Annotated in this window: 50 protein-coding genes and 1 other RNA gene (1 of these 51 only partly in view); 40 read left to right on the top strand and 11 right to left on the bottom strand. The window is 64.8% G+C overall.

Annotation, left to right across the window (positions count from 1 at the left end; genetic code table 11):
• The 7 genes from QCE63_RS09335 to trxA all read right to left on the bottom strand — a co-directional run.
• A protein-coding gene (locus QCE63_RS09335; RefSeq protein WP_309832453.1) for an MG2 domain-containing protein crosses the window boundary here: on the bottom strand, positions 1 to 232 show its start. Its footprint begins 5,741 nt before the window's first position; the window shows 232 of its 5,973 coding nt (coding positions 1–232); the start codon lies at positions 230 to 232; its stop codon lies beyond the left edge, outside the window.
• Positions 233 to 332: 100 nt separating this feature from the next.
• A complete protein-coding gene (locus tag QCE63_RS09330) occupies positions 333 to 1,694 on the bottom strand; it encodes an MATE family efflux transporter (RefSeq protein ID WP_309833750.1) in 1,362 nt (453 codons plus the stop codon).
• Positions 1,695 to 1,734: 40 nt separating this feature from the next.
• A complete protein-coding gene (locus tag QCE63_RS09325; RefSeq protein WP_309832452.1) occupies positions 1,735 to 3,498 on the bottom strand; it encodes a glycosyltransferase family 39 protein in 1,764 nt (587 codons plus the stop codon).
• 263 nt (positions 3,499 to 3,761) lie between these two features.
• Positions 3,762 to 4,016, bottom strand: a complete 255-nt coding sequence (locus tag QCE63_RS09320) for a type B 50S ribosomal protein L31 (protein WP_309832451.1) — start codon at positions 4,014 to 4,016, stop codon at positions 3,762 to 3,764.
• A 143-nt stretch (positions 4,017 to 4,159) separates the two neighbouring features.
• On the bottom strand, positions 4,160 to 4,996 hold the full coding sequence (locus QCE63_RS09315; RefSeq protein WP_309832450.1) for a zinc-dependent peptidase: 837 nt from the start codon (positions 4,994 to 4,996) through the stop codon (positions 4,160 to 4,162).
• Between the two features lie 112 nt (positions 4,997 to 5,108).
• Positions 5,109 to 6,374 (bottom strand): transcription termination factor Rho, encoded by a 1,266-nt coding sequence (rho, locus tag QCE63_RS09310; RefSeq protein ID WP_309808516.1) that lies wholly within the window; start codon positions 6,372 to 6,374, stop codon positions 5,109 to 5,111.
• Positions 6,375 to 6,635: 261 nt separating this feature from the next.
• The gene (trxA, locus tag QCE63_RS09305; protein WP_008349330.1) at positions 6,636 to 6,962 is read right to left on the bottom strand and encodes a thioredoxin TrxA; all 327 of its coding nucleotides are present in this window, start codon (positions 6,960 to 6,962) and stop codon (positions 6,636 to 6,638) included.
• Between the two features lie 354 nt (positions 6,963 to 7,316).
• On the opposite strand from trxA, the gene ffs reads away from it, so the two are divergent.
• From ffs to QCE63_RS09255, 10 genes are all read left to right on the top strand, one after another.
• Positions 7,317 to 7,415: signal recognition particle sRNA small type (gene ffs, locus QCE63_RS09300), an RNA gene on the top strand.
• A gap of 170 nt (positions 7,416 to 7,585) precedes the next feature.
• Positions 7,586 to 10,129: a DNA polymerase III subunit gamma/tau gene (locus QCE63_RS09295; RefSeq protein WP_309832449.1), complete on the top strand. Its 2,544-nt coding sequence runs from the start codon at positions 7,586 to 7,588 to the stop codon at positions 10,127 to 10,129.
• Between the two features lie 90 nt (positions 10,130 to 10,219).
• Complete coding sequence (locus QCE63_RS09290; protein ID WP_309832447.1) at positions 10,220 to 10,546, top strand: YbaB/EbfC family nucleoid-associated protein; 327 nt, start codon at positions 10,220 to 10,222, stop codon at positions 10,544 to 10,546.
• Positions 10,547 to 10,587: 41 nt separating this feature from the next.
• On the top strand, positions 10,588 to 11,184 hold the full coding sequence (recR, locus tag QCE63_RS09285) for a recombination mediator RecR (protein ID WP_309832446.1): 597 nt from the start codon (positions 10,588 to 10,590) through the stop codon (positions 11,182 to 11,184).
• A 13-nt stretch (positions 11,185 to 11,197) separates the two neighbouring features.
• Complete coding sequence (locus tag QCE63_RS09280) at positions 11,198 to 11,422, top strand: DUF1653 domain-containing protein (protein ID WP_309808513.1); 225 nt, start codon at positions 11,198 to 11,200, stop codon at positions 11,420 to 11,422.
• 32 nt (positions 11,423 to 11,454) lie between these two features.
• On the top strand, positions 11,455 to 12,660 hold the full coding sequence (locus tag QCE63_RS09275; protein ID WP_309832444.1) for a CaiB/BaiF CoA-transferase family protein: 1,206 nt from the start codon (positions 11,455 to 11,457) through the stop codon (positions 12,658 to 12,660).
• Between the two features lie 61 nt (positions 12,661 to 12,721).
• A complete protein-coding gene (locus QCE63_RS09270) occupies positions 12,722 to 13,759 on the top strand; it encodes an ABC transporter substrate-binding protein (protein WP_309832443.1) in 1,038 nt (345 codons plus the stop codon).
• A gap of 3 nt (positions 13,760 to 13,762) precedes the next feature.
• On the top strand, positions 13,763 to 14,593 hold the full coding sequence (locus tag QCE63_RS09265; RefSeq protein WP_309832442.1) for an ABC transporter ATP-binding protein: 831 nt from the start codon (positions 13,763 to 13,765) through the stop codon (positions 14,591 to 14,593).
• Between the two features lie 12 nt (positions 14,594 to 14,605).
• On the top strand, positions 14,606 to 15,430 hold the full coding sequence (locus tag QCE63_RS09260; RefSeq protein ID WP_309832441.1) for an ABC transporter permease: 825 nt from the start codon (positions 14,606 to 14,608) through the stop codon (positions 15,428 to 15,430).
• 288 nt (positions 15,431 to 15,718) lie between these two features.
• Positions 15,719 to 16,690 carry a glycosyltransferase family 9 protein gene (locus tag QCE63_RS09255; RefSeq protein ID WP_309832440.1) on the top strand — a complete coding sequence of 324 codons (972 nt, stop codon included), beginning with the start codon at positions 15,719 to 15,721 and terminating at the stop codon, positions 16,688 to 16,690.
• 28 nt (positions 16,691 to 16,718) lie between these two features.
• On the opposite strand, the gene QCE63_RS09250 is transcribed toward QCE63_RS09255, so the two are convergent.
• Positions 16,719 to 17,693 carry an NADPH:quinone oxidoreductase family protein gene (locus QCE63_RS09250; protein WP_309832439.1) on the bottom strand — a complete coding sequence of 325 codons (975 nt, stop codon included), beginning with the start codon at positions 17,691 to 17,693 and terminating at the stop codon, positions 16,719 to 16,721.
• 102 nt (positions 17,694 to 17,795) lie between these two features.
• Between QCE63_RS09250 and surE the strand changes: the two genes are divergently transcribed.
• Genes surE through rlmD form a run of 6 tightly spaced genes read left to right on the top strand, consistent with a single transcriptional unit; the run spans position 17,796 to position 24,021 of the window.
• Positions 17,796 to 18,554: a 5'/3'-nucleotidase SurE gene (gene surE, locus QCE63_RS09245; RefSeq protein ID WP_309832438.1), complete on the top strand. Its 759-nt coding sequence runs from the start codon at positions 17,796 to 17,798 to the stop codon at positions 18,552 to 18,554.
• Entirely contained in the window at positions 18,524 to 19,606 is a 1,083-nt protein-coding gene (locus QCE63_RS09240; RefSeq protein WP_309832437.1) for a protein-L-isoaspartate(D-aspartate) O-methyltransferase, read from the top strand. Before surE ends, QCE63_RS09240 begins: the two co-directional genes overlap by 31 nt.
• Before the next feature lie 5 nt (positions 19,607 to 19,611).
• Complete coding sequence (locus QCE63_RS09235) at positions 19,612 to 20,604, top strand: peptidoglycan DD-metalloendopeptidase family protein (protein ID WP_309832436.1); 993 nt, start codon at positions 19,612 to 19,614, stop codon at positions 20,602 to 20,604.
• A gap of 12 nt (positions 20,605 to 20,616) precedes the next feature.
• On the top strand, positions 20,617 to 21,726 hold the full coding sequence (gene rpoS / locus QCE63_RS09230) for an RNA polymerase sigma factor RpoS (RefSeq protein ID WP_309832435.1): 1,110 nt from the start codon (positions 20,617 to 20,619) through the stop codon (positions 21,724 to 21,726).
• A gap of 42 nt (positions 21,727 to 21,768) precedes the next feature.
• Positions 21,769 to 22,545, top strand: coding sequence for a 3'-5' exonuclease (locus QCE63_RS09225; protein WP_309832434.1), 777 nt, complete (start codon positions 21,769 to 21,771; stop codon positions 22,543 to 22,545).
• 60 nt (positions 22,546 to 22,605) lie between these two features.
• Positions 22,606 to 24,021, top strand: a complete 1,416-nt coding sequence (rlmD, locus tag QCE63_RS09220; protein ID WP_309832433.1) for a 23S rRNA (uracil(1939)-C(5))-methyltransferase RlmD — start codon at positions 22,606 to 22,608, stop codon at positions 24,019 to 24,021.
• Between the two features lie 90 nt (positions 24,022 to 24,111).
• On the opposite strand, the gene QCE63_RS09215 is transcribed toward rlmD, so the two are convergent.
• Positions 24,112 to 24,810, bottom strand: coding sequence for a Bax inhibitor-1/YccA family protein (locus tag QCE63_RS09215; RefSeq protein ID WP_309832432.1), 699 nt, complete (start codon positions 24,808 to 24,810; stop codon positions 24,112 to 24,114).
• Positions 24,811 to 25,151: 341 nt separating this feature from the next.
• On the opposite strand from QCE63_RS09215, the gene ndk reads away from it, so the two are divergent.
• From ndk to QCE63_RS09130, 17 genes are all read left to right on the top strand, one after another.
• Complete coding sequence (ndk, locus tag QCE63_RS09210; protein ID WP_309832431.1) at positions 25,152 to 25,577, top strand: nucleoside-diphosphate kinase; 426 nt, start codon at positions 25,152 to 25,154, stop codon at positions 25,575 to 25,577.
• A gap of 151 nt (positions 25,578 to 25,728) precedes the next feature.
• Positions 25,729 to 26,868 carry a 23S rRNA (adenine(2503)-C(2))-methyltransferase RlmN gene (rlmN, locus tag QCE63_RS09205; protein WP_309833748.1) on the top strand — a complete coding sequence of 380 codons (1,140 nt, stop codon included), beginning with the start codon at positions 25,729 to 25,731 and terminating at the stop codon, positions 26,866 to 26,868.
• A gap of 184 nt (positions 26,869 to 27,052) precedes the next feature.
• Positions 27,053 to 28,177, top strand: coding sequence for a RodZ domain-containing protein (locus QCE63_RS09200; RefSeq protein WP_309832430.1), 1,125 nt, complete (start codon positions 27,053 to 27,055; stop codon positions 28,175 to 28,177).
• A gap of 146 nt (positions 28,178 to 28,323) precedes the next feature.
• Positions 28,324 to 29,652, top strand: coding sequence for a flavodoxin-dependent (E)-4-hydroxy-3-methylbut-2-enyl-diphosphate synthase (ispG, locus tag QCE63_RS09195; protein WP_309832429.1), 1,329 nt, complete (start codon positions 28,324 to 28,326; stop codon positions 29,650 to 29,652).
• Between the two features lie 6 nt (positions 29,653 to 29,658).
• Complete coding sequence (gene hisS / locus QCE63_RS09190) at positions 29,659 to 31,008, top strand: histidine--tRNA ligase (RefSeq protein WP_309832428.1); 1,350 nt, start codon at positions 29,659 to 29,661, stop codon at positions 31,006 to 31,008.
• A 114-nt stretch (positions 31,009 to 31,122) separates the two neighbouring features.
• Positions 31,123 to 31,752, top strand: coding sequence for a tetratricopeptide repeat protein (locus tag QCE63_RS09185; RefSeq protein ID WP_309832427.1), 630 nt, complete (start codon positions 31,123 to 31,125; stop codon positions 31,750 to 31,752).
• 123 nt (positions 31,753 to 31,875) lie between these two features.
• Complete coding sequence (bamB, locus tag QCE63_RS09180) at positions 31,876 to 33,021, top strand: outer membrane protein assembly factor BamB (protein WP_309832426.1); 1,146 nt, start codon at positions 31,876 to 31,878, stop codon at positions 33,019 to 33,021.
• Between the two features lie 422 nt (positions 33,022 to 33,443).
• Complete coding sequence (der, locus tag QCE63_RS09175; RefSeq protein ID WP_309832425.1) at positions 33,444 to 34,784, top strand: ribosome biogenesis GTPase Der; 1,341 nt, start codon at positions 33,444 to 33,446, stop codon at positions 34,782 to 34,784.
• A 233-nt stretch (positions 34,785 to 35,017) separates the two neighbouring features.
• Entirely contained in the window at positions 35,018 to 35,254 is a 237-nt protein-coding gene (hfq, locus tag QCE63_RS09170) for an RNA chaperone Hfq (protein WP_035930711.1), read from the top strand.
• 85 nt (positions 35,255 to 35,339) lie between these two features.
• Positions 35,340 to 36,680 (top strand): GTPase HflX, encoded by a 1,341-nt coding sequence (gene hflX / locus QCE63_RS09165; RefSeq protein WP_309832424.1) that lies wholly within the window; start codon positions 35,340 to 35,342, stop codon positions 36,678 to 36,680.
• A 59-nt stretch (positions 36,681 to 36,739) separates the two neighbouring features.
• Positions 36,740 to 38,134 (top strand): FtsH protease activity modulator HflK, encoded by a 1,395-nt coding sequence (hflK, locus tag QCE63_RS09160; protein WP_309832423.1) that lies wholly within the window; start codon positions 36,740 to 36,742, stop codon positions 38,132 to 38,134.
• A gap of 11 nt (positions 38,135 to 38,145) precedes the next feature.
• On the top strand, positions 38,146 to 39,048 hold the full coding sequence (gene hflC / locus QCE63_RS09155; RefSeq protein WP_309832422.1) for a protease modulator HflC: 903 nt from the start codon (positions 38,146 to 38,148) through the stop codon (positions 39,046 to 39,048).
• A gap of 53 nt (positions 39,049 to 39,101) precedes the next feature.
• Complete coding sequence (locus tag QCE63_RS09150; RefSeq protein ID WP_309811530.1) at positions 39,102 to 39,293, top strand: DUF2065 domain-containing protein; 192 nt, start codon at positions 39,102 to 39,104, stop codon at positions 39,291 to 39,293.
• Between the two features lie 120 nt (positions 39,294 to 39,413).
• Positions 39,414 to 40,565, top strand: a complete 1,152-nt coding sequence (locus QCE63_RS09145; RefSeq protein ID WP_309832421.1) for an ATP phosphoribosyltransferase regulatory subunit — start codon at positions 39,414 to 39,416, stop codon at positions 40,563 to 40,565.
• 166 nt (positions 40,566 to 40,731) lie between these two features.
• Positions 40,732 to 42,078 carry an adenylosuccinate synthase gene (locus QCE63_RS09140; RefSeq protein WP_309832420.1) on the top strand — a complete coding sequence of 449 codons (1,347 nt, stop codon included), beginning with the start codon at positions 40,732 to 40,734 and terminating at the stop codon, positions 42,076 to 42,078.
• Positions 42,079 to 42,179: 101 nt separating this feature from the next.
• Positions 42,180 to 42,740 (top strand): phosphoribosyltransferase, encoded by a 561-nt coding sequence (locus QCE63_RS09135; RefSeq protein WP_309832419.1) that lies wholly within the window; start codon positions 42,180 to 42,182, stop codon positions 42,738 to 42,740.
• Between the two features lie 268 nt (positions 42,741 to 43,008).
• Positions 43,009 to 44,901, top strand: coding sequence for a potassium transporter Kup (locus tag QCE63_RS09130; protein ID WP_309832418.1), 1,893 nt, complete (start codon positions 43,009 to 43,011; stop codon positions 44,899 to 44,901).
• Positions 44,902 to 44,973: 72 nt separating this feature from the next.
• Here QCE63_RS09130 and QCE63_RS09125 read toward each other — a convergent pair whose 3' ends face one another.
• Positions 44,974 to 47,313: a Tex family protein gene (locus tag QCE63_RS09125; RefSeq protein WP_309832417.1), complete on the bottom strand. Its 2,340-nt coding sequence runs from the start codon at positions 47,311 to 47,313 to the stop codon at positions 44,974 to 44,976.
• A gap of 364 nt (positions 47,314 to 47,677) precedes the next feature.
• Between QCE63_RS09125 and QCE63_RS09120 the strand changes: the two genes are divergently transcribed.
• The 4 genes from QCE63_RS09120 (at position 47,678) to QCE63_RS09105 (ending at position 51,801) form a co-directional block, all read left to right on the top strand.
• Positions 47,678 to 48,436 (top strand): colicin transporter, encoded by a 759-nt coding sequence (locus QCE63_RS09120; protein ID WP_309832416.1) that lies wholly within the window; start codon positions 47,678 to 47,680, stop codon positions 48,434 to 48,436.
• An 83-nt stretch (positions 48,437 to 48,519) separates the two neighbouring features.
• On the top strand, positions 48,520 to 48,741 hold the full coding sequence (locus tag QCE63_RS09115; protein WP_309832415.1) for a DUF465 domain-containing protein: 222 nt from the start codon (positions 48,520 to 48,522) through the stop codon (positions 48,739 to 48,741).
• A 28-nt stretch (positions 48,742 to 48,769) separates the two neighbouring features.
• Complete coding sequence (locus QCE63_RS09110; RefSeq protein WP_309833746.1) at positions 48,770 to 51,061, top strand: ATP-dependent DNA helicase; 2,292 nt, start codon at positions 48,770 to 48,772, stop codon at positions 51,059 to 51,061.
• 242 nt (positions 51,062 to 51,303) lie between these two features.
• On the top strand, positions 51,304 to 51,801 hold the full coding sequence (locus QCE63_RS09105; RefSeq protein WP_309832414.1) for a hypothetical protein: 498 nt from the start codon (positions 51,304 to 51,306) through the stop codon (positions 51,799 to 51,801).
• Between the two features lie 136 nt (positions 51,802 to 51,937).
• Here QCE63_RS09105 and QCE63_RS09100 read toward each other — a convergent pair whose 3' ends face one another.
• Positions 51,938 to 52,774 (bottom strand): outer membrane protein assembly factor BamD, encoded by an 837-nt coding sequence (locus QCE63_RS09100; protein ID WP_309832413.1) that lies wholly within the window; start codon positions 52,772 to 52,774, stop codon positions 51,938 to 51,940.
• A gap of 150 nt (positions 52,775 to 52,924) precedes the next feature.
• Between QCE63_RS09100 and QCE63_RS09095 the strand changes: the two genes are divergently transcribed.
• The 3 genes from QCE63_RS09095 (at position 52,925) to phaC (ending at position 57,354) form a co-directional block, all read left to right on the top strand.
• Complete coding sequence (locus QCE63_RS09095) at positions 52,925 to 54,142, top strand: RluA family pseudouridine synthase (RefSeq protein ID WP_309832412.1); 1,218 nt, start codon at positions 52,925 to 52,927, stop codon at positions 54,140 to 54,142.
• A complete protein-coding gene (gene pgeF, locus QCE63_RS09090; RefSeq protein ID WP_309832411.1) occupies positions 54,139 to 54,972 on the top strand; it encodes a peptidoglycan editing factor PgeF in 834 nt (277 codons plus the stop codon). The genes QCE63_RS09095 and pgeF overlap by 4 nt, the downstream gene beginning before the upstream one ends.
• Positions 54,973 to 55,302: 330 nt before the next feature.
• Entirely contained in the window at positions 55,303 to 57,354 is a 2,052-nt protein-coding gene (phaC, locus tag QCE63_RS09085; RefSeq protein ID WP_309832410.1) for a class I poly(R)-hydroxyalkanoic acid synthase, read from the top strand.
• Positions 57,355 to 57,530: the final 176 nt, after the last annotated feature.

The following is a 57,530-nucleotide window of genomic DNA, read 5'->3' as shown; positions in this document are numbered from 1 at the left end:
CGCCGCTGCACACCAGCTTGCCCGGCGCGGCAGCGGCTGCGTTGCCGAAGGCGATCATCGGCTCGTCGAACTTCGCGACGACCTGGCGCACCTGCGCGACCTTGCCCTGCGGCGACACGCTCGCGATGCGCGCGGCATCGGCCCGATGCATCGACGCGCCGAATCCGAGCGCGGCGATCAACCCGGTTGCAGCCAGAATCCACTTTTTTTGTGACTTTGTTATGCGGCTCATCCACTCGCTCCGAGATGCTCTCGACGCGAGATTCTACTGGACGCTTACGTCATTCTTTCTACCAATCGATTCCAGGTTCGTTTCGGGCGACCCAACTGCGTCAGTCCGCATCGACGCGCGCCACGCGCCGCAGGCTGACGCGCCGCCAGTAGAGAAACAGTCCGACGCCCGCAACGCCCAGGCTCGCCGAGTTGGCGATCCAGAAGCCGCGCGCGCCTTGCAACCACTCGGGCACGCTGCCGCCGACGTCGAAGCCCAGCAGATAGCCGCCGCCGAGCCCGATGCCCCACAGCGCGACCGCATAGATCAGCGTGGGCACCAGCGTCACCTTGTAGGCGCGCAGGACGAACGCGGTCGTGACCTGGAGCGCGTCGCACAGGTGATAGAAGAAGATGATCAGCACGAGCGGCATGGCGGCCGCGATGACGTGCGCATCCGGCGTGTAGGCGGCGATGACCAGCGGGCGCGCCGCGACGAGAATCACGCCGTAGACCAGCGCCAGCACGCACGCCACGCCGATGCCATGGCGCGAGATCGAGCGCGCGTCGTCGTAACGGCCGGCACCGAGCGCCTGCGACACGAGCGTCGATGACGCAATGCCGATCGACAGCGGCGTCATGTACAGCACCGCGCCGAGATTGCCCGCGATCTGATGGCCGGCGAGCGTGGTCGTGCCGAAGCGCGAGATGAACAGCGCCATGAAGGTGTACGAGGTCACTTCGATGAGATAGGAGAAACCCATCGGAATGCCCAGGCGCAGCAGCGCGAGCTGACGGCGCCAGACCGGCCAGCAGAACTGCGAGAAGATGCCGAACGGGCGGAAGAACTCGAAGCGCACCAGCACCGTCATGCCGACGATCGCCAGCGCCCAGTTGATGAGCGTGCTCGCGAGCGCGCAGCCGGGACCGCCGAGCGCCGGCACGCCCGCACCGCCGAAGATGAACCAGCTATTGAGCGGAAACTTGAGCAGCAGCCCGCCGACCTGCAGGAACATCACGAGGCGCGGCTTGCCGACGGCGTTGGTGAGCGAACTGTAGACGCGGAACGCGAGGCTCGCGGGCAGGCCGAACGACAGGATGCGCAGATAGTCGACCGTGCGATCGTGCAGCGCGGGCGGCGTCTTCGCGAGCGAGAGCAGTGGTTCGGGATGGTAGAGCAGCACGAAGCCGATTACCGCAAGCGCGACGGCCAGCCACAGCGCCTGACGCGTCTCCTCGCCGATCTCGCTTTCACGGCCCGCGCCGAAGAGCTGCCCGGCGATCGGCTGCAAGGCCACCAGGATGCCCGTCAGGCCGATATACACCGAGATATAGATCGAGCCGCCGAGGCCGAGCGCGGCGAGATCGGTGGCGGAGAAGCGGCCGACCATCGCGGTGTCGATCACGCCGAACGCGATGATCGCAAGCTGGCCGATCAGCACCGGCCAGGCCAGCGCGGCGATCTTGCGCACGTCGCGCAGCATGCCGGTCGTGCTGGCCGGGGGCGTCGGCGAGGGCATCGCGTTACTGCTTCCGGCGCAGGCTTCTCGGACGCAGCGGCTTTGGAGGCGGCGGCGTCGGACGCTCGATGCGCACGTACAGGCGGAAGCGCTCGTCACGGTCCGCGACCCGCCGGCCTTCCCACACCAGCTTCCACTCGAATGCCGACAGCGACGACGGTTCGCCGTAATCCGCGCGGTCCTGGCGCAGGATGACGTCGCAATCCTCGTCGAACGCGAAGTGCATGCCGCCGAAATAGGCGAAGGTCGCAATCTGCGCGTCGCCGAGACGCACCGGCGAGATACAGGTGTAGTCCGGCGGCAGATGATCCGCGATCTGCTCCGCGACATCGCGATACGTCCGGCTGTAGTTGACCACGGGCAACCACAGCGTCATGAGCAGCACCCACATCAGCGTGGTGCCTGCGCTCGACAGCACCACGCTGCGCCACAGCACCTTCGGATGCCGCGCGAGACGCCAGCGCGCCAGCAGGAACCAGCAGATGGTGACGGCCACGGCGCAGGCGAATGAAAGCAGCTTGAACTCGGGATGGAAGCCGGGCACGAGACGCGCGAGATTGCGCGCCATCGACGCCGGGAAACCGAAAATGCCGGCGGTCCACACGAGCCACACCAGCGTGCCGATGATGGTGAAGCTCAACATCGCGAACCAGTCGATGGCGTTGATCGCGCCGCGCTTCAGTGTAGGCAGCGCGAAGGTCGCGAGCACCGAGAGCGGCGGCAGCAGCAGCATGAAGAGGCGATTGGTTTCGTGCGCCTGCAGCACGACCAGCACGAGCAAGGGCCCGATGATCGAAAGCGGCACGCCGACGTGCGGCGAGCGCCGCATGCCGCCCCAGCTGACGAAGGCCCACAGCGCGAGCGGCCAGGCCGGCCAGGTGAAGAGCGGCAGGTTCTTGACGGCGTAGCCGAAGATGGAGCCAGGCGTGCCGGAGAAGAAGGAGAAGCTGTTGCGCCACCACTGGCGCAGCCACCATTCGCCGTCGTCGGGATAGAAATGGAGGGCGGGGAGCACCCAGGCGGCGATCAGCAGCACCGCGACCGGCAGGCCGTAGACGATCAGCGGCCGGGCGCGCACCTGTTTCACGATGATCGTCATCGCGAGCGTGCAGAGCAGTAACGCGAACACCAGCACCGGCGAACTGGACAGCGCCACGACGCCCAGCGCCGCGCCCCACACAAGGCCGCCGTGAATGGGCTTGTCGAGGCTGCGCACGAGGCCGTAGAGCAGCATCGCGGTGCCGGCGAACTGCGCGAGCTGCGCGGTGGTTTCGTGGCCGCGCTCGGCAAGACCGAAGCAGGCGAGCAGGATCAGAAGGGCGCCGTCGGCGAGCGTGCGGCCGTAGTCGCGCGGCTCGGGTTCGCCGCCGAACGCGTATTTGAACGGCTGGGCTTCGTCGCGGCGGCCGAGCAGATAGGCCGAATACCACACGAAGGCGCAGGCGAGACAGAAGAGCAGGCCGGTGACCACGCGCGAGGCGTTGCTCGCATCGACCCACGGGCTCAGCAGGCGGATGGCGGACGCGCCGAGCCAGTACATCAGCGGGCCATCGGCGGTGGGCGCCTTGCCGACGAGGTTCGGCAACAGCCAGTCGCGGGCGTCGCCGTTGGCCATGGTCCACATCACGCCGAAGCCTGCCGCGTCCTCGTTCTTCCATGGATCGCGCCCGAACAGGCCGAACGACGCATAGACGATGCAAATGGCAAGCAGCAGCCAGCGCGGCAGGGCGCTGGTGGCGGAGGCGGTCAGACGAACGACGGATCGCATGCGATAGGCTGTATGGAAAACGGTCCCGGTGGCGGCGCGGGCTTCGGCCGCAGGCGCGGCGGGGCTTGAGCAACCGGCATTGTAGTCGCGCGGCGGCATTACCGGCGCGTCGTTGGAATTTGCCGTAACGGGGTGCTGCAATCGTGACGGTGCGAGCAAGGACGATGCCGCGCGCGGGGCCGATGCAAGCCGGAACATAAAGCGTCCGGCGACAAAAAAGGGCAGCGAGAGCTGCCCTTTTTGCTGAGTCCGTGAAGCCCGACTTACTTCTTGGTGGAGAAGCGTGCGAACTTGTTGTTGAACTTTTCGACGCGGCCGGCCGTGTCCATGATCTTTTGCTGGCCGGTGTAGAACGGATGCGATTCCGACGACACTTCGATCTTCGCGAGCGGGTAGCTCTTGCCTTCGAATTCAGCGGTTTCGCGCGTCTGGATGGTCGAGCGGGTCACAAACTTGAAGTCGTTCGACATGTCGATGAACAGGACGTCGCGGTAATTCGGGTGAATGCCTTCTTTCATGGTCTTTCCTGGTATCTGGCGGTAGCCAACCCGCTGCGCTTACGGAGCTTACGAAGGTCCGGCGCGAGTCACTTGCCTAGGGTCGAAAAACGGCGATTATGCCAGAAAATCAGTTGGTTGACACTTCTTCGAGAGGTTTTTCGTCAGGCGTCGGCGGCGTCCAGTGCGCCCGTGCGCGCCGGATCCTGCCGGTAAAAGCGCGCCAGCAGCCGGTACAGCTCCGGATATTCGGCCTCGAAGGGCCGCGGGGTAACGAACAGCGCCTCGCTGCATACGGCGAAGAATTCGGACGGATGGTCCGCCGCATACGGATCGATCAGCGAGTCGCGCTCGAAGCGGCTCCAACGCCGCTCGGGCACCGCGTCCACGCGCGCGCAGAACTGGTCGTAGGCGTTGTCGAAGATGTCGGTGAAGGCGGCGGTGTCGAGCGGCGCATGCCAGCGGCGGAACAGCGGCGGATGGCCGTCGGCAACGCCTGTCACCATGTCGAGCTTGTGCGCGAACTCGTGGATCACCACGTTGTAGGCGTCCGAGCCATCGGCCATTTGCGCGTCTTCCCACGACAGCACGACCGGACCGCCTTCCCAGGCCTCGCCGCTCGCGTCGTGCTCGACCTCGTGCACCACGCCGTCCTCGTCCTCCACCGTCTTGCGGATGACGAACTCGCCCGGATAGACAATCACGCCGACCCAGCCGCGATACAGGTCGAGGTCGAGATTCAACACCGGCAGGCAAGCCTGCGCGGCAATGGAGACGATCATCGCGTCGGTCAGTTCGAGGTCATGCGCCGTGGAGAATTCCTTCTGCGCAATGAACAGGCTCGCGGTTTCACGCAAGCGCCCGAGATCCGCGTGGTCCAGATGGCCGAAGCACGGATAGGCGTCGAGCGTGCGTTGCCACAGGGTGTCGTCGATCGCGTATTTGCGCAGTGCGCGCTCGCGGCGTTGCGCGCCGAACCAGCGGGAAAAGAGGTTGGCCATCGGATGAGCGGTTGGCTTCGACAGACCGGATTGTACGGAGGCCGGCCGGCGCCGGGCGTAAAAAAACCGCCTGACGGGCAGGCGGTTTCGGATGTGGGCAGAAGCGGCTGGATCAGCTGCCGCCGCGACGCATCATGTCGAAGAACTCGGCGTTGTTCTTCGTCTGGCGGATCTTGTCGAGCAGGAATTCCATGGCTTCGACTTCGTCCATGTCGTGGATGAACTTGCGCAGCACCCAGACCTTCTGCAGCAGGTCCGGCTTGATGAGCAGTTCTTCGCGACGCGTGCCGGACTTGTTCAGGTTGATCGACGGATAGACGCGCTTTTCCGCGAGGCGGCGCTCGAGGTGCACTTCCATGTTGCCGGTGCCCTTGAACTCTTCGTAGATGACGTCGTCCATGCGGCTGCCGGTCTCGATGAGCGCCGTGCCGATGATGGTCAGCGAACCGCCTTCCTCGATGTTGCGCGCCGCGCCGAAGAAGCGCTTCGGACGTTGCAGCGCGTTGGCGTCGACACCGCCCGTCAGCACCTTGCCCGAGGCCGGCACGACGGTGTTGTAGGCGCGCGCGAGACGCGTGATGGAGTCGAGCAGGATCACGACGTCGTGCTTCATCTCGACCAGGCGCTTGGCCTTCTCGATGACCATTTCGGCGACCTGCACGTGACGCGCGGCGGGTTCGTCGAAGGTGGAGGCGATCACTTCGCCCTTCACCGAGCGCTGCATTTCCGTGACTTCTTCAGGACGTTCGTCGATGAGCAGCACGAACAGCACGATGTCCGGATGGTTCTGCTTGATGGCGTGCGCGATGTGCTGGAGCATCACGGTCTTGCCCGACTTCGGCGACGCGACCAGCAGGCCGCGCTGGCCCTTGCCGATCGGCGAGATCATGTCGATGATCCGGCCCGTGACGTTTTCCTCGCCGCGCATTTCGCGTTCGAGCGGCAGCGGCTTATTCGGGTGCAGCGGCGTGAGGTTCTCGAACATGATCTTATGTTTCGAGGCCTCGGGCGGCTGCCCGTTGACTTTGTCGACCTTCACCAGCGCGAAATACCGCTCGCCGTCCTTCGGCGTGCGCACTTCCCCTTCGATGGTGTCGCCGGTGTGCAGATTGAAACGGCGGATTTGCGACGGGCTGATATAGATATCGTCCGTGCTCGCAAGATACGAAGTCTCGGGCGAACGCAGGAAGCCGAAGCCGTCGGGCAGCACTTCGAGCGTGCCGTCGCCGAAAATCGTGTCGCCGCCCTTGGCGCGCTTTTTAAGAATCGCGAACATCAATTCCTGCTTGCGCAGGCGGTTCGCATTTTCGATCTCGAGGCCATTGGCCATCTCGATCAGTGCCGATACGTGCTGAGACTTGAGCTCGGATAAATGCATACGGATTTCCCGCCAGGGAGAAGAGGTGCGACGAAAAGATTTGGGAGAAGAGGTGAGCGGAACCGCTCGAGACTTAATACTTCTTGAACTCTTGTGATTCTAGCATAGCACACGCCGCTTGAGCCTCGGGTGGGCGTCGGGCGGGGCTTTTCGGCCGATGTTGTCGTCCGACAACATCGGCTGCACCACTCATGCGCGCGGGTAAAGGCGCGGGGTGGTCAGGCAAGCGCTGACGAATGACAGCGCTTGCCGGTGACGCTGTTACAGGTTGCTGTCGAGGAACGCGGTGAGTTGCGACTTCGACAATGCGCCGACCTTCTGCGCGGCGACTGCGCCGTTCTTGAACAGGATCAGCGTGGGGATGCCGCGCACGCCGAACTTGACCGGCGTCGACTGATGTTCGTCCACATTGATCTTCGCGATCTGCAGGCGATCGCCGTAATCCTTTGCGACTTCGTCGAGGATCGGGGCAATCATCTTGCACGGACCGCACCACTCGGCCCAGAAATCGAGCAGGACAGGTTTATCTGACTTGACGACATCCTGTTCGAAAGAAGCGTCGCTGATGTGCTTGATTGATTCGCTCATTGTCTGAATACCTCTATTGATTCGAGGCCCGCGTTTGAATGCTCGCCACGATAGATCAAAACTTAGGGAGACCACGTCGCCGCTGAGCGCGACTTAACCGGCTCGCCGTGCGCCGAAACAAAGGGCGCACGGCGGCAAATGTTCCATCAGAGGGCCGCGGTGCACCATTGCGTGCCGCCTGTGGATGATTCACTAATCATCTTAGCCTACTTTGCTATCCGTCGCCGGGTGCCGATAGCGATGATCTGAGGGTGAAATCCCCGAGTACAAGAGGCATTCTGAAACATTGCGTCGATGCACGCGTTTCGCGTCAAGCCTTCCAGGCGCTCGCCGTTGCATGATACAATTCAACGTGACGGGCCTCCTCGCATGGTGGCGTGGTCAACCTGGTCAGGTCGGGAACGAAGCAGCCACAGCCGCTTTCCACCAGTGCCGAGGGTCAGGCTCGTCACCTTCCGCTTTATCTCGTCTTTATCTCCCTCTCGTTTCTCGTTGCGCATCCCCTCACGTTTTTTCGCTCTCGCTGAAGCGGCTTCGTCGCGTCCGCGCACAGCATGCTCACGCCCGCGTGTGGCCTGCCGGAACGGGCGTTGCGCCAGGTCGTTGCTGATACAATTTCGCGCATGACCTATCAAGTTCTCGCACGCAAATGGCGGCCGAAATCGTTCGAGTCGCTCGTCGGCCAGGAGCACGTCGTTCGTGCGCTCACGCACGCGCTCGACGGCGGCCGTCTGCATCATGCCTATCTCTTCACGGGCACGCGCGGCGTCGGCAAGACGACGCTCTCGCGTATCTTCGCGAAGGCGCTCAACTGCGAAACCGGCGTGACCTCGAAGCCGTGCGGCGTGTGCCGTGCGTGCCGGGAAATCGACGAAGGGCGCTTCGTCGACTATGTGGAAATGGATGCGGCGAGCAATCGCGGCGTCGATGAAATGGCGGCACTGCTCGAACGCGCCGTGTACGCCCCCGTCGATGCCCGCTTCAAGGTCTACATGATCGACGAAGTGCACATGCTCACGAACCACGCCTTCAACGCCATGTTGAAAACGCTGGAAGAGCCGCCGCCGCACGTCAAGTTCATTCTCGCCACCACCGATCCGCAGAAGATTCCGGTCACCGTGCTGTCGCGCTGTCTTCAGTTCAACCTGAAGCAAATGCCGGCCGGGCATATCGTCGGGCATCTGGAGAACATCCTCAAGGAAGAGGGCATCGCGTTCGAGCAGCAGGCGCTGCGGCTCTTGTCGCGCGCGGCGGACGGCAGCATGCGCGATGCACTCTCGCTGACCGATCAGGCCATCGCCTATTCGGCCAACCAGGTGACGGAAGAAGCCGTGCGCGGCATGCTTGGCGCACTGGATCAGAGCTATTTGATCCGTCTGCTCGACGCGCTCGCCGCGGGTGACGGCGCGCTCGTGCTCGACATCGCCGACGAAATGGCGCTGCGCAGCCTGTCGTTCTCCACGGCGTTGCAAGATCTGGCGAGCCTGCTGCATCGCGTGGCGTGGGCGCAGTTCGCGCCGTCGTCGGTGCTGGACGAATGGCCGGAAGCCGCCGACATCCGCCGCTTCGCCGAGATGCTTTCCGCCGAACAGGTGCAGCTCTTCTATCAGATCGCGACCGTGGGCCGCGGCGAGCTCGGTCTCGCGCCGGACGAATACGCCGGCTTCACGATGACGCTGCTGCGCATGCTCGCGTTCGAGCCCGCCGGCGGCCCGGGCGGCCCGGGCGGCGGCGTCGCGGTGAGCGCGCCCGCGCCCGCCAGGCAGGCTCGCGGTGCGGCGCTGGCCGGCGCGATGGCCGGGCGCGCAGTCAGCCCGGCGCCGGCTCTGAAGTCTGCGGCGGCCGTCGAGACGACGGCTGTGGCGCCCGTGGCGCTTGCGCCTGTCGTAGAGCGTGTGCAGCCGACGATTCGGCCGGAGGCAGCCGCACCGGTCGATGCGCCCACGGACCAACTGGCAGCTGTCGAAGCACGTGAAGCGGTGCCGGTCACGAACACGCCAGCGCTCGAAGCGGTGTCAGTTGCGAACAAGCCCGTGCCCGAAGCGGCGCAAGTAGCGAACAAGCCCGTTCCCGAAGCGGTGCAAGTAGCCAACAAGCCCGTGCCCGAAGCGGTGCAAGTAGCCAACAAGCCTGTGCCCGAAGCGGCACAGGTCGCCAGCAAGCCTGTTTCCGAAGCCGCGCCAGTCGCGAACAATCCCGCGCCCGAAGCGGCGCCGGTCGCCAACAAGCCCCTGCCCGAAGCGGCGCGGCAAGCCATCGAGGAAGCGGCGCCCGCAGCAGCTCGCGCCTCCAGAGCCGAGCTCGCCGCGCCGCGTACAACGGGCGGCGCGAGCGCGGCGCTCGAAGTGCTGCGCAGTGCGGGCATGCGCCTTTCGTCGGATCGCGGCGCGCGCGGGGCCGCCGCTGCGGAAGCCGCACCGAAACCTGCACCGAAGGCCACGCCCAAGCCCGCCGTACCCGTGCCGGTTCCCGTCGCGCGCCGCGAAACCAGCGCCGCAGCCGAGCAGCCGCCCCAGCCGGAAGCGAAGCCCGCATCGGCGCCCGCCGGCAAGTCGAAAGTCGTCCCGCCGTGGGAAGACATGCCGTCCGACGACTACCCGCCGCCCGGCTCGGAAGACGAATACTTCATGCCGCCCGACGACGGCTTCGTGCCCGCGTTCGACAGTGGTCCCGACGACCTGCACTTCGGCAGCGAGCCGTCCGCGCAGCCCGCGCCGCAACCGAAGATCGACACGACGCCGTTGCCGCCCGCCGTCCCGCTCGACGCACTCGGCCTGACGCTCGAATGGGCCGCGCTCGCAATCGATCTGCCGCTGAAGGGCGTGGCTTACCAGCTCGCGTTCAACAGCGAACTCACCGCCTGCGACGCCTCGTCGCTCACGCTCGCAGTGCCGGTGCAGATGTACACCGACGCCGCGCATGTCGCGAAGCTCAAGGCCGCGCTCGCCGAAAAACTCGGCCGTGCACTCGACGTCACCGTCAACGTCGGGCCCGCACGCCGCACCGCCGCCGCGCTCGATGCCGCCGCGCGCGCGCGACGCCAGCAGGAAGCCGAGCAGGAAATCACGCAGGATCCGTTCGTGCAGTCGCTGATCCGCGATTTCGGCGCGAGCATCGTGCAGGGATCGATCAAGCCGATCGCCGCGACGGGCGCGAATCCGTCTTGACGAAGCACGTCGTGCAGCCGCATTGAATACCGGGCGCCGTCATCGCGCGTGCACCCGTCCGTCACACGTTTTCCAGTAAGGAGCCGAACCATGATGAAGAACCAACTCGCCGGGCTGATGAAACAAGCCCAGCAGATGCAGGAAAACATGAAGAAGATGCAGGACCAGCTCGCGCTGATCGAGGTCGAGGGCCAGTCGGGCGCCGGTCTCGTCAAGGTGACGATGACCTGCAAGAACGACGTCAAGCGCGTGTCGATCGACCCGAGCCTGCTCGCCGACGACAAGGACATGCTCGAAGACCTGGTCGCCGCCGCGGTCAACGACGCCGTGCGCAAGGCCGAAGCCACCACGCAGGAAAAGATGAGCGGCATGACCGCCGGCATGCCGATGCCGCCCGGCTTCAAGCTGCCGTTCTGAACCTGCGCGCCGGACGTCTGGCCGGCGCGTCACGAGGACACATGAAACAACCTTCCGCCCTGGCGGCGCTGGTCGAGGCGCTGCGCGCGCTGCCCGGCGTCGGCCCGAAATCGGCGCAGCGCATGGCGTATCACCTGATGCAGCATGACCGCGCCGGCGCCGAGAAACTCGGCGCGTCGTTGCTGTTCGCGACCGAGCATCTCAAGCACTGCGCCCAGTGCAACACCTTCACCGAAGCCGAGATCTGCGAAGTCTGCAGCGACGAAGAGCGCGACCCCGCGTTCCTGTGCGTGGTCGAAACACCCGCCGACCAGATCATGCTCGAGCAGACCCTCACTTATAAGGGGCTGTATTTCGTGCTGATGGGCCGGCTGAGTCCGCTCGACGGCATCGGACCGAAGGAAATCCATTTCGAACGGCTGATTGGCCGCGCGGTCGACGGCATCGTGCAGGAAGTCGTGCTCGCGACCAACTTCACGAACGAAGGCGAGGCCACCGCGCACTATCTCGCGCAGACGCTCAAGGCGCGCGGCCTGAAGGTGACGCGGCTCGCTCGCGGCGTGCCGGTGGGCGGCGAACTCGAATATGTCGATGCGGGCACCATCGCGCGTGCGATGCTCGATCGGCGCTCCGTATGAAGGACCTGATCCGATGACTGAAACCGAAGCCCTCGCGCTCGCCACCCATCGTCATTACAAGGGCGGGCTGTATCGCGTGATCGGCGTCGCGCGGCACTCGGAAACCGAGGAAGCGATGATCGTCTACGAACATCTGTGGCCGCACGAGCGCGGCCTGTGGGTGCGCCCCGCGGCGATGTTCAACGAAACCCTCGCCGACGGCACCCCGCGCTTCAAGCCGCTTGACATGCCGCTCTGAGCCCGCACAAAAACAATCAAAGGAGACACGTCATGAGCACCACGTCCGGACCGCTTGCGGGCGTCAAAGTGCTGGAACTCGGCACACTGATCGCCGGCCCGTTCGCCGCGCGCTTCATGGGCGAATTCGGCGCCGAGGTCATCAAGATCGAAGACCCGAACGGCGGCGATCCCTTGCGCAAATGGCGCAAGCTTTATCCGGAAGTCGGCGGCACGTCGCTGTGGTGGGCCGTGCAGGCGCGCAACAAGAAATCCGTGACGGTGAATCTCAAGGCCGAAGAGGGCAAGGAGATCGTGCGGCGGCTCGCGAAGGAAGCCGACGTCGTCATCGAAAACTTTCGCCCCGGTCTGCTGGAGAAGCTCGGGCTCGGCTACGAGACGCTCTCGGCCGAGAACCCCGGACTCGTGATGGTGCGGCTCTCGGGCTACGGCCAGACCGGCCCGTATCGCGACCGGCCTGGCTTCGGCGCGATCGCTGAATCCATGGGCGGCCTGCGCCACATCACCGGCTATCCGGATCTGCCGCCGCCGCGCATCGGCATTTCGATCGGCGATTCCATCGCGGCGCTGCACGGCGTGATCGGCGCGCTGATGGCGCTGCATCACAAGCAGGTGAACGGCGGCAAGGGACAGGTGGTCGATGTCGCGTTGTACGAGGCCGTGTTCAACATGATGGAAAGCGTGGTGCCCGAATACGGCGTGTACGGCATGGTGCGCGAGCGCACCGGCGCGTCGCTGCCGGGCATCGTGCCGTCGAACACCTATCCGTGCCGCGACGGCAGCATCGTGATCGGCGGCAACAGCGACCCGATCTTCAAACGGCTGATGAACGCCATCGAGCGCGCCGATCTCGCCGACGACCCGACGCTCGCCTCGAACGACGGCCGCGTACCGCGCACGCAGGAAATCGACGCGGCGATTGCCGCGTGGCTCTCGACGCGCAGCATCGACGAGGCGCTCGCCGTGCTCAACGCGGCCGAGGTGCCGGCGGGGCGCATCTACAGCGTGGCTGACATGTTCACCGATCCGCAGTACATCGCGCGCCAGATGCTGCAACGTTTTCCGTGGCAGGACGGCCGCGAGATCACGCTGCCGAACGTCACGCCGAAGCTCTCCGAGACGCCGGGGGAGACGCGCTGGCTCGGGCCGCAACTTGGCGAACATACGGATGAAGTCCTGCAGACGCTCGGGTATCATGCCGACGATATTGCACGGCTGCGCGCGGCCAAGGTGATCTGAACCCGGCCTGAATGCGTTCAAACACGCGATAGACAACAACAAAGTCCAGGAGACTAGAACGATGAAACGCAGAACCTTCCTCGCGAGCGGCGCCGTGCTCGCGGGTGGCGCACTCTCGAATATGCCGCTCGCCTTCGCCCAGGCCAAGCTCGAACAGAGCAAGGTGTCGATCGCCGTCGGCGGCAAGAACCTGTTCTACTATCTGCCGCTCACCATCGCCGAGCGCCGCAACTACTTCAAGGACGAAGGGCTCGAAGTCGAGATCTCCGACTTCGCCGGCGGCGCCAAGGCATTGCAGGCCGCGGTCGGCGGCAGCGCGGACGTCGTGTCCGGCGCGTTCGAACACACGCTGTTGTTGCAGGCCAAGAATCAGTATTTCCGCGAATTCGTGCTGCAAGGGCGCGCGCCGCAGATCGTGCTCGCCGTCTCGAAGAAGACGATGCCGAACTACAAGTCGGTCGCGGACCTGAAGGGCAAGAAGATCGGCGTGACGGCGCCGGGTTCGTCCACCTCGATCATGGCGAGCTTCGTGCTCGCGCAGGCTGGCCTCAAGGCAACGGATGTCGCGTTCATCGGCGTCGGCGCGGGCGCGGGCGCGATCGCTGCGCTGGAGTCGGGGCAGATCGACGCCATCGCCAATCTCGATCCGGTCATGACCAAGCTCGAGCGCGCGGGCGAGATCCGCATCGTCTCGGACACGCGCACGCTCGCGGACACGGTCAAGGTGTTCGGCGGCAACATGCCGGCCGGCTGCCTGTATGCATCGCAGAGTTTCATCACGAAGAACCCGAACACCACGCAGGCCCTGACCAACGCGATGGTGCGCGCACTCAAGTGGCTGCAGAGCGCATCGGGCAAGGACCTGATCGCGGCGGTGCCGGAAGGCTATCTGCTCGGCGATCGCGCGCTCTATCTCGATTCGTGGCAACACGTGAAGGAAGCGCTTTCGCCGGACGGCCTGATGCCCGCCGACGGCCCCGCAACTTCGCTCAAGACCTTGCAGGCCTTCGACGAAACCGTGAAGGGCAGGCCGATCGATCTCTCGAAGACCTGGACCAACGACTTCGTCAAGAAGGCGCTCGCCAACGTCAAGGCCTGACCGATGTCCTCGTCTTCCACCCCCGCGCTCGAACTGGCCGACGTCACCTGCACGTTCGTGTCGCGCGCGAGCCGCAAGGACCGCTACACGGCGGTCCGCGATACCAGCCTCGCGATCGCGCCGGGCGAATTCGTTTCCGTCGTCGGGCCGACCGGCTGCGGCAAGTCGACCTTGCTGAACGTGTCGGCGGGACTCCTCACGCCTTCGTCCGGCGCCGTGAAGGTGTTCGGCGAGCCGCTCGTCGGCATCAACCAGCGTGCGGGCTACATGTTCCAGGCCGACGGCCTGATGCCGTGGCGCTCCGCGCTCGACAACGTGACGGCGGGCCTCGTGTTCCGCGGTATGTCGAAGCGCGACGCCGACGCGCGCGGCGAGGAATGGCTCAAGCGCGTGGGCCTGGGCGGTTTTGGCGACCGTTATCCGCATCAGCTGTCGGGCGGCATGCGCAAGCGTGTCGCGATGGCGCAGACGCTGATCCTCGATCCCGACATCATCCTGATGGACGAGCCGTTCTCCGCGCTGGACATCCAGACGCGCCAGCTGATGGAGAACGAGTTGCTCGACCTGTGGGCCGCCAAGCGCAAGGCCGTGCTCTTCATCACGCACGACCTGGACGAAGCGATCTCGATGTCGGACCGCGTCGTCGTGCTGGCCGCGGGGCCGGGCACGCATCCGATCGGCGAGTTCAGGATCGACCTGCCGCGTCCGCGCGATGTCGCCGAAATCCGCTCGCACCCGCGCTTCGTCGAACTGCACGCGCAGATCTGGGGCGTGCTGCGCGAGGAAGTGTTGAAGGGCTACCAGCAGCAGCTGAAGCCCGCCGCCGCCGAATAAGACCAAACGATCATGTGGAACAAGCTGCGCCCGAATCGCGGGAATCTCATCGTGTGGCAATGGCTGTTGCTGCTCGCTTGCTTCGTGCTCTGGTACGTGCTGACGAGCCCGACGCTCCTGCCGCCTTTCTATTTCGACGACGGCTCCAAGGCCGCGTTCTTCTTCGGCGAGCCGCAGAAGGTGTTGGTGCGCATCTGGGAGTGGTTCACCAGCGGCGAAATCTACGTTCACCTGTGGGTGACGCTGATCGAGACCGTGCTGGCGTTCGTGATCGGCACGGTGTCCGGTCTCGGCGTCGGCTTGTGGCTCGCGCTCGCGCCGCTGACCAGCGCGCTTCTCGATCCCTATATCAAGGCCGCCAACTCGATGCCGCGCGTGATTCTCGCGCCCATCTTCGCGGTGTGGTTCGGGCTGGGCATCTGGTCGAAGGTGGCGCTCGGCGTCACGCTGGTGTTCTTCATCGTATTCTTCAACGTCTATCAGGGCGTGAAGGAAGTGAGCCCGGTCGTGCTCGCCAACGCCCGCATGCTCGGCGCGAACCGCAAGCAACTGCTGCGGCACGTGTATCTGCCGAGCGCGACGAGCTGGGTGTTCTCCAGCCTGCATACGTCGGTGGGGCTGGCGTTCGTCGGCTCGGTGGTCGGCGAGTATCTCGGCTCTGCGCGCGGCGTCGGCTATCTGATCCTGCAGGCCGAAGGCACCTTCGACATCAACACGGTGTTCGCCGGCATCCTCGTGCTGACGGCCTTCGCGCTCGTGCTCGACGGCCTCGTCGCGCTGGCCGAGCGGCGCCTCATGAAGTGGCAGCCCAAGAGCGGCGACACGGAAAAGCTCTAGGCCGTGATGCAGGCTGTCACACAGACATGGTCAGATAGCGGCCGCGATGTTGCCGCGGTCGCCCTTTCTGCCGACGGGCGCGACAAAACATGTCAGTTGGTCTGGCGCAATTCGGTTATGGTCATCCGGGAAGACTGAATCGGCGGCGAGGCTGCATACGTCCGGCGCATCGCTGCAAGGTTCGGCTCACTTACCGCGCCATGAAGCGACCCCGCGCCTGCAGTCGTCCTGACCGCTGGGCGCCATCCGCTGGCGCGGCGTTTACTCACGCGTTTGCGCCCGTCCAGCATGAGATTGCAAGCCGACGCCACGATTGCCGTGGCCTTGCCACAGCCGATCGGAGACAGCCTGATCGGGCTCGTTCTCGTCAATAATCTCGTCCGCAATGGCTATCGGCCGGTGGTGTTCGGCTGGGTAGCGGAGCAGCTCGCGGACTGGCTACCCCACGTGGAAGTCGGACGGACAGGGGCGCACGCAGAGGCACATCGTGCTGATCGTCGCGGCGCATTCGATTTCGTCATCGAGCTGCGGCCCACCCGTTTCGGTCCCGCGCTGAGCCGCACCGGGCGCACCCTCTGTCTGTCCGAGTTGCCCGAGTACGGCGGCTCGAAACACATGGTGGATCGTGTGGTCGATATCGGCGTCAACGTGCTGCATCTGCGTGACGTCACGCGGTCCAACGGGCTCGTCGTGCCGCGCGGCGTCGTGCGCGGTAGGGTCGCGCACCGGGTGGTCATCCATCCCACCGGAAGTCATCCCGAAAAGATGTGGGCGCGTCACAAATTCCTGGCGTTGTCCCGCGCGCTCACTCGCCGTCAGTTGCTGCCGAGCTTCCTCGTCGCGCCCGCCGAGCTTGCCGGCTGGGACGACATTCCGCGCGAGGGCCACGAACTCAACGCGCTCACGCGCCTGGGCGATGTCGCCACGTGGATCGCCGAATCGGGCTGGTTCATCGGCAACGATTCCGGGCTCGGCCATCTGGCGTCGGCCATCGGCGTGCCTACGCTCACCTTGTTCATGCGGCGCGGACTCGCGCGTTCCTGGCGGCCCGGCTGGGGACCGGGCGCGGTGGTGCTGCCGCCGTCGGTGGTGCCGTTCGCGGCGTTGAAGGAACGGTTGTGGAAACAGTTGCTGACGGTGCATCGCGTGATGTCGGCGTTCAGCGATCTTCAGACCGCCCACATGCGTCCCGCCGATAACCCGCTTTATATGCGGCGTGACGTCGACCGCGCCCGCGCGCGCATCCTGCCGGACGCGTAGCGCGCGGTGCCGCTTCGCTTCACGGCGTTCACATCTCGATCACGATTTTCCCCGTCACGCGCCGGTTCATCATGTCGTCGAGCGCCTGCGGCGTCTGGTCGAGCGTATAGCGCTTCGTGATGACCGGGCGCAACTTGCCGGTTTTGATCCACTCGATCAATGCGGCGAATTCCTGTTCGACGAGCGCGTGCTCATGCTTCATGTGATGGCCCCAGAACACGCCCACCACGCTCGCGCCCTTCAACAGTGCAAGGTTGAGCGGCAGCTTCGGAATCTCGCCATTCGCGAAGCCCACCACGAGATAGCGCCCGCGCCAGCCGATACTGCGAAACGCCGGTTCGGCATACGCGCCGCCGACGGGGTCGAAGATCACATCGGGACCCTTGCCGCCAGTGAGTGTCTTGATGCGTTCGCGCAAGTCTTCACGGGCGTAGTCGATGACATCGTCGGCGCCGTGCTCGCGACAGAACGCGAGCTTCTCCGCGCTCGATGCCGCCGCGATCACGCGCGCGCCCACCAGCTTGCCGATCTGGATCGCCGCGAGCCCGACGCCGCCCGCCGCGCCGAGCACGAGCAGCGTGTCGCCGGCCTGCAATGTGCCGCGATCGACCAGCGCATGATACGAGGTGCCGTAGGCGAGCATGAACGCGGCGGCGGCGGAGAAATCGAGATTGTCGGGAAGCGCGATCACGTCCGCTGCGCTAACGCGCGCCTGTTCGGCGAACGCGCCGTGCGCCGCATAGGCGGCCACCCGCATGCCCGGCGCGAAGCCGGTGACGCCGGCGCCCACTTCACGCACGACGCCCGCGAACTCGGCGCCCGGCGTAAAGGGCAGCGGCGGCTTGAACTGGTACTTGTTCTGGATGACGAGCACGTCGGGGAAGTTCACGCTGGCGGCTTTCACGTCGATGACGAGTTCGCCCGCTTCCGGATGCAGGTCAGGCAGCGTCTCGATGGCGAGCGTGGCGGGCAATCCGTGTTCGTTGCAGCGTACGGCGCGCATGGCATCTCCTCGTTGAAGAGGCTTCAGTGTAGGGCAGGGACGGCGCCTGGAGCGAGTCTGGAGGGCGTCGTCGCGTGGGGGTTCCTCGGTTACAATCGCCGGATGCGAATCCTACTCAGCAACGACGACGGTTATCTGGCGCGCGGCATCAATGTGCTGCACGACGTGTTGCAGCCGCTCGGTGAAGTCACCGTGATGGCGCCGGAGCAGAACTGCAGCGGCTCGTCCAACTCGCTGACGCTGTCGCGGCCCCTGAGCATCCATCAGGCGCCTAACGGTTTCAATTTCGTCAACGGCACGCCCACTGATTCGGTGCATATCGCGCTGACGGGCATGCTCGAGCAGCAGCCGGATCTGGTGGTGTCGGGCATCAACAACGGGCAGAACGTCGGCGAGGACACGCTGTATTCCGGCACGGTCGCCGCCGCCACTGAAGGCTTCATGTTCGGCATTCCGGCCATCGCGTTTTCGCTGGTCGGCCGCGACTGGCTGCATCTCGAAGACGCGGCGCGCGTGGCGGCAGAGATCGTCGCGCATTATCTCGAGCATCCGATGCCCGGCCATCCGCTGCTCAACGTGAACATCCCGAGCCTGCCGTACGACCAGCTCGGCGAATGGAAGGTCACGCGGCTTGGCAAGCGCCATCCGTCGCAGCCGGTCATCCGCCAGGAGGATCCGCGCGGCAATCCGATCTACTGGATCGGTCCGTCGGGCGACGCGCTCGACGCCAGCGAAGGCACCGATTTCCACGCGGTGGCGAACGGTTTCGTGTCCATCACGCCGTTGCAACTCGATCTCACGCATACGAAACTCCTGGCCGAGACGCGCGAATGGGCGCGTGTCGGGAGCGGTCGCACATGAGCGACGAGCGCGCCAAGCGCTTTCCGCTGGCGCTCGCGGATCTGGTTCGCGAGCCGCGCAAGCCCGCGAGTCGCACCGCCGATGCGCGCGCGAAACCCGCCGCCACGCTCAAGCCGCCCACGCTCAAGCCTGCCGCGCAGCCGAAACCGGCGCCCGCGCGCACGCCGAACGCGACCATGAAAAATCCCGCGACGGCAGCGGCGTCCGCGAAACCGGCCACGTCGGTGTTTCCTGCGCGTGGCGCGGCGCACTCTGCAACCGGTGCAGGGCGGAGCGCGTCGAAGGCGCATCCGGCTGCACACACCCATCACGCGGCACACGCGCCCCGCGCATCCGGACGCGATCTGAACGCCGCCTCGCCGGGCACGAAGAAAGGCGCGCCCAATGTCGCGCTGGCCGGCACGCAGACGCTCACGTCGGAACGGGTGCGGGCGCGCATGGTCGAACGCCTGCGCGCGAACGGCGTGACCGACCCGCGCGTGCTCAATGCCATGGCGGTGGTGCCGCGCCACATGTTCGTCGATCCCGGGCTCGCCCCGCAGGCGTATGAAGACGCCGCGCTGCCCATCGGTCATCACCAGACTATTTCGAAGCCGTCGGTCGTCGCGCGCATGATCGAACTCGTCGCGACCGGACGCAGCCTGACCAAGGTGCTGGAAATCGGCACGGGCTGCGGCTATCAGGCGGCAGTGCTGTCGCAAGTCGCGGCGGAGGTGTATTCGATCGAGCGCGTGCGTTCGCTGTCCGAGCGTGCCAAGCTCAATTTGCGGCCGCTGCGCGTGCCGAACATCCGGCTGCATTACGGCGACGGCCGGCTGGGACTCGCCGCCGCCGCGCCGTTCGACGCCATCGTGATCGCCTGCGCGGGCCTCGACGTGCCGCAGGCGCTGCTCGAGCAACTGGCGGTGGGCGGCAAGCTCGTCGCGCCGGTCGGATCGCAGGCCGCGCAGTCGCAGGTGCTGACGCTCGTCACCCGCGTCTCGGCCACGCAATGGCGGGAAGAGCAGCTCGATCGCGTTTTCTTTGTACCCTTAAAATCCGGAGTGATTTGACACCGATGAGTATCTTGCGTGCTTTGCGAGAAGGAACGGCAGACCAACGCGTGAGCGCGTCGCAGCGCGGCGTATGCGTGCTGGCGTTGTCCGTGCTGGCGGCGTGTTCGACGCGCATGGACATGGCGCCGGTCGTCGACAGGACGGGCGCGCCCCTTGGCACGACGGCGGCGCAGACGCCGGACAACGGTCCGCCGCCGCCGGGCTTCTACCGTGTGAAGCCGGGCGACACCCTATATCGGATCGCACTCGAAAACGGTCAGAATTATCACGACATCGCGACGTGGAACAACCTGACCAACCCGAACCAGATCGAAGTCGGCCAGCTGGTGCGCGTGGCGCCGCCGGGCGCGAATCTCGCAGCCGCGACGCCGGGCGTGTCGACGGCGCCGATCACCGGCGGCGGCGTGCAGGCCCAGCCGCTCAACGGCGCCAACGGCTACGCCGCAACGCCCCAGCCGGGTGCAACGGCGCAGCCGCCGTACTACGGTCCGAACTCGGGCATGGGCGCGGCGGCGGGAGCAGCAGCGGGAGCAGCAGCGGGTACGGCAGCAGGCACAGCGGCGGGTGCGCTGGCAGGCTCGACGCCGGGCGTTCCGGGCGCCGATGCGGGCGCGACGGCGCCGGCGGGTCAGCCGGCCTTCATCTGGCCGGCGCGCGGGCCGATCCTCAACACGTTCAGCGAGGCGAGCAACAAGGGCTTGAACATCGGCGGGGCGGCGGGTGACCCGGTCAATGCGTCGGCGGATGGGCGGGTGGTGTATTCCGGAAATGGGCTGCGCGGCTACGGCAACCTCATTATCATCAAGCACGATGCAACTTTTCTCACCGCGTATGCACATAACCGCGCTTTGATGGTAAAAGAGGGAGACGCGGTCACTAAAGGGCAGAAAATCGCTGAGATGGGGAACAGCGATTCGGATCGCGTGATGTTGCATTTCGAAGTTCGCCGGCAGGGTAAACCTGTTGACCCACTGAAGTATTTGCCGCCGCAATAGAGCGAAATCATCATGCCAAAAACGAAGCGCCGCCTGCCGCAAGCCGAGACTGAGACGATCAGCCGACCTTTGCAAGTGTCGGTGGAAGACGGTGCTTCGAATACTGACGACGACGCCGAGAATGTCGACGTCGAAGTCGACTCTGATTCCGAGTCCGAGGAAGAAACATCGAGCCGTGGCAAACGCGGCGAAGAAACGGCCGAACGCGCAAACGATTCCGCGCCCGACCCCGACGACTTCCGCTCGCTGATGCAGGCCGAACTCACGGCCGACACCATTCAGCATTATCTGAATCGCATCAGCGTCAAGCCGTTGCTCACCGTGGAAGAAGAGCAGCGCTATTCGCGTCTCGCCAAGGCCGGTGAATTCGACGCGCGACAGGTGATGATCGAGCGCAATCTGCGGCTCGTCGTGAGCATCGCAAAGGGTTATCTGAATCGCGGCGTGCCGCTGCTCGACCTGATCGAGGAAGGCAATCTGGGTTTGATGCACGCCATCGAGAAATTCGACCCGACGCGCGGTTTTCGCTTTTCGACCTATGCCACCTGGTGGATCCGCCAGAGTATCGAGCGCGCGATCATGAATCAGGCGCGCACGGTGCGTCTGCCGGTGCACGTCATTCGCGAGCTCAATCAGGTATTGCGCGCGAAACGCCATCTCGAAAGAAATTCGGCTAATTCGAACCAGGCCGTCGCGCCGGAACGCCGCGACGCGAGCATCGACGACATCGCCTACCTCACCGGCAAGACGCCCGAGGAGGTCACCGATATCCTCGCGCTCAACGAACACACCGCGTCGCTCGACGCGCCGCTCGACCTCGATCCGGGCAGCAGCCTGCTGGACTTGCTGTCCGACGACCAGAGCCAGTCGCCGGACGCCGAAGTGCAGCATCGCGAGCTCGAATCGCTTACGCGCCTGTGGCTGTCGCGGCTGTCCGACAAGCACCGTCATGTGATAGAAAGGCGCTTCGGGCTGAACCATATCGAGCCCGCGACGCTCGAAGAGCTCGCCGACGAAATGGGCCTGACGCGCGAACGCGTGCGCCAGATTCAGCAAGAGGCGCTCGTGCGGCTCAAGCGCTTCTTCGCTTCCAACGGCGTTCGCAAGGACGCCGTGCTTTAACGCTCAAGGCGGCGTCCACAGGGCGCCGCGTTCCAGGATTCAATGACACCGATTCTCGTATTCGACATCGAGACGATCCCCGATGTCGACGGCGTTCGCCGCCTCGAAGACCTGCCCGAAGACCTGTCCGACCGCGAAGTCGCCGAACATGCGTTCGAAGCGCGTCGCGAGCGCGTCGGCAATGACTTCCTGCCGCATCATCTGCAGCGCGTGGCCGCCATCTCCTGCGTGTTTCGCGACGAGCACGGCTTTCGCGTGCGCTCGCTCGGCACGACCGACGACGGCGAGGCCGCGCTGATTCAGTCGTTCTACCGCGTGATCGAGAAGTACACGCCGCAGCTCGTGTCGTGGAACGGCGGCGGCTTCGACCTGCCAGTGCTGCATTACCGCGCGCTGGTGAACGGCATCGCGGCGCCGCGTTACTGGGACCTGGGCCAGGACGACCGCGAGTTCAAGTTCAACAACTACCTCAGCCGCTATCACACACGGCACACGGACCTGATGGACGTGCTCGCGATGTATCAGGCGCGCGCCAACGCGCCGCTCGATGCGCTCGCGAAGCTGTGCGGTTTCCCCGGCAAGCTCGGCATGGACGGCGGCAAGGTGTGGGATGCGTACTGCGACGGGCAGATCGAAGAAATCCGCAACTACTGCGAGACCGACGTCGTCAATACCTACCTCATGTACTGCCGGTTCCAGTTGATGCGCGGCGGCCTGACGGCGAATGAGTATGCGGACGAAATCAGCCTGGTGAAAACCGCGCTCGCGAAGGAGACTTCGCCGCACTGGCAGGAATATCTGGCGGCGTTTGCGAAGTGAGCGCGCGGCGTTCGTCTACAATCCCGCCTTTGCCCACTCGTTCAGTCAGGAAGTACGCAGGTGTCTGAAACCGCTCGAAAATCTTCGCATCGCCGCCGCGCCGCGCCGGCGAAATCCGTCACCCCCGATCCGAACTTCGTCGCACCCGAGATCGAGATTGTTTCGCTCGACGCGGAAGCGCGCGGCGTCGGCCGCACCGTGAATGAGGACGGCGAGCCGGGCAAGGTGATCTTTGTCGAAGGCGCGCTGCCGGGCGAACGGGTGAGCTATTCGAGCTACCGCAAGAAGCCCAGCTTCGAGCAGGCGCAGGTGGTCAAGGTTTTGCGCGAAAGCGTGATCCGCACCCGGCCGAAATGCGCGTTCTTCGGCATCTGCGGCGGCTGCTCGATGCAGCATCTCGATGTGCGCGCGCAGATCGCCGTCAAGCAACGCGTGCTCGAAGATAACCTCGAACATCTGTCGAAGCTGCGCGCGGAAACCATGTTCCGGCCGATCCACGGACCGTCATGGGGCTATCGCTATCGCGCGCGGCTGACGGTGCGGCATGTCGAGAAGAAGGGCGGCGTGCTGGTCGGGTTTCATGAGCGCAAGAGCAGCTACGTCGCCGACATGACGAGCTGCGAGGTGCTCCCGCCGCATGTCTCCGCGATGCTCGTGCCGCTGCGTCACCTGGTGGCGTCGCTGTCGATCCGCGATCGCATGCCGCAGATCGAACTGGCGGTGGGTACGGAAGTCACGGCGCTGGTGCTGCGCATTCTCGAGCCGCTGACTGAGGCCGACGAAGCGCTGCTGCGCACCTTCGCCGACGAGCACGGCGTGCAGTGGTGGCTCCAGCCGAAGGGCCCGGACACGGTGGTGCCGTTCTATCCGCTCGATCAGGAACTGGCGTACACGCTGCCCGAGTTCGCGATCCGCATGCCGTTCAAGCCGACCGATTTCACGCAGGTGAATCACCAGATCAATCGCGTGCTGGTGGCGCGGGCGCTGTCGCTGCTTGCGCCGGAGCGCTCGGACCGGGTACTCGACCTGTTCTGCGGCATCGGCAATTTCACGCTGCCGCTGGCGCGGGTGTCGAAGGAAGTGGTGGGGATCGAAGGCAGCGAGGCGCTGACCACGCGCGCGCTCGAGAACGCGAAGGCCAATGGCGTCGACGGCCATACGTCGTTCGCGTGCCGCAATCTGTTCGAAGTCACCGCTGATGACCTGCGCGCGCTCGGCCACTTCGACAAATTCCTGATCGATCCGCCGCGCGAGGGTGCGCTCGCGGTGTCGAAGGCGCTGGTGGACATCGCACAGAGCGGCGACGGCCCACTGCCGAAGCGGATTGTTTATGTGTCGTGCAATCCGGCGACCCTTGCTCGCGACGCCGGTCTGCTCGTGCATGAAGCGGGCTACCGGATGAAGGGCGCGGGCGTGGTGAACATGTTCCCGCACACGTCGCACGTGGAGTCGATCGCGTTGTTCGAGCGGGACTGACTTCGAGCGGTTTGCTCAGATGTAAAAAACGGCCTGCGGGGTCACTTCAATTCGCAGGCCGTTTTTCCTTGTCTGACTGTGTTCCGGCGATCAGTTGCGGTTGCCGCCGAAGATGCCGAGCAAGGACAGCAGGCTCGTAAACACGTTGTAGAGATCGAGATAGATCGCAAGCGTCGCGCTGATGTAGTTCGTCTCGCCGCCGTTCACGACGCGCTGCACGTCGAAGAGCATGTACGCCGAGAAGATCACGATGGCGAGCACCGAGATGGTCATCATCAGCGCGGGCAATTGCAGGAACACGTTCGCGAATGCCGCCAGCAGGATGACGATCACGCCCATGAACAGGAATTTGCCGAGGCCCGAGAAGTCGCGCTTGCTGACCGTGGCGATGGTCGCCATGGCCGCGAAGATCACGCCGGTGCCGCCGAAGGCCATCATGATCAGTTGCGGGCCGTTCGAGAAACCGAGAATGGCGCTCAGAAGCCGGGAGAGCATCAGGCCCATGAAGAACGTAAAGCCGAGCAGTACCACCACGCCCACGCCGCTCTCCTTCGTCTTCTCAATGGCGAACATGAAGCCGAAGGCGATGGCCAGGAACGCGATGAAACTCATGGCCGGGCTGGACGCTGCGAACAGCGAGAAGCCCGTCACCACGCCAATCCAGGCGCCGAGCACGGTCGGCACCATGGAGAGGGCGAGCAGCCAGTACGTGTTGCGCAGCACCCGGTTGCGCGTCTCGACGGAAGTGATGCTGCCGTTGCGGCCAAAGCCGTAGGGGGATTCGTTCATGGTTTCTCCTTGCTCCAATTGTCTGTGATTCGGTTTCCCGCCACATCCGTCACACACCAATGATAGGTGCGCGGACTTAAACCTGCATTAGGACACCGCCACCGCGGGCGCGAGGCACGTTGCCATGCGCCAGTTGCAATGCGGCGTTTCGCTCCAATATGGCCCCGCAGCACGACGAATTCAATAGCCCGGATGGCCAAGGCGGGTCACTGCCGCCGTTCAGGTCCTTCGGGGTTTGATGCTTACGGAGTCGTAAGGTTTCAATCGCAATCATACCTTGCTTCATGCTACAATTGTCGATTCGTTTTAATTCGTAAACCGTTCATTTTTTGGAGTTTTTCATGGCGATCGAGCGCACCCTGTCGATTATCAAGCCGGACGCAGTGGCAAAGAACGTTATCGGCCAAATCTACAGCCGTTTCGAAAACGCGGGCCTCAAGATCATTGCGTCGCGCATGGTTCATCTGTCGCGCGCCGACGCGGAAAAGTTCTACGCCGTGCACGCCGCACGTCCGTTCTTCAAGGATCTGGTCGAGTTCATGGTTTCGGGCCCTGTCGTGATCCAGGCGCTGGAAGGCGAAAACGCAATCGCCAAGAACCGCGACCTGATGGGCGCCACGGACCCGAAGAAGGCCGACAAGGGCACGATCCGCGCTGACTTCGCTGACAGCATCGACGCGAACGCCGTGCACGGCTCGGACGCCGCTGAAACGGCGCGTCAGGAAATTGCCTTTTTCTTTCCGGAAGTGAACGTCTACTCGCGTTAATCGCTGCGTACGTCGCCGCGCCGTTCAACGGGCGCGGCATCGCGCCGCGACGCACTGAAGTCGTAATACCGCAGGAATTGGCGCGAACGGTCCCGGGCCGGGCTTCGAAGAGGCCGCCCGGACTTCGCAATCTGAAATGGCACATCTCGACATGACGAGCAACACCGTCAACCTTCTCGATCTCGACGCCGCCGGACTCGTCGCCTATTGCGACAGCCTGGGCGAAAAGCCGTTTCGCGCCAAGCAATTGCAGCGCTGGATCCATCAATACGGTGCCGACGACTTCGACGGCATGACGGACTTGGCCAAATCGCTGCGCGAAAAACTCAAGGGCCGCGCCAACATGGCGATGCCCGACATCATCCAGGACCACGCTTCCGCCGACGGCACCCGCAAGTGGCTGATCGACGTCGGCAATGGCAACGCGGTCGAAACCGTGTTCATCCCAGAAGAAACGCGCGGCACGCTGTGCGTGTCGTCGCAGGCGGGCTGCGCGGTCAACTGCCGTTTCTGTTCCACCGGCAAGCAGGGCTTTTCCCGCAACCTCACCACGGGCGAAATCATCGGCCAGTTGCGCATGGCGGAATTCGCGCTGCGCAAGTCGCTCGGGCGCGACGTAGGCGGCCCGGGCAAGGGCGAGCGCGTCGTCACGAACGTCGTGATGATGGGCATGGGCGAGCCGATGCTGAACTATGACGCCGTCGTGCCGGCCATGCGGCTGATGCTCGACGACAACGCCTACGGCCTGTCGCGCCGTCGCGTGACGCTGTCCACCTCCGGCGTCGTGCCGATGATGGACCGGCTCGCGGCAGACCTGCCGGTGGCGCTCGCGGTGTCGCTGCATGCGCCGAACGATCCGCTGCGCGACATGCTGGTGCCGCTGAACAAGAAGTACCCGTTGCGCGAGTTGATGGCCGCCTGCCAGCGTTACCTGAAGGTGGCGCCGCGCGATTTCATCACGTTCGAATACTGCATGCTCGACGGCGTCAACGACACCGAAGCGCATGCCCGCGAGTTGCTCGCCGTCACGCGCGACGTGCCGTGCAAGTTCAACCTGATTCCGTTCAATCCGTTCCCGGAATCGGGTCTGACGCGTTCGAAAAACGAGCAGATCAAGCGCTTCGCGCAAGTCCTGATGGACGCGGGCATCGTGACAACGGTGCGCAAGACGCGTGGCGACGACATCGACGCGGCATGCGGGCAGTTGGCGGGCGCGGTGCAGGACCGTACGCGGCTGGCGGAACGGACGAACCGGGCGCAGGGCAAGGTCATCGAGGTACGGGCGGTCTGATATGTCTGATGCGGCGCGAAGCCGGTGCGCCGAAACCGGCCGCCGGAAAACGCGAAGCCGAACATTTTGTTATAAAGCGGTCTGCCATGACGCCCGGGTTGTATCGTTCACGTAGTTCGAAAACGTAGTTCGAAATGCACATCACCGCGGCGCTATATAAAAGAATCGATGCGAGGAATTTGGCATGAGTGAGCCGCAACATCCGACGCCTTTCAGCAACCATTCCGGCAGTTCGTCCGACGCGCAGCGCAATGATCCGCGCGACGGACAGCCCGGAGCGGAAGGCGCGGCATTGAATGCGGGCCAGGCGGGGGTGCTGGACTCCATTCCGGCAGTCGGCGCGCGCCTCGCGCAGCTCAGGCAGGCGAAGGGCTGGTCGATCGACGACGTTTCCGCGCGACTCAAGGTCTCGACGCCGAAACTGCTCGCGCTCGAAGCCGGCGACATCAGCCATTTGCCCGACCGCACTTTCGCGGCGGGCATCGTGCGCAGCTACGCGAAAATTCTCGGCGCCGATCCCGCGCCGTTCACGCAGGCTTTCCGGCGCGACGCTGGCGTTGTCGGGCAGAATCTGAAAGTGCCGGTGTCGGCGGGTGCGGACATGCCGCGCGGCCGCGTCTCGGTGCCGCTCGGCAATTCGACCGGCCGCAAGCGTTCGTGGATGTGGGGCATTCTCGCCGTCCTCGTCGTGCTCGCCGCACTCGTCACCTGGCATACCGGCGGCGAGTCGAGCGACTGGCTCGCGCGCCTCAAGTCGGCCACGGGCGTCGGCGCCTCGGCGGGCGTGGATTCGGCTGACAAGGCCGCATCGTCCTCCGCGGCCACGCCGGACGAAGCCGCCGCCGCCAACACGGGCGAAGCCTCGCTGCCTGAAGTCGCCGCCGCACCCGGCGAGCAGCCGATGCCGCGTCCGCTCGGCACGAACGCGCTGCCGGCGTCCTCGTCGGCGCTGTCGGCGGTGCAGAGCCAGGCCAATCAGGCTGCGGCGCCGGCAGCGGCGTCGAAGGCGGCTGCTCCCGCGGCGGTCACGGCCGGTTCCGCGCCTGCGGTGGCCGGCAGCGGCTCGGGCGCGGTCGAACTGAAGGTCAAGGAAGACAGCTGGTTCAGCGTGCGCGGCAAGGACGGCAAGGAGTTGTACTCCGGACTCGTGCGCGCCGGCAACACCCAGCGCGTGCAAGGCGAGCCGCCTTTCAAGGTGACCGTCGGCAATGTCAAGGGCGTGGAGTCGTTGTCGGTGGACGACGAGCCCGTCGACGCCAAACGTTACGCTGCCGCACGCGGCAACGTCGCGCGTCTCTCATTGCCCTGAGTACGCGCGCCGCAAAAAACGCAAGCAACAAACGCAAGCAACAAGCGAAACAGGGGCGTCACGGCACAAGCCGCGCCGCCCGCTCAAGATTCCACAGACGTAACCGGATGCCGCAACGGGCGGCAAGGTTTCCAAAGGGTCATGCGATGCAATCCGAAGCTCAATCCCTGATCAGCAGCAAGATCTGTTCGGCCGAACCCGTGTTCGGCGGTCCGTTGCGGCGCCGCGCGTCGCACGCGGTCGACGTGCGCTGGGGCGGTCAGCTGGTCACCATCGGCGGCGATTCGCCGGTGCGCGTGCAGTCGATGACCAATACCGACACCGCCGACGCCATCGGCACCGCGATCCAGATCAAGGAACTCGCGCAGGCGGGTTCGGAACTGGTCCGCATCACGGTGAATACGCCCGAAGCCGCCGCCGCCGTGCCCCACGTGCGTGACCAACTGGACCGGATGGGCGTCAGCGTGCCGCTCGTCGGCGACTTTCATTACAACGGCCATCTGCTGCTGCGCGATCATCCCGCATGCGCGGAAGCGCTGTCGAAATACCGGATCAATCCGGGCAACGTCGGCCAGGGCGCCAAGCGTGACACGCAGTTCGCGCAGATGATCGAAGCCGCGATCCAGTACGACAAGCCGGTGCGCATCGGCGTGAACTGGGGCAGCCTCGACCAGGACCTGCTCGCGCGCATGATGGACGAAAACGCCGCGCGCGCCACGCCCTGGGAACTGCAGAGCGTGATGTACGAAGCGCTGATCCAGTCGGCCATCGGCTCGGCGGAACGCGCCGTCGAACTGGGCCTCGGCCGCGACAAGATCATCCTGTCGTGCAAGGTCAGCGGCGTGCAGGACCTGATCGCCGTGTATCGCGAACTCGCGCAGCGCTGCAGCTTCGCGCTGCACCTCGGGCTGACCGAGGCGGGCATGGGTTCGAAGGGCATCGTCGCGTCGACGGCGGCCCTGTCGGTGCTGTTGCAGGAAGGCATCGGCGACACCATCCGCATTTCGCTGACGCCCGAGCCGGGCGGCGCGCGCACGGGCGAAGTCGTCGTCGGACAGGAAATCCTCCAGACCATGGGTCTGCGTTCCTTCACGCCGATGGTCATCGCGTGCCCCGGCTGCGGGCGCACCACCAGCACGCTGTTCCAGGAACTCGCGTCGCAGATCCAGAACTATCTGCGCCGCTCGATGCCCGACTGGCGCGAGAAATACGCCGGCGTCGAGAAGATGCACGTCGCGGTGATGGGCTGCATCGTCAACGGGCCGGGCGAATCGAAGCACGCGAACGTCGGCATCAGCCTGCCGGGCTCGGGCGAGAATCCGGCGGCGCCCGTCTTCGTCGACGGCGTGAAGGTGAAGACGCTGCGCGGCGAGCGCATCGCCGAGGAATTCCAGCAAATCGTCAGCGACTATGTCGAGCGCACTTACGGCCAGAAGGCCGGCGCGCGCGAAGAGACGTCCACGGCATCACTCTAAAGACAGATGACTGAACAGAAGAAGCGGCTCGAGAAACTGACGGGCGTGAAGGGCATGAACGACATCCTCCCGCAGGATGCCGCGCTGTGGGATTTCTTCGAAACCACCGTCAAATCGATGCTGCGCGCATACGGCTATCAGAACATCCGCACGCCGATCATCGAGCATACGCAGTTGTTCACGCGTGGCATCGGCGAGGTGACGGACATCGTCGAGAAGGAGATGTACAGCTTCACCGATGCCCTCAACGGCGAGCATCTGACCATGCGCCCGGAGAACACCGCCGCGGTTGTGCGCGCGTCCATCGAGCACAACCTGCTGTACGACGGCCCGAAGCGCCTGTGGTATGTCGGCCCGATGTTCCGTCACGAGCGTCCGCAGCGCGGGCGTTATCGGCAGTTCCATCAGGTCGGGGTGGAAGCGCTCGGTTTCGCGGGTCCGGACACGGATGCCGAAATCATCATGATGTGCCAGCGCCTGTGGGACGACCTCGGGCTGACCGGCATCCGCCTCGAGCTGAACTCGCTCGGCCAGGCGGACGAGCGCGCGGCGCATCGCACGGAACTGATCGCCTATCTCGAACAGCACGTCGACCTTCTCGATGAGGAAGCAAAGCGCCGTCTCTATACGAACCCGCTGCGCGTGCTCGACACGAAGAATCCGGCGTTGCAGGAGATCGCGCAGAACGCGCCGAAGCTCGTCGATTTCCTCGGCGAAGAATCGCGCAAGCATTTCGACGGCGTGCAGCGTCTGCTCAAGGCAAACAACATTCCGTTCACGGTCAATCCGCGTCTCGTGCGCGGTCTCGATTATTACAACCTGACCGTGTTCGAATGGGTCACCGACAAGCTCGGCGCACAGGGCACTGTCGCGGGCGGCGGACGCTATGACCCGCTGATCGAGCAGCTCGGCGGCAAGCCGACGGCCGCATGCGGCTGGGCGATGGGCGTCGAGCGCATCCTCGAATTGCTGAAGGAAGAACAGCTCGTGCCGGAAGCCGATGGCACCGACGTCTACGTCGTGCATCAGGGCGAGCAGGCGGCGGAGCAGGCGTTCATCGTCGCCGAACGTCTGCGCGACACGGGCCTCGACGTGATTCTTCACTGCAGCCCGGACGGCGCGTCCGCGAGCTTCAAGTCGCAGATGAAGAAGGCCGATGCGAGCGGTGCGGCGTTTGCCGTGGTGCTCGGAGAAGACGAACTCGCGCAGGGCCTGATCGGCGTGAAGCCGTTGCGCCGCTCGGGCGCTGAGGGCGTCGACGGTCAAAAGAACGCGCAGGTCAACGTGCCGGCCGAAGACTTGACCGAATACCTAATCAATGCGATGGTTGCAACCGCCGATGATGACGCTGCCTAATTTTTAGGCAAAATTCCCGGCAGTTAGCCGCGCGCATCCGCCGGATCGCGCAGCGCCGGCATCGCGCGCGGCACTCGTTGCAAGTCATGAAACGCAGGAAGGATCAGCTGGACGATGAGCTATCACGACGAACAAGAATCGATTGAAAGCGTAAAAGCCTGGTGGGCCAAATGGGGTAACGCCGCGACCTGGATCGTGCTTGCGGTGCTCATCGTGGCCGCCGGCTACAACGGCTGGAACTTCTGGCAGCGCCGCCAGGCAGCCGAAGCCTCCGTGCTGTACGACCATCTGCAACAGGCCGTGAACGGACCCGACCAGGCGCTGGTCTCACGCATGGCGTCGGACATGGAGGACAAGTTCGGCGGCACGGCCTACGCGCAAATGAGCGCGCTCGCGGCGGCGAAATCGCTGTACGCGGCAGGCAATGCGGCCGGCGCGAAGACCCAGCTGCAATGGGTCATCGATCACGCGAAGGACGACGAGTACAAGCAGATCGCGAAGTTGCGCCTGGCGCTCGTGCTGCTCGACGAGAAGAACTACGACGCAGGCCTGAAGCTGCTCGCGGATTCCCCGCTCGACGCGTTCAAAGGCGTCATCGCGGATCGTCGCGGCGACTTGCTGGCGGCCCAGGGCAAGCGCGACGATGCGCGCGCGTCCTACAAGGTCGCGCTCGACACGCTGCCCGCGAACGACACGTCCGCGCGTCAGCTGGTCCAGTTCAAGCTCGATGCGCTGGGCGGCTAAGGTTCGCGCCGGTTCGTCCTCGAAGCATCGATCGCGTGTGCTGGCCGCCGCGTCCGAACGCCGCACGCGCGGCGCGGCGCGTACACCGATCAACCCGTTCAACTTTCCACATTGCGTCCACTGATGACTCTTTTGAAACGCTACGCCGTACCGCTCGCCTGCGCGATGACCGTCTTGTTGACCGCTTGTTCGTCGACCAAGGATGAACGCCGCGAACCGGTGCCGCTCGCGGACTTCAAGCCGGTGCTGACCGTCAACCAGGCGTGGAAGGCGAGCGTCGGGAAGGCGGGCCGCTATCTGTTCTCGCCGGTTGCAGTGGGCGACTACGTGTACGCGGCGGGCGCCAACGGTTCGGTCGCGAAGATCGATGCGAAGACCGGTCAGGACGTCTGGCGCGTGAAGCTGAAGGACGATCTGTCGGCGGGCGTGGGCAGCGACGGCAATCTGACGGCCGTGGGCGGCCTGAAAGGCCAGGTCGACGTGCTCGGTCCCGACGGCAAGCAACTGTGGACGGCCACGGCGCCGGGCGAAATCGTGTCGCCGCCGCTGGTCGGCAATGATCTCGTGATCGTGCGTACGATCGACGGCAAGGTGATCGCGTTCAATGCGCAAACCGGCGAGCAGAAGTGGGTGTTCCAGCTGCGCGCCGTGCCGCTCAACCTGCGCGTCGCGGCCGGCATGACCTTCGCGGGCAACCAGGCGGTGCTGGCGGGCTTCCCGGGCGGCACCTTCGCGGCCATCAACCTGCAAACGGGCGACGCCTACTGGCAGGCGCCCGTGTCTTATCCGAAGGGCGTGACTGAAGTCGAGCGCATCAACGACGTGACCGGCGCGCCGGGGCTGGTCGGTGCGCAGACGTGCGCGGTGACCTTCCAGGGCCGTATCGGCTGTTTCGATGCCAACTCGGGCCAGCCGGTTTGGGAGAAGAACTTCTCGAGCGACAGCGGCCTCGCGCAAAGCGAGCAGGTCGTCGCGGCGGGCGACGACTGGTCGGTGGTCAACGCCTTCCGCGCGTCGGACGGCTCGCCGCTGTGGAAGTCCGACGTGCTGAAGAACCGCAGCGTCAGCGTGCCGTACATCCTGGGCCGCGCGGTTGTGGTGGGCGATTACAAGGGCTTCGTGCACTTCCTGAACACGGAAAACGGCACGCTGATCGGCCGTGCGCCGACCGACGGCAGCGCGATCACCGCCGCGCCCGTGCTGGCCGGAGAAACGCTCGTGGTGCAGACGCACGACGGCGATATCTACGGTTTCCGACCGAGCAACTAAAGCTGTAACCGGCTGGAAGGAAACGCGACACTCCGTTCCGGCCAACATGCTGTACGCGCGTCGCTCAGGCGGCGCGGCAGGCCTGCCACGACGGGCCGCACGAGAAACAATCGGTGCGCCGTGCGCGCATCGCGATACAACCCGCACGCAAGAGCGGGACGACTGCAACGAGGCGCGCGCACCCGCCGCGCGTCCAGCAGCGACGGAGACAGCCTCACGAGAGGCGAAACCCGGCGAACCGGCAAATGAAGGCCGGAGTCCGGAACGGCCGGCGCCACGTGCGTGCGGCAAGCCGAAACCATGCTAATTTTCGACAGGCGCAGCCACTGCGCGGCGTAGCAACGCAGGGGCATCGAAGCACGCACGACAACTTTTGCCGCGCGTACCGTGTCCGCCTTGCGTTCAACCTTGAACAACATCAGATGAAACCCGTGATTGCCCTCGTCGGGCGCCCCAATGTGGGGAAATCGACTCTCTTCAACCGGCTCACGCGCTCGCGCGACGCGCTCGTCGCCGACCTGCCGGGCCTGACGCGCGACCGCCACTACGGCGAGGGCCGCGTGGGCGGCGAGCGCCCGTACCTCGTCGTCGATACCGGGGGCTTCGAGCCCGTCGCGAAGGACGGCATCCTGCACGAAATGGCGCGCCAGACGCGCCAGGCGGTCGAGGAAGCGGACATCGTCGTGTTCATCGTCGACGGGCGCAACGGGCTCGCGCCGCAGGACAAGGCGATCGCCGACTATCTGCGCAAGACCGGCCGGCCGCTCTTCCTGGTCGTGAACAAGGCCGAGGGCATGAAGTACTCGGCGGTCGCGGCCGACTTCTACGAACTCGGCCTGGGCGACCCGCGCGCGATTTCCGCCGCGCACGGCGACGGCGTGACCGAGATGATCAACGACGCGCTCGACATCGCCTATGCCGACCAGCCGGAAGAGACCGAGGCGGAGAAGGCGAAGCACGGCGTCAAGATTGCGATCGTCGGGCGTCCGAACGTCGGCAAATCGACGCTCGTGAACACGCTGATCGGCGAAGAGCGCGTCATCGCGTTCGACATGCCCGGCACGACGCGCGATTCGATCTACGTCGATTTCGAGCGCCAGGGCCGCAAGTACACGCTGATCGACACGGCGGGCCTGCGCCGTCGCGGCAAGGTGTTCGAAGCCATCGAGAAGTTCTCGGTCGTGAAGACCTTGCAGTCCATCTCGGATGCGAACGTCGTGATCCTGCTGCTCGATGCGCAGCAGGATATCTCCGAGCAGGACGCGCATATCGCGGGATTCGTGGTGGAGCAGGGCCGCGCGCTGGTGGTGGGCGTGAACAAGTGGGACGGGTTGGATTCACATGTGCGCGAGCGCACCAAGGCCGACCTTACGCGCAAGCTCAAGTTTCTGGACTTTGCTAAATTCCATTACGTTTCGGCGCTGGAGAAGACCGGCATCAGCGGGTTGCTGAAATCGGTCGACGAAGCCTATGCCGCGGCAATGGCAAAGCTGCCGACACCGAAGCTCACGCGCGCTCTCATCGACGCAGTTGAATTCCAGCAGCCGCGACGGCGCGGCCCGGTCCGTCCCAAGCTGCGCTATGCGCATCAGGGCGGACAGAATCCGCCGATCATCGTCGTGCACGGCAACGCGCTCGACGCGATCACGGATACCTATAAACGTTATCTGGAAGGACGCTTCCGGGAAACTTTCGGGCTGGTGGGCACTCCACTTCGCATAGAGTTTCGATCGAGTCGAAACCCTTACGCGGACAAGGAATGAGAGCCGCGTGAAAGTCCGGCGTTCCGGTGCCGGCGGGGAGGGTTCAAGGCAGCTGTTGGGGCGGCCGCGAATCCCGTTGAGAGGCCCGCTGCGCGGTGCGCTGCTGGCCTTTTGGCCGACTGGCGCCGAAACGTGAATCAGCGAAAATCAGCTATAGTGTAGCGATTGTCGGCGGATCTCTTTTTCTTCGTCCACAATACTTCCAACCTGCAAAAAAATATACGGAGTTTCCTATGAGCAACAAAGGGCAATTGTTACAAGACCCGTTTTTGAACGCATTGCGTAAAGAGCATGTCCCGGTTTCCATCTATCTGGTCAACGGCATCAAGCTCCAAGGCAACATCGAATCCTTCGACCAGTATGTCGTGTTGCTCCGAAATACGGTCACCCAGATGGTCTACAAGCACGCCATTTCCACGGTCGTGCCGGCCCGCCCGGTGAATTTCCACCCGGACGCCGAAACGTCCTAAACCATGTCGCGACCGGTGCGCATTGCCATTTGAATAGCCAATATTAAGCAACTCGCCGGTCGCTTCAAAAATTAAACATATCAATTTGATCAACGCAGCGCTTGTCGGCATCGACTTCGGCAAAATCGATTTCGAAGCCAGTCTTGAAGAACTCAGTCTGCTCGCACAAAGTGCGGGCGCTCATCCCGCCGTCACGCTCACCGGCCGCCGTTCGAGTCCCGATGCCAAGATGTTCATCGGCAGCGGCAAGGTCGAGGAACTGCGTCTGCAGTGCGAAGCGAACGACGTCGAACTCGTCATTTTTAATCACGCCCTCGCGCCCGCGCAGCAACGCAATCTGGAAGGTGCGTTGAATCGCCGCGTGGTGGACCGCACCAGCCTCATTCTCGACATCTTCGCGCAACGCGCCCGCAGCCATGAAGGCAAGCTGCAGGTCGAACTCGCGCAACTCCAGTATTTGTCCACGCGCCTGATTCGCGCCTGGACTCACCTCGAGCGCCAGAAAGGCGGTATCGGCCTGCGCGGCCCCGGCGAAACCCAGCTCGAAACCGACCGCCGCCTGATCGGCGAGCGCATCAAGGCGCTCAAGTCGCGGCTCGAGAAGCTGCGTCGCCAGCATGGCACGCAGCGTCGCCAGCGCGTGCGCAACCGGACCATGTCGGTGTCGCTCGTCGGCTATACCAACGCGGGCAAGTCCACGCTCTTCAACACGCTCACGAAGGCGCAGGCCTATGCCGCCGACCAGCTCTTCGCCACGCTCGACACCACGTCGCGCCGCGTGTATCTCGGCGAGGAAGCGGGGCACGTGGTCGTATCGGACACCGTCGGCTTCATCCGCGAATTGCCGCACCAGCTGGTCGCGGCCTTCCGCGCGACGCTCGAGGAAACCATTCATGCGGACTTGCTGCTGCATGTCGTCGATGCCTCGAGCGCGGTGCGGCTCGATCAGATCGATCAGGTCAACGAGGTGCTGCGGGGCATCGGCGCGGACGAAATCCGCCAGATTCTCGTCTTCAACAAGATCGACGCTGTGCCGGAGCTCGCGGCCCGCGGCGAGGCGGTCGAAAGGGACGAGTATGGTAATATTTCGCGCGTTTTCTTGAGTGCGCGCACGGGTCAGGGACTCGATGCACTGCGCGCCGCAATCGCGGAAATTGCCGCGGCGGAGATCGGGGAAACGGAAGCGAGCCTTCCCAGTGTGCTCGCGGAATTCCCGGACGCGCAGGAAGAATCCGAGGCGGAATCCGGTGCGGACTTCAAGGCGGTGTCTGAAGCCAAGTCCGCGGCCAAGTCCGCAGCAAAGTCCGAAGCAACGCAATCCACGCAGTCCGGGTCAAACGCCACACACGACACGAACGCGCAGCCCGGCGACCAGCGGCCTGCCGATCAACGTGACGACCACACGGTTCCTGAACACGGACAGTGATCCGCAGCGGAATGGAACCGGCCCGGAATCGACCCGGCTGTCTAATGGTGAATCACTGAGTGAACGACTACAACGAGCGGACTAACCGGCAAGCCAACCCTGCCGTCTTTTCGATCAACGATCCGCGCTGGGGGCGGGGCGATGGCAATGGCAATGGCGTGAAGAACGACACGAAGCGTCCGCAGGACGGCAAGCGTCCGAACGGCAAGGACGACGGTCCGCCCGACCTCGACGAAATGTGGCGCGACTTCAACCGGCGCCTGGCCGGCCTGTTCGGCCGCAAGCCCGGCAACGGAGGCGCGCCGCGCGAGAACGGCCGCGGCGGCAAGATCGGGCTGGGCATCGTCATCGGCGTGCTGATCGCCATCTATCTCGGTAGCGGCGTGTTCGTCGTGCAGGACGGTCATGTCGGTGTCGTGTCGCAGTTCGGCCAGTATCGCCAGACGGTTCAGCAGGGCATTCACTGGCGCCTGCCGTATCCGTTCCAGTCGAACGAAATCGTCGATACCTCGCAGATCCGCTCGGTCGAAGTGGGCCGCGGCACCGCGCTGTCGCAGGGCAACGTGCGCGATGCCTCGCTGCTGACCCGCGACGCGGACATCGTCGACGTGCGCTTTGCCGTGCAATATCAGATCCGTTCGGCCACTGACTTTCTCTATCGCAATCTCGATCCCGACCAGAGCGTCGTGCAGGCCGCGCAGGCGGCCATTCGCGAGATCGCCGGCGGCCTCAGCACCGACGACATGCTCTACAAGGATCGCGAGGCCTTGCGCACGCGTCTGATGGACGCCATCCAGCGTTCGCTCGACGCCTACCGCACCGGTCTCCAGGTCACCGGCGTCGCGGTGCAGAGCGTGCAGGTGCCGCAGCAGGTGCAGTCGGCGTTCGAGGAAGCGTCGCGGGTGCGCCAGGACAACGAACGCGCGCGCGACACCGCGCAAGCCTACGCCGATCAACTCCTGCCACGCGCGAAAGCCGACGCGGCAAAGATGGTCGACGAAGCCACCGCCTACAGCAATCGCGAAGTCACGCAGGCCCAGGGCGACGCCGAGCGCTTCAAGGAGGTCTACGCCGAATATTCGAAGGCGCCCGCGGTCATCCGCCAACGCATGTACCTGGACACAATGCAGCAGATCTATTCGCGCACCACGAAGGTTTTCGTAGACAGCAAGGCAGGCAACAACGTGGTGTATCTGCCGCTCGACAAGCTGGTTGAAGCGAATCGTCAGCAGGCCAAGGACGCGGCCGATGGCGCCAGCGCGCCGGTTGCGCCGGCTGCCGTCGACGGACAGCAAGCCCGCGCGCAGAGCGCGGCGCCCGCATCGGCGCCGGCCGCCGCCGCGCCCGCCAGCGCGGCCAGCGCTGCGAGTGCGGCCAGCGGCGCAAGCGCGAGCGACCCGCTGCGTTCGCGCGATGCGTTCCGCTCGCGCAGCCGTTCCGAAGACCTGCAGTAAGGAGCGCACACATGAACCGAATCATTGCGCTCGTGGTCGCGGTCGTCATCGTGCTGTTCATCGGCTCGTCGATGATTTTTACCGTCGACGAACGACATGCCGGCGTCGTCGCCGCACATGGCGAAGGCAATCCGCGCGTCGCGGGGCCGGGCCTGCACTTCAAGCTGCCGCCGCCGTTCCAGACGCTCACGCTGATCGACACGCGCACGCTCACCATCGACGAATCCGGTGCGGACCGTTTCACGACCGCCGACAAGAACGAAGTGATGGTGAACACGGTGATCAAGTACCGTGTCGCCGATCCGCTGAAGCTGTTCGAAAGCAACGAGAAGAACACGCAGACGGCGCAGGAGCGCATCACCGCGCTGGCGCGCACGGCGCTCGCGAGCGGCTTCGCCAAGCGCTCGCTCACCGACGCGCTGGGCAACCAGCAAACCCTGGCCAGCGACGCGCAGAAGAGCGTGGAAGCCGCGGCCGCGGCCTTCGGCGTGCAACTCGTGGATCTGCAGATGACGCGCATCGACTTCCCGTCGACGGTGGCGGATTCGGTCTACAAGCGCATGATCGCGGCGCGCCAGCAGGCGGCGGCGAACGAGCGCGCGAAGGGCACGGCGGATGCTGACAAGATCAAGGCGGACGCGGAGCGCGAACAGCAGCAGATTCTCGCCGATGCCTATAGCCAGGCGCAGTCGATCAAGGGCGAAGGAGACAGCAAGGCGGCGGGCATCGCGGCCGACGCCTATGGGCGCGATCCGCAGTTCTACCAGTTCTATCAGAGCCTCGAAGCGTACAAGAAGACGTTCAAGCCGGGCGACGTGATGATCGTCGACCCAAGCAGCGACTTCTTCCGCTTCATGAAGAGCCCGACCGGCGGCCTCCCGGATACGTCCGCGCCCGCCACGGCGAAGCGCTGATCCTGCCGCGCGGCGCGACCGCTTACCCGCGGTCGCGCTGCATCTTCGATTTCCTGGACATGGCCGAGACGTTACTGCTCGCTGTTGCGCTGATGCTCATCATCGAAGGCATGTTTCCCTTCGTGTTTCCGACCGCCTGGCGCGACACGTTTCGTCGCATCGCGGAGCGGCCGGTGAACCACATCCGCATCGGCGGGCTGATCGCGATGGTGCTCGGGCTCATCCTGCTGCTGATCGCGACGTGAAGCGCGCGGCGCCACGCCGACTTTTGACCTGTCTTGTTCTTGATCCTCCGTCCCTGACCGTTGTCGTCCGCAAGCCCGCGCACTGAGCGCGACAGCTTGCGTCCCGTAGGAAACGTATCGATGTCCACCTGGTTGCTTCCCGAGAATATTGCCGACGTCCTGCCGTCGGAAGCCCGCAAGATCGAAGAGCTGCGTCGCCGCCTGCTCGACCGGTTCCGCTCGTACGGTTACGAGCTCGTCATGCCGCCGATGCTCGAATACATCGAATCGCTGCTGACGAGCGGCGGCAGCGACCTGAATCTGCGCACCTTCAAACTCGTCGATCAATTGTCCGGGCGCACGCTCGGCCTGCGCGCGGACATCACGCCGCAGGTGTCGCGCATCGACGCGCACTTGCTGAACCGGCAGGGCGTCACGCGTCTCTGCTATGCGGGCGTCGTGCTGCACACGCGTCCGCGCGGCCTGCACGCGACCCGCGAGCAGATTCAGATCGGCGCGGAAATCTACGGCCACGCCGGACTGGAAGCGGATCTCGAAATCCAGCAGCTGATGCTCGATTCGCTGCATCTCGCGGGACTGCGCAAGGTGCGGCTGGACCTGTGCCACGCGGGCGTGCTGGCGGCGCTGCTGGAATTGGAGCCGGCCGCGGCGTCCCTCGGCGAGGCGCTCTATGACGCGCTGGCCACCAAGGACGTGCCGCGCCTGAACGAACTCACCGCGCATCTCAGCCCGGTGCCGCGCGACGCGCTGCGGGCGCTGCCGTCGCTGTACGGCGATGCATCGGTACTGCAGATCGCGCGCGGCCGCCTGCCGAACCTGCCGGTGATCTCGCGCGCCCTCGACGACCTCGCGTTCCTCGCGAGCCAGGTGGAAGGTGCGGAACTGATGATCGATCTCGCGGACCTGCGCGGCTACGCGTACCACAGCGGCGTGATGTTCTCGGCGTATGTGGATGGCGTGCCGAACGCGGTTGCGCGCGGCGGCCGCTACGACGACGTCGGTCTGGCGTACGGCCGTGCGCGGCCCGCGACGGGTTTCTCGCTCGACCTGCGGGAAGTCGCGCGCATTTCGCCCGTCGATGCACGCGGCAGTGCGATCCTGGCGCCGTGGAAGCACGACGAACCGCTGCGCGTGGCCATTGCTGCGCTGCGCGACGCGGGCGAGGTAGTGATCCAGGCGCTGCCCGGCCATGAACACGATCTGGACGAATTCGCCTTCGACCGCGTGCTGATCGAGCGCGACGGCGCGTGGACGGTGGAAGCGCGGTCCTGAACGCTTGCCCGGAACCTGCGATGAATATAATCGCTTGATCGGCAAGGGTTTTTGGTAGCACATTCCAATGGCGCGTGCGTGAAGGAATCGCGAATCGCATCCCGAAAAACTCGGAACCTTTCGCGAACATAGGTAAAATGCGTTTTTAACCAGCTAACGAATCAACATGTCTGCCAGTGCAGTGAATGTGAACCCGGGGCGCAACGTCGTCGTGGTGGGCACCCAGTGGGGTGATGAGGGCAAGGGCAAGATCGTCGACTGGCTGACGGACCACGCCCACGGCGTCGTCCGTTTCCAGGGCGGTCATAACGCCGGCCACACGCTCATCATCGGCGGCAAGAAGACCATCTTGCGCCTCATTCCTTCGGGCATCATGCGCGCGGGCACGGCCTGCTACATCGGCAATGGCGTCGTGTTGTCGCCGGAAGCGCTGTTCAAGGAAATCGACGAACTGGAAGCCGCCGGCATCGACGTGTCGAAGCGTCTGTTCATTTCCGAAGCCGCCACGCTCGTTCTTCCGTATCACGTCGCTATCGACCAGGCGCGCGAAGCCAAGCGCGGCGCCGGCAAGATCGGCACGACCGGTCGCGGCATCGGCCCGGCGTACGAAGACAAGGTCGCGCGCCGCGGTTTGCGCGTGCAAGACCTGTTCGACCGCACCGTGTTCGAAGAACGCCTGCGCGAAGCGCTCGACTTTCACAACTTCGTGCTGACGCAGTATCTCGGCGCGAAGGCCGTCGACTTCCAGGAAACCCTCGAGACCATGCTCGGCTACGCCGACCGTCTCGCGCCGATGGTCACCGACGTCTCCCGCCGTCTCTACGACGAGAACCACGCCGGCCGCAACCTGTTGTTCGAAGGCGCGCAAGGCACGCTGCTCGACATCGACCACGGCACCTATCCGTATGTCACGTCGAGCAACTGCGTCGCGGGTGCGGCCACGGCGGGCGCGGGCATCGGTCCGCAACGCCTGAACTACATCCTGGGCATTACGAAGGCGTATTGCACGCGCGTCGGTTCGGGCCCGTTCCCGAGCGAACTGTACGACGCCGACAACGCCGCGCGTCAGGAACAGGTCGGCCTGACGCTCGCCACCGTCGGCAAGGAATTCGGCTCCGTCACGGGCCGTCCGCGCCGCACCGGCTGGCTGGACGCGGCAGCACTGCGCCGTTCCATCCAGATCAACGGCATCTCGGGCCTGTGCATCACCAAGCTCGACGTGCTGGACGGTCTCGATGAAGTGAAGCTCTGCACGGGCTATATGCTCGACGGCAAGCAGGTCGACATCCTGCCGCGCGGCGCTTCGGAAGTGGCGCGCTGCGAGCCGGTGTACGAAAGCTTCGGCGGCTGGAAGGAAAGCACCGTCGGCATCACGCAATGGGACAGCCTGCCGGACAACGCACGCCAGTACCTGACGCGTGTGCAGGAAGTGGCGGGCGTGCCGATCGACATGGTGTCGACCGGTCCGGACCGCGACGAAACCATCCTGCTGCGTCACCCGTTCAAGGTCTGAGCTGTACGCGAGCCCGGGTTGCCTGAACGGACGCTGTAAAGAATGTGGCCGCCTCTGCGGCCACATTTCGCATATAACACTTGAATTTGAAGAGCCTCACCATGATCGCGATGACGGATCCGCGCAACGACGACAAGAACCTCTGGGTCGGCTGGGACGAATACCACCGGCTGATCGAACTGCTTGCGCTCAAGGTGCACGAGTCGGGCTGGAAGTTCGACAAGATCCTGTGCCTCGCGCGCGGCGGCTTGCGCGTCGGCGACCAGCTCTCGCGCATCTATGACCTGCCGCTCGCCATTCTCGCGACGAGTTCGTACCGCGAGGCCGCCGGCACCGAGCAGGGCGCGCTCGACATCGCACAGTACATCACGATGACGCGCGGCGACCTCTCCGGCAACGTGCTGCTGGTCGACGACCTGGTGGACTCGGGCGTCACGCTGGCGCGCGTGCAGGAGCATCTGAAGGAGCGCTATCCGGACATCACGGCGGTGCGCTCGGCGGTGCTCTGGTACAAGGCATGCTCGAAGGTGAAGCCCGACTATCACGTGCAGTTTCTCGAGACGAACCCGTGGATTCATCAACCGTTCGAGGAATGGGACACGGTGCGTCCGCACAACCTGGGCGCGTGGATCAAGCGCGGCCTGCAGAACGGGCGCGGATGATCTCCGGCGCGTCGATTGTCGCGCATGCATGAAACAACGCCGTTCGCCGGTCTCGATGCCCGATGCAACGGCGTTTTGCCGTGCGCGGCGGACGCGCAGGCGTCGCGAAAGGTAACGCGTGCCCGCGCCAACGCGCACGGGGCACGATGCTAAACTCTCACTCGCGTCTGCGACGGCGCGATCGCAGCGCTCAAGGAAGGTGCTCCGGCGTGCCGCGTTCGATAGAATGGCGTTCGTTTTTTCCGCTCTGGACGGATATCCCGCTTTTATGACCACGACGACTCACGCGCACGAGCATAAACAGTCATTGCCCTCGCTGACGGTCGCGGCCATTGGCATCGTCTTCGGCGACATCGGCACGAGTCCGCTGTATTCCCTGAAAGAAGCGTTCAGCCCGTCACACGGCATCGGCTTGTCCGAGGCGTCCATTCTCGGTGTCATCTCTCTGCTGTTCTGGGCCATCATCATGGTGGTGGCCGTCAAATACGTGCTGTTTGTCATGCGCGCCGACAACAACGGCGAAGGCGGCGTGTTCGCCATGACCACGCTCGCGCTGCGCAGCGTGAAGGACTCCGGCAAGATATCGGGCGTGCTGATGATGCTCGGCATCTTCGGCGCGTGCATGTTCTATGGCGACGCCGTCATCACGCCGGCCATGTCGGTGATCTCCGCGGTCGAAGGCCTCGAGATCGCCGCACCCAAGCTGACGCCGTACGTGCTGCCCATCACCATCGTCATCCTGATCGCGCTGTTCTGGATCCAGCGGCATGGCACGGCGGTGGTCGGCAGGTTGTTCGGCCCGATCATGCTCGTGTGGTTCGTCACGCTCGCCGTGCTCGGCGCGGCGCACATCGTGAAGGAACCGCGCATCATCGCCGCGCTGAATCCCTATTACGCCTTCTCCTTCATGGCGCAGCACGTGCTGCAGGCGTACATCGTCCTGGGTTCGGTCGTGCTTGTGCTGACCGGCGCGGAAGCGCTCTATGCGGACATGGGCCACTTCGGCGTGAAGCCGATCCGCTGCGGCTGGTACACGCTCGTGATGCCGTCGCTGCTGCTCAACTACTTCGGCCAGGGTGCGTTGCTGATGCACGACCCGAAGGCCATCGAAAGCCCGTTCTTCCTGCTCGCGCCTGACTGGGCGTTGCTGCCGCTCGTGATCCTTTCCACGGTCGCCACCGTGATCGCGTCGCAGGCGGTCATCTCGGGCGCGTATTCGCTGACGAGCCAGGCCATCCAGCTGGGCTACGTGCCGCGCATGAAGATCCTGCATACGTCCGAACTGGCGATCGGGCAGATCTATATCCCGCTCGTGAACTGGATGCTGCTGTTCATCATCCTGTGCATCGTGGTCGGCTTCAAGAGCTCGGAGAATCTGGCGGCGGCCTACGGTCTCGCCGTCACCGCGACCATGCTGACCACGACTATCCTCGTGTCGGTCGTGATGGTCAACCTGTGGGGCTGGAGCCGCTGGCTCGTCGGCGCGATGATCGCGGTGTTTCTTGCCATCGACATCGGTTTCTTCGGCGCGAGCCTGTTGAAGATCGAGCAGGGCGGCTGGCTGCCACTGTGCATCGGCGGAGCGCTGTTCTTCCTGTTGATGACCTGGTACAAGGGCCGCATGATCGTCAAGGACCGCACGGCCGCCGACGGTATCCCGCTGATGCCCTTCCTGCAAGGATTGCTCGCGCATCCGCCGCATCGCGTGTCGGGCACGGCCATCTATCTCACCGGCAGCGACTCGCTCGTCCCTGTAAGCCTGCTGCACAATCTGAAGCACAACAAGGTGCTGCACGAGCGCACGCTGTTCATGAATTTCCAGACGCGCGACATCCCCTATGTGGACGACGCGCACCGGCTTGAAGTGAAGGACATCGGCGGCGGATTGTTTCTCGTGAAAGCGGCCTACGGTTTCAACGAGACGCCCGACGTGAAAGCCGTGCTCGAGCAGATCACGCGCACGCACGCGATGATCTTCGAACTGATGGACACGTCGTTCTTCATGGCGCGTGAAACCGTGGTGCCGACGGAACTGCCGGGCATGTCGGTGTGGCGCGAGCGGGTGTTCGCGTGGATGCATCAGAACGCCGCGAAGCCTACTGATTTCTTCAGCATTCCGGCGAACCGCGTGGTGGAACTGGGGACGAAGATCGAGATTTGACGCAGATTTTTTCGCGTAAGAAAGCAAAAACCCCACGTGCGAACGTGGGGTTTTTGTTTGGCGCCGCAGACTTCAGCGCTTCAGCTTCGCGAACGCCGCGGCCATGGCGCCCGACGCTTCCGGCTCGCGACGCTGTTGCGGACGCTGACCCGAACGTCGGTCCTGACGATCCTGTCCGCCGCGCGACTGCGCGTTGGCGCCGCCGCCGGCCGATGCGGACGCGAAGTCGTCGTCGAGACGCATGGTCAGTGCAATGCGCTGGCGCTTCACATCCGTCTCCAGCACCTTCACCTTGACCACCTGACCGGCCTTCACGACTTCGTGTGGGTCCTTGATGAACTTGGTGGACATCGACGATACGTGCACGAGGCCATCCTGATGCACGCCGATATCGACGAACGCGCCGAACGCCGCCACGTTCGTCACGACGCCTTCGAGGATCATGCCCGGCACGAGATCGGAGATTTTCTCGACGCCTTCCTTGAAGGTCGCCGTCTTGAACTCGGGGCGCGGATCGCGGCCGGGCTTCTCGAGTTCCGCGAGAATGTCGCGCACGGTGGGCAGGCCGAAGCGCTCGTCGACGAACTCCGCCGGCGACAAGCCCGTCAAGGCCTCGCGCTTGCCGAGCACGTCGCCCAGTTGCTTCTTGATCTTCGCGAGCATGCGTTCGACGACCGGATACGCTTCCGGGTGCACCGACGACCGGTCCAGCGGGTTCTCGCCGTTGTTGATGCGCAGGAAGCCCGCGGCCTGTTCGAAGGTCTTGTCGCCGAGGCGCGGCACCTTCTTCAGATGCTCGCGCGAAGGGAACGGTCCGTTGGCGTCGCGAAACTCGACGATATTGCGCGCGAGCGTCGCATTGAGTCCCGACACGCGGGCGAGCAGGGCGATGGAGGCCGTGTTCGCATCCACGCCGACAGCGTTCACGCAGTCTTCAACGACGGCATCGAGCGAGCGGGCGAGTTCACGCTGATTGACGTCATGCTGATACTGGCCGACGCCGATCGCTTTCGGCTCGATCTTGACGAGTTCCGCGAGCGGATCCTGCAGACGGCGCGCGATGGACACGGCGCCGCGCAACGAGACGTCGAGTTCCGGGAATTCCTTCGCCGCGAGTTCCGACGCCGAATACACCGACGCGCCCGCTTCCGACACCACGATCTTCTGCAACTTGAATTCCGGATGCTTCGCGATCAGTTCGCTCGCGAGCTTGTCGGTTTCGCGTGAGGCCGTGCCGTTGCCGATCGACACCAGTTCGGCCTGCGTCGCCTGCGCGATGCGGGCGAGCTTCGCGAGCGAGCCGTCCCAGTCGCGGCGCGGCTCGTGCGGATAGATGGTGTCGGTTGCGAGCAGCTTGCCGGTGCGATCCACGACCGCCACCTTCACGCCGGTGCGCAGGCCCGGATCGAGACCGATCACGGCCTTCGGGCCGGCGGGCGCGGCCAGCAAGAGATCCTTCAGGTTGCGCGCGAACACGCGGATGGCTTCGTGCTCGGCCTGCTCGCGCAGTTGCGTGAGCAGCTCGGTTTCAATGTGCGGCTGCACCTTCACGCGCCAGCACCAGCGGCAGACGTCGGAGAGCCATTTGTCGGCGGCGCGGCCACGGTTGGCAATACCAACCTGCTGCGCGATCATCGCCTCGCAAGGATGCGGAACCTGCGCGTCGAGCTCTTCGCCGAGGCCGAGCTTGACGCTCAGCACGCCCGCATTGCGGCCGCGAAACAGCGCGAGCGCGCGGTGCGACGGCACGGTGCGGACCGTCTCGCTGTAGTCGTAGTAGTCGCGGAACTTCTCGCCTTCCTCATTCTGCTTGCCATCGACCACGCTCGACATCACGAGCCCCTGGCTGAACAGATGGTCGCGCAGCTTGCCGAGCACCCCGGCCGTCTCGCCGAACTGTTCCGACAGGATGTCGCGTGCGCCGTCGAGCGCGGCCTTCGTGTCGGCGACGCCTTTTTCCGCATCGACGAACTTCGCGGCTTCGGCTTGCGGGTCGAGCGTCGGGTCGGCGAGCAGGGCCTGCGCGAGCGGTTCGAGACCGGCTTCGCGGGCAATCTGCGCGCGCGTGCGGCGCTTGGGCTTGTAGGGCAGGTAAAGATCTTCGAGCACCTGCTTGCTGTCCGCGCCTTCGATGGCGCCGCGCAGTTCGTCGCTGAGCTTGCCTTGCTCGTCGATGCTCGACAGGATCGTGGCGCGGCGCTCTTCGAGTTCGCGCAGGTAGATCAGGCGTTCTTCGAGCGTGCGCAGGTGCGTATCGTCGAGATTGCCGGTGACTTCCTTGCGATACCGGGCGATGAACGGGACAGTCGAGCCTTCGTCGAGAAGCTGCACGGCAGCGGCGACCTGGCGCGGCTGCACGGCGAGTTCGGAGGCGATGCGCTGTACGATCTTGAGTGCTACGGTTTCCGTCATGTGTCTGCGCTGTTCTCAGGCTCGCCGGCAGGCATCGCGCCGCACGCACGGGCCCGCTGTGAGCGAGGCGCGGCGGGCGCGTGACCGCGTGACGAGCCGGTTCGGACCGGGTTGCTGGAGCGGGGCATTTTGCCATAAATGGCGGAGCCCTCCGGCGTGCGGTGATAGAATTTGGGCATCGCCCAAGCCGCTTTGCACCTGATTCCTGATCACGTTGCCGTTCATTCCTTTGCCCACATTCCGCTTTTTCCGCGCCGCCCGTCCTGGCCCGGCTGCAGGCCACGCCGGCGCAGTTGAATGCGCACGCGTTGCGTCGGTCAAGTTCGTCAAGTTTTTCGCCGCAGCCGCGCTGTTCGCCGCCTTCGTGCCGAATCATGCAGATGCGCAGACTCCGAAGCCCATCTCTGCCGACAGCGCGGTCAGCACCCGTCCGCTCGACGACGCATCCTCCGGTGTCACACAAGATCCCGACGCCGCGCTCAGGGCCCAGTTCACGCAACGGCAGCAGGCGTTGAACAAGCGGACCGAGGCCAACGACTATCGCTATGGCGTGAAGCGGCACGACTGCTACAGCAATTTCTTCGTCAACCATTGTCTCGACAACGCGCGCAACGAAATGCGCGAGGCGCGCCAGCAAATCCGTCAGGACCAGCTCGCGCTCGACGACGAACAGCGCGCCGATCGCGCCCGTCAGCGCGACCAGCAGACGGCGATCAAGCAGGCGCAATACGACGCACAAGCGCCGCAGCGCGCGGCCAATGAACGAACGAGCCAGCAGTCGTTCGACGAGAAGCAGCGCCAGAACGCGCTGGCTGCGGCCCAGCGCCAGGCCGAGGCGCCGCAGCGCGCGGCCAACCAGGCGGCGTACGATCGCAAGCAGGCAGACTACCAGAAGCAACTTGACGATGCGCGCGCACGCGGCGTGCAGGACGCGCAGGACCGGGATCTGAAGGCGCAGCGATACGAGCAGAAGCAGCAGGAAGCCGCGCAGCATCGCGCCGAAGTCGAGGCGCGTCAGAAGGAAGCCGCGAGGAAGCAGCAGGAGAAGGCGCAGCAGGCCGCCGAAGAACAGCAGCGCCAGCAGCAACAGCAACAAGGGCAACAGCAACAGCCTGGCAAGTAGCGCGTTTGCGTTCGTGTCCGCGCTCCGGGCACGCACGTAGTGGATGAAAAAGCGGATGAACGAGCGGATGAAAGGAGGCGAGCATGCAGCAGCGCTTGAACGCACCCCGACAACCCACCACGGATGCCGCATTGCTGCGCGATCGCATCGCGCAGTTGCAGGAAGAGCATCACAGCCTGGACATCCTGATCGACAAGATGTCGGGCATCGAAGACCTCGAGTTGAGACGCTTGAAGAAGCGCAAGCTCAAGGTGAAAGACACCATACTCCTGCTGCAATTGCAGCTGGACCCGGACGCGCACTGACGCCGCGCGCCGCCGGCGGCGCATGCACATGCATGCCGGCGGCGGCGCCTCCCGCATCCGCCGCCGGTACCCCTGCAGGATTGAGCACGCCTTGAACGCACCCACACCCTCTCGCGACGACGTCCCCGCGCCGCACGCGCTCACCGACAAGCGCGCCGCCGAACTCGACGCCATCTTCGCAGCGCAGGGATTGCTGGCGCGCGCCATCGACGGTTATCGGCCGCGCGCCTCGCAGATCGAAATGGCGCGCTCGGTTGCGTCCGCCATGGAGGCCTCCGGCCGCGCGATGCCCGAACCCGCGATGTTCGAGGCGCAGCGCCGCCCCGCGCGCAAGCTCGGACCGTCGGACAAGCCGCATGATCCTGCCGCGCCGCCGGTGGAAGACCTTGGCATCGCCACGGCGAAGACGGCCATCGACGGCGGCGAGAACACGCTGATCGTCGAGGCCGGGACGGGCACGGGCAAGACCTATGCGTATCTCGTGCCGGCCATGCTGTGGGGCGGCAAGGTGATCGTCTCGACCGGCACGAAGCATTTGCAGGATCAGCTGTTCCAGCGCGACATCCCCACCGTGCGCGATGCGCTGGCGGTGCCGGTATCGGTGGCGATGCTGAAGGGCCGCGCGAACTACCTGTGCCATTACTATCTCGAACGCACGGCCGACAACGGCCGTCTGCCGACGCGCCAGGACACATCGCATCTGCAGGAGATCGTGCGCTTCGCGAAAATCACGCGCACCGGCGACAAGGCCGAACTCGCGAGCGTGCCGGAGAATTCGCCGGTCTGGCCGATGGTCACCTCCACGCGCGACAACTGTCTCGGCCAGGACTGTCCGCACTACAAGGAATGCTTCGTCATGCAGGCGCGCAAGGAAGCGCAGCAGGCGGACATCGTCGTGGTGAATCACCATCTGTTCTTCGCGGACGTGATGCTGCGCGACACCGGCATGGCCGAACTCTTGCCGATGGCCAACACGATCATCTTCGACGAGGCGCATCAGTTGCCGGAAACGGCCACGCTGTTTTTCGGCGACACGCTGTCAACCACGCAGTTGCTGGAGCTGGCCCGCGATACGGTCGCCGAAGGTCTTTCGCATGCACGCGATGCCACCGACTGGACCAAGCTCGGCGCCGCGCTCGAACGCGCCACGCGCGATCTGCGGCTGGTGTTCAAGGAAGATTCGGTGCGCCTGTCGCTGGGTCAGTTGCCCGACGGCCATCCGCTCTTCGAAGCGCTCGACACGCTCGAGACGCATCTCGCGGCGCTGGCGGCGGCGTTGTCGTCGCACGCGGAGCGCGCCGAATCGCTTCAGGCGCTGGTGCGCCGCGCGCGCGAGTTGCAGGACCTGCTGGCCGGCTGGACCACGCCGCCGACGTCGCTCGAACGCGCGGTCGTCGCGGACGAACAGACCGCCGCCGAAGCTGCGAAGGAAGAGCCGAACGAGATGGTGCGCTGGATCGAAGTGTTCTCGCACACGGTGCAGTTGCACGAGACGCCGTTGTCGGTCGCGCCGATCTTCGCCAAGCAGCGCGCGGGCGTGCCGCGCGCGTGGATCTTCACGTCGGCCACGCTGTCGGTGCGCGGCGACTTCACGCATTACGCAGCGCAGATGGGCCTCAACTCGCGCCGCTCGATGACCCTGCCAAGCCCGTTCGACTATCCGTCGCAAGGGCTGTTGTACGTGCCGCGCAATCTGCCGCAACCGTCCTCGCCGCAGTTCACCGATGCCGTGTTCGACGCCGCGCTGCCGGTGATCGAGGCGGCGGGCGGGGGCGCGTTCGTGCTGTGTACGACGCTGCGCGCGGTCGACCGCATCGCCACGCGGCTGCGTGAGGTGATCGAGCGCCGGGGCTGGGACAATCCGCTGCTTGTGCAGGGCGATGCCAGCCGGACCGAGTTGCTCGACCGCTTCCGCGCGTACGGCAATGCCATCCTGGTAGGCAGCCAGAGCTTCTGGGAAGGCGTGGACGTGCGGGGCGATGCGCTGTCGCTGGTGGTCATCGACAAGCTGCCGTTCGCGCCGCCCGATGATCCCGTGCTCGCGGCCCGTCTGGATGCGCTATCGAAGAAGGGTTTGAGTCCGTTCGCGGTGCATCAGCTGCCGCAGGCGGTCATCACGCTCAAGCAGGGCGCGGGGCGGTTGATTCGCGCGGAGACGGACCGCGGCGTGCTGATGATCTGCGACACGCGTCTCGTCGAGAAACCGTACGGCCGGCGCATCTGGCAAAGCCTGCCGCCTTTCAAGCGCACGCGGGAGCTGGACGTGGTGCGTGAGTTCTTCAGCGATGCGGCGAAGTGGAAGACGGAACTCGCCGAATAGCGGCCGAGCTTCCGATGCTTCTTTCATGTAACGCTATTTCATCGGCAAGCGTTCGCATTCTCGAGGAAAACGCACGAGTTTCGCGCCATCGAGGCGTTAGTCGAAGACTTCAGGTCTCTGCAAGCCTCGAATGAAGCGGGCCTGCAATCGCTGGCGTTTAACGAACTGATCCGCAAGTACGCGGCATGCCTGCTGGAGCGCCTGGTACGGGAAGTGATCCAGCTGGATGACGCTGACCTGTATTGCTGTCAGTTGCTCGCCATAGAGGTGGAGATCCGGCAATTCAAGTCCGGGCAATTTCGTTCGATGAGCGGGTCGCGAAAATCACCTCGCAGCAAGGCCCGCTCGATCACACGCAACTCCTTCAAAAAATAGCGGCAAGCGTCAAGGATCCCGGAGAGATGGGTCGCATCGTGATGCAGGCCCAGAAGTCCTCCCTCGGTCTGCTGGAAACCTTGGACGACTTGCTCTTCAAGCTGGGAACCTTTTCGACTGGGCGTATTCCCGCTTGGACGTCGTCGATCGAAGCGTCCCGTTACGCGATGAATGAGATGATCACGTACAGATTCCGTCGAAGAACGGAGCTTATCAGGAGATCCTCGCGCGAGAAAATGGTGCGCCCTGGGACTTCGAGTCGGCTGGCGAAAACCAGCCCTGAGCGCTACACCGATTTCGTCAAGCGATATGACGTCTGGACCCGGTCGCCCAGCGGCAGGCTCATGTGGAATTTCGTGACGTAGCTGCGATCCGACAGTCGCTACGTACCGTCAGCGACGGATGATCACGCGCGCATGAAACAATGCGATGCCTCGCGGCAAACGGGAACCTCTCCCGGGTGCTCGCGAGTGTTGCTGATCGCTTCGCTTTCAGCGGCGCTTACCAGATCTGATACCACGGCTTCTCGTCCGTTCCCGGGCGACGCTTGCCGGTCACATAGGGGCTGTCCGGGAAGGTGGCGGCGAGCACGCGCTTGGTGTCGTCAGCGAGTTGCGGCTGATCGAGCTTGCCGTACGACAGCATCATGATGTGCAGCGCATCTTCGGTGGCCGGCGCATTCTTGTACTCGCGAATGGCAAGCTGCGCGCGGTTGATGGCCGCGACATACGCGCCGCGCCGATAGTAATAGTCCGCCGCATGCACCTCGTGCGACGCCAGCGCATTGACGATGTAGCGCATGCGTTGCGCGGCGTCCGGCGCGTACTTGCTTTGCGGATATTTGTCGACGACCACCTTGAACGCGTCATAGGACTCGCGCAGCGACTTCGGGTCGCGCTCGCTCATGTCCTGACCCGAGAAGCGGCCGAACAGGCCCAGGTCGTCGTTGAAGTGGATCATGCCCTTCAGGTAGTAGGCATAGGAAATATCGGGATGATCCGGGTGCAGCTTGATGAAGCGGTCGATGGCCTGGTCGGCGTTGGCGGTTTCGCCGTCCTTCCAGTTGCAGTACGCGACGTTGATCTGCGCCTGCTGCGCGAAGTGGCCGAACGGATCACGGCCTTCGAGCGCCTCGAAGTACTTCGCGCACTTGCCCCAGTCGCTGCCGGAGAGCGCGTCCTGAGCCTCCGTATATAATTTGTTGTTGTTCCACAGCGCGGTTTCGTCGGTCTTCTCCGGCAAGCCGTGACAGGCTGCGACGATCGCGACGCTGGCGGCCAGCGCAAGATACTTGATCGTTTGACGCATCGAATGATGAATGGTGTTGAAGGCTCGCATCAGTGCTTGGTGTTCCTGGCTGATTCCTGCTGTGTCCAGCTGTGTGTCCGGCGCCGCCGCTCGCGCAATGTCTCGCGGCTTTCGCGTGGTTCCTAACGCGCGTTTTTAAAGCGCGGTTTTCTACGGCAAGTCCTGCCGAATCTCTTTCAAATGACCCGCTCAAGTACCCGTCGTACCAAAGACCGACTCAAAGATTATAGCCCAAGCGCCACCGGCGACGACGCAGCGCCGTCCGATGCAAACCCTGACGCACCCCGCGCGACAGGCGTGACAGGCGCGAGCGCGGCCGAGGCGCCATTGGCGCAGCGGGGCGCGGGAGAAGAACCGCCGCGCGTCGCCCAGGTGCCCGACGCACTCGCCGGCGACCGGCTCGACAAGGTGCTCGCGAAACTCTTTCCGGAGTTCTCGCGCAGCCGGCTGCAGGGGTGGATCGAAGAGGGGCGCGTGCAGGTCGACGGCGCCGGTGCGAAAGTGCGCCAGCCGGTGCCGCTTGGCGCCACCATCACGCTCGTGCCGGACCTGCTGCCCGAACAGCTCGCGTTCACGCCCGAACCGGTGCCGCTGGAGGTCGTCTACGAGGACGAGTCGCTCGTGGTCATCAACAAGCCCGCCGGCATGGTCGTGCATCCGGCCGCGGGCAACTGGAGCGGCACGCTGCTGAACGGTCTGCTGCATCGCTATGGCGCGGCGGCGGCCGGCTTGCCGCGCGCGGGCATCGTGCATCGGCTGGACAAGGAAACCTCGGGACTGATGGTGGTCGCGCGTACCCTGGAAGCGCAGACCGATCTCGTGCGCCAGTTGCAGGCGCGCACGGTGAAGCGCCGTTACGTTGCCTTCGTGTGGGGCAACATGCGCGACGAAGGCACGATCGACGCGCCCATCGGCCGCGATCCGCGCGAACGCAAGCGCATGGCGGTCGTGCAGAGCGCCTCGGGCAAGCCGGCGCGCACGCACTTCAAGACCGTCCAGCGAACCGTGTGGCACAACCAGCCGGTGAGCGCGATCCATTGCGATCTCGAAACTGGCCGCACGCATCAGATCCGCGTGCATTGCGCGGCTGCGGGTCATCCGCTGCTGGGCGATCCGCTGTACGGGCACGTGCGCGGCAAGCGTTCCGTCACCCCGCTGCCGGACGGCTTCGCCCGTCAGGCGCTGCATGCGTGGCGGCTCGGCCTGATTCATCCGGCGACCGGCAAGCCGGTGCACTGGCGCGCCGAGATCCCCGAGGACATGGAGGCGCTCTCCGCCGCGCTCGGCTTCGGTGAGGACGAGGAAATCGAATACGACGAGGATCCGGAGCTCGCGCAGGTCTATGTGATCGGCGAGGACGACGAAGACTGGGACGATGACGAGGATGACGAAGCATGAAGCATCACGATGCCGCACTGGATCACGGCGCCTGTTTGTGGCCGCAATGGAAGGTGTCGCCGCGCGTGCGCGCGTTCGTCACGACGCGCGCGGGCGGGGTGAGCGCCGCGCCGTTTGACGACGGCGCGGGCGAAGGCGGCCTCAACCTCGGCTTCTCGACGGGCGACGCGCCCGAGGCCGTCGCGGAGAACCGGCGCCGCGCGCTGGCGCTGACGCCATCGCGGCACGCTGCATGGCTCGAACAGGTCCACGGAGCGCAGGTCGAGGACGCGCATGCGGTGGTCAACCGCCTCGTGTTCGGCGAACGCTCGCGCGCGGATGCGAGCGTGACGGATCGCGCGGGCGTCGTGTGCGTCGTGATGACGGCGGACTGCCTGCCGGTGCTGTTCTGCGACGACGCGGGCCGCGCGGTCGGCGCAGCGCATGCGGGCTGGCGCGGGCTGGCGGGCGGCGTCATCGAACGGACGGCCGAGCGCGTGGCGACGCTCGCGGGCGTCTCGCCTGCGCGGCTGAATGCGACGCTCGGGCCGGCGATCGGACCGTCGGCGTTCGAAGTGGGCGAGGACGTCCTCGATGCGTTCGCCAGCGCGGCGCCGGCGGCTCGCCGCGACGCCACCACGGCCGCCTTCCGGCCCGCGGGCGGTACGCCCGCCAAGTACTTCGCGGACATCTATGCACTGGCGCGGCTGCGGCTCGCGGAACTGGGCGTCGATGACGGGCGCATCGACGGCGGCACGCATTGCACGGTGACGGAGCAGACGCGCTTCTACTCATATCGGCGGGATCGGGTGACGGGGCGCATGGCGGCGATGATCTGGCTGGCCGACTGAGTCGCGTCGAGCCCGATGGACTCGTGTCCGAGCATGCCAGCTGATCGTTTCCCCGGCGTGACGAAACCCCTTGTGAATACAATATTTCGGATGGGGGAAAACGATAATTAAAAATTTATCGCACTGCGGCAAAATCGGGACGAAGCATTGACATGCCCGATAGCCTGGAGCAAGAATGTTCCCGGAATTCAATCAATCGGGCACGGCGTAGCAAGGCGGTTTCTTGCGGCGCGCATAGGGCGCATCAACACTTGCGCGCTGGTCGAGGAAAGCCCGGCGATGCCTGCATCAGCAATCCAGTCTTGCGAGACTCACAGGTCAATGGCGGGTATGGCTTCCAAAACATCTTCCTCATCTTCCCGCTCCCGTACCGCCGACAGCACTTCGGCCCAGGCATCGGCCGAGACGACTGGCGTACAGCAAGCGTTCGATCAATGGCTGAACGCCTGGCGCAGCGTCGCCGATCCCGCGCAATGGGCGAAGCTGACTCAGCAGACGAATGCCGCACCTGATGCGGCCGGGGCGGGCGGCGCTGCCGCAAGCTCGCCGTTCGCGGCATTCGGCGCCTTCGCCAATGCCTTCCCCAATGCATTTCCCGGGGGCTTCCCGCAAGCTTTTCCGGCTGCGTTCCAGGGCGCATTTCCGGCGCCGGGCGCGATGCCGCAGATGCCCGACTTCACGAACATGAACGGCATGGCCGAGTTCGCCAAACTGGCGAGCAGCATGCCGGGCTTCGGCGCCGCAATGCAGGGTTTGCCGACGCTGCCGAAGATCCCCACCGCGGCGATTCCGCCCGAGCGTCTCCAGCAGTTGCAAAGCAACTATTCGCGCGATGCATCCGAACTGCTTCGGCAGGCAAGCGAACAGCACATCGATCCGAGTGCGCTGAAGGACCGCCGCTTCACGGATACCTCCTGGCAGACCACGCCCGCGTATGCGTTCACCGCCGCGTGGTACCTGCTCAACGCGCGCTATCTGCAGGAACTCGCGGATGCCGTGCAGAGCGACCCGAAGACCCGCGAGCGAATTCGTTTCACCGTGCAGCAATGGGCAGCGGCAGCATCGCCGAGCAACTATTTCGCGCTGAATCCGGACGCGCAGAAGATGCTCATCGAAAGCAAGGGCGAAAGCCTGCGTCAAGGCATGATGAACCTGCTGGCCGACATGCAGCGCGGCAAGATCTCGCAGTCGGACGAATCGGGTTTCGCGGTCGGCAAGAACATCGCGTCGACGGAAGGTTCGGTCGTGTACGAGAACGAACTCGTGCAACTGATCCAGTACAAGCCGCGCGCACCGAAGGTCTACGCGCGGCCGTTGCTGATCGTGCCGCCGTGCATCAACAAGTTCTACATCCTCGATCTCTCGCCCGAAAGCTCGCTCGTGCGCTATGCGCTCGACGAAGGGCATCAGGTGTTCATCCTGTCGTGGCGCAACGCCGATCAGTCGATCGCGCACAAGACCTGGGACGACTATGTCGAACAGGGCGTGCTCGAAACCATTGGCGTCGTGCAGGCGATCACCGGCGCGGAGCAGATCAACACGCTTGGCTTCTGCATCGGCGGGACCATTCTCGCGACCGCGCTTGCCGTGGCCTCGGCTCGTGGCAAAGAGCCGGCGGCCTCGATGACGCTGCTCACCTCGATGCTCGATTTCTCCGACACAGGCGTGCTGGATGTGTTCGTCGACGAGTCGCACGTGCGCATGCGCGAGCAGGCGATCGGCGGCAAGAACGACGCGCCGGCCGGGCTGATGCGCGGCGTCGAGTTCGCCAACACGTTCTCGTATCTGCGCCCGAACGATCTGGTGTGGAACTACGTCGTCGATAACTATCTCAAAGGACGCACGCCCCAGGCGTTCGACCTGCTGTTCTGGAACAGCGACTCGACCAACCTGCCCGGGCCGATGTGCGTCTGGTATCTGCGCAACACGTATCTCGAAAACGCGTTGAAGGAACCGAACGCGTTGACGGTCTGCGGCGAGAAGATCGATCTGTCGCGGCTCGCGTTGCCCACGTTCATCTACGGCTCGCGCGAGGATCACATCGTGCCGTGGAAGTCCGCGTATGCTTCGACGCCCATCCTGAGCGGTCCGCGGACCTTCGTGCTGGGCGCGTCGGGGCATATTGCGGGCGTGATCAATCCGCCGTCGAAGAACAAGCGCAGCTTCTGGATGGCCGACGGCGACACCGGTTCGCTGCCCGAGTCCGCCGACGCCTGGTTCGACGCCGCGGCGGAGCATCCCGGAAGCTGGTGGCCGACGTGGTCCGCCTGGCTCGCCGCCAACGCGGGCGAGCAGCTCAAGCCGTCGGCGGCGCAGGGTTCGAAGGCGTACCCGGTGATCGAGGCCGCGCCCGGCCGCTATGTGCTGAAGCGCGATGCCTGAGCGGCGCGACGTAGCGCTCATGGGCACGCGGATCATGCCCGGGCTAATGCATTAACAATCGATGCCAAAGGAAACTGAAATGACTGACGTAGTGATCGTATCGGCCGCGCGTACGGCGGTAGGCAAATTCGGCGGCTCGCTCGCGAAGATCGCGGCGCCGGAACTGGGCGCAACGG

It is taken from the genome of Caballeronia sp. LZ065 (assembly GCF_031450975.1).
Lineage (GTDB): Bacteria > Pseudomonadota > Gammaproteobacteria > Burkholderiales > Burkholderiaceae > Caballeronia.
The sequence above is the reverse complement of the archived record's forward strand: the minus strand, read 5'-3'. Positions and strand labels throughout refer to the sequence as shown.

Excerpts from the sequence above, each read along its gene's own strand:
- QCE63_RS09330 (WP_309833750.1), bottom strand. The coding sequence starts at position 1,694 with ATGCTGCGCGACGTGCGCAAGATCGCCGCGCTGGCCTGGCCGGTGCTG.
- QCE63_RS09325 (WP_309832452.1), bottom strand. The coding sequence starts at position 3,498 with ATGCGATCCGTCGTTCGTCTGACCGCCTCCGCCACCAGCGCCCTGCCG.
- QCE63_RS09320 (WP_309832451.1), bottom strand. The coding sequence starts at position 4,016 with ATGAAAGAAGGCATTCACCCGAATTACCGCGACGTCCTGTTCATCGAC.
- QCE63_RS09315 (WP_309832450.1), bottom strand. The coding sequence starts at position 4,996 with ATGGCCAACCTCTTTTCCCGCTGGTTCGGCGCGCAACGCCGCGAGCGC.
- rho (WP_309808516.1), bottom strand. The coding sequence starts at position 6,374 with ATGCATTTATCCGAGCTCAAGTCTCAGCACGTATCGGCACTGATCGAG.
- trxA (WP_008349330.1), bottom strand. The coding sequence starts at position 6,962 with ATGAGCGAATCAATCAAGCACATCAGCGACGCTTCTTTCGAACAGGAT.
- QCE63_RS09295 (WP_309832449.1), top strand. The coding sequence starts at position 7,586 with ATGACCTATCAAGTTCTCGCACGCAAATGGCGGCCGAAATCGTTCGAG.
- QCE63_RS09290 (WP_309832447.1), top strand. The coding sequence starts at position 10,220 with ATGATGAAGAACCAACTCGCCGGGCTGATGAAACAAGCCCAGCAGATG.
- recR (WP_309832446.1), top strand. The coding sequence starts at position 10,588 with ATGAAACAACCTTCCGCCCTGGCGGCGCTGGTCGAGGCGCTGCGCGCG.
- QCE63_RS09280 (WP_309808513.1), top strand. The coding sequence starts at position 11,198 with ATGACTGAAACCGAAGCCCTCGCGCTCGCCACCCATCGTCATTACAAG.
- QCE63_RS09275 (WP_309832444.1), top strand. The coding sequence starts at position 11,455 with ATGAGCACCACGTCCGGACCGCTTGCGGGCGTCAAAGTGCTGGAACTC.
- QCE63_RS09270 (WP_309832443.1), top strand. The coding sequence starts at position 12,722 with ATGAAACGCAGAACCTTCCTCGCGAGCGGCGCCGTGCTCGCGGGTGGC.
- QCE63_RS09265 (WP_309832442.1), top strand. The coding sequence starts at position 13,763 with ATGTCCTCGTCTTCCACCCCCGCGCTCGAACTGGCCGACGTCACCTGC.
- QCE63_RS09260 (WP_309832441.1), top strand. The coding sequence starts at position 14,606 with ATGTGGAACAAGCTGCGCCCGAATCGCGGGAATCTCATCGTGTGGCAA.
- QCE63_RS09255 (WP_309832440.1), top strand. The coding sequence starts at position 15,719 with ATGAGATTGCAAGCCGACGCCACGATTGCCGTGGCCTTGCCACAGCCG.
- QCE63_RS09250 (WP_309832439.1), bottom strand. The coding sequence starts at position 17,693 with ATGCGCGCCGTACGCTGCAACGAACACGGATTGCCCGCCACGCTCGCC.
- surE (WP_309832438.1), top strand. The coding sequence starts at position 17,796 with ATGCGAATCCTACTCAGCAACGACGACGGTTATCTGGCGCGCGGCATC.
- QCE63_RS09240 (WP_309832437.1), top strand. The coding sequence starts at position 18,524 with ATGGGCGCGTGTCGGGAGCGGTCGCACATGAGCGACGAGCGCGCCAAG.
- QCE63_RS09235 (WP_309832436.1), top strand. The coding sequence starts at position 19,612 with ATGAGTATCTTGCGTGCTTTGCGAGAAGGAACGGCAGACCAACGCGTG.
- rpoS (WP_309832435.1), top strand. The coding sequence starts at position 20,617 with ATGCCAAAAACGAAGCGCCGCCTGCCGCAAGCCGAGACTGAGACGATC.
- QCE63_RS09225 (WP_309832434.1), top strand. The coding sequence starts at position 21,769 with ATGACACCGATTCTCGTATTCGACATCGAGACGATCCCCGATGTCGAC.
- QCE63_RS09215 (WP_309832432.1), bottom strand. The coding sequence starts at position 24,810 with ATGAACGAATCCCCCTACGGCTTTGGCCGCAACGGCAGCATCACTTCC.
- ndk (WP_309832431.1), top strand. The coding sequence starts at position 25,152 with ATGGCGATCGAGCGCACCCTGTCGATTATCAAGCCGGACGCAGTGGCA.
- rlmN (WP_309833748.1), top strand. The coding sequence starts at position 25,729 with ATGACGAGCAACACCGTCAACCTTCTCGATCTCGACGCCGCCGGACTC.
- QCE63_RS09200 (WP_309832430.1), top strand. The coding sequence starts at position 27,053 with ATGAGTGAGCCGCAACATCCGACGCCTTTCAGCAACCATTCCGGCAGT.
- ispG (WP_309832429.1), top strand. The coding sequence starts at position 28,324 with ATGCAATCCGAAGCTCAATCCCTGATCAGCAGCAAGATCTGTTCGGCC.
- hisS (WP_309832428.1), top strand. The coding sequence starts at position 29,659 with ATGACTGAACAGAAGAAGCGGCTCGAGAAACTGACGGGCGTGAAGGGC.
- QCE63_RS09185 (WP_309832427.1), top strand. The coding sequence starts at position 31,123 with ATGAGCTATCACGACGAACAAGAATCGATTGAAAGCGTAAAAGCCTGG.
- bamB (WP_309832426.1), top strand. The coding sequence starts at position 31,876 with ATGACTCTTTTGAAACGCTACGCCGTACCGCTCGCCTGCGCGATGACC.
- der (WP_309832425.1), top strand. The coding sequence starts at position 33,444 with ATGAAACCCGTGATTGCCCTCGTCGGGCGCCCCAATGTGGGGAAATCG.
- hfq (WP_035930711.1), top strand. The coding sequence starts at position 35,018 with ATGAGCAACAAAGGGCAATTGTTACAAGACCCGTTTTTGAACGCATTG.
- hflC (WP_309832422.1), top strand. The coding sequence starts at position 38,146 with ATGAACCGAATCATTGCGCTCGTGGTCGCGGTCGTCATCGTGCTGTTC.
- QCE63_RS09145 (WP_309832421.1), top strand. The coding sequence starts at position 39,414 with ATGTCCACCTGGTTGCTTCCCGAGAATATTGCCGACGTCCTGCCGTCG.
- QCE63_RS09140 (WP_309832420.1), top strand. The coding sequence starts at position 40,732 with ATGTCTGCCAGTGCAGTGAATGTGAACCCGGGGCGCAACGTCGTCGTG.
- QCE63_RS09135 (WP_309832419.1), top strand. The coding sequence starts at position 42,180 with ATGATCGCGATGACGGATCCGCGCAACGACGACAAGAACCTCTGGGTC.
- QCE63_RS09130 (WP_309832418.1), top strand. The coding sequence starts at position 43,009 with ATGACCACGACGACTCACGCGCACGAGCATAAACAGTCATTGCCCTCG.
- QCE63_RS09125 (WP_309832417.1), bottom strand. The coding sequence starts at position 47,313 with ATGACGGAAACCGTAGCACTCAAGATCGTACAGCGCATCGCCTCCGAA.
- QCE63_RS09115 (WP_309832415.1), top strand. The coding sequence starts at position 48,520 with ATGCAGCAGCGCTTGAACGCACCCCGACAACCCACCACGGATGCCGCA.
- QCE63_RS09110 (WP_309833746.1), top strand. The coding sequence starts at position 48,770 with ATGCATGCCGGCGGCGGCGCCTCCCGCATCCGCCGCCGGTACCCCTGC.
- QCE63_RS09100 (WP_309832413.1), bottom strand. The coding sequence starts at position 52,774 with ATGCGAGCCTTCAACACCATTCATCATTCGATGCGTCAAACGATCAAG.
- QCE63_RS09095 (WP_309832412.1), top strand. The coding sequence starts at position 52,925 with ATGACCCGCTCAAGTACCCGTCGTACCAAAGACCGACTCAAAGATTAT.
- pgeF (WP_309832411.1), top strand. The coding sequence starts at position 54,139 with ATGAAGCATCACGATGCCGCACTGGATCACGGCGCCTGTTTGTGGCCG.
- phaC (WP_309832410.1), top strand. The coding sequence starts at position 55,303 with ATGGCTTCCAAAACATCTTCCTCATCTTCCCGCTCCCGTACCGCCGAC.